Annotated in this window: 43 protein-coding genes; 11 read left to right on the forward strand and 32 right to left on the reverse strand. The window is 49.2% G+C overall.

What is annotated here, in order from left to right; all coding sequences use genetic code 11:
- Positions 1-633: 633 nt before the first annotated feature.
- The 8 genes from PPA03S_RS23840 to PPA03S_RS23875 form a co-directional block, all read right to left on the reverse strand.
- Positions 634-1179: a GNAT family N-acetyltransferase gene (locus PPA03S_RS23840; protein WP_062326534.1), complete on the reverse strand. Its 546-nt coding sequence runs from the start codon at positions 1177-1179 to the stop codon at positions 634-636.
- Between the two features lie 51 nt (positions 1180-1230).
- Positions 1231-2835: a response regulator gene (locus tag PPA03S_RS23845; RefSeq protein WP_062326536.1), complete on the reverse strand. Its 1605-nt coding sequence runs from the start codon at positions 2833-2835 to the stop codon at positions 1231-1233.
- Positions 2832-4838, reverse strand: a complete 2007-nt coding sequence (locus PPA03S_RS23850) for a cache domain-containing sensor histidine kinase (protein WP_062326538.1) — start codon at positions 4836-4838, stop codon at positions 2832-2834. The genes PPA03S_RS23845 and PPA03S_RS23850 overlap by 4 nt, the downstream gene beginning before the upstream one ends.
- Positions 4839-4865: 27 nt before the next feature.
- Positions 4866-5714, reverse strand: coding sequence for a carbohydrate ABC transporter permease (locus PPA03S_RS23855; RefSeq protein WP_062326540.1), 849 nt, complete (start codon positions 5712-5714; stop codon positions 4866-4868).
- Positions 5711-6661: a carbohydrate ABC transporter permease gene (locus PPA03S_RS23860; RefSeq protein WP_082704294.1), complete on the reverse strand. Its 951-nt coding sequence runs from the start codon at positions 6659-6661 to the stop codon at positions 5711-5713. Before PPA03S_RS23860 ends, PPA03S_RS23855 begins: the two co-directional genes overlap by 4 nt.
- Positions 6662-6709: 48 nt before the next feature.
- On the reverse strand, positions 6710-8044 hold the full coding sequence (locus PPA03S_RS23865) for an ABC transporter substrate-binding protein (RefSeq protein WP_062326542.1): 1335 nt from the start codon (positions 8042-8044) through the stop codon (positions 6710-6712).
- Positions 8045-8376: 332 nt separating this feature from the next.
- The gene (locus PPA03S_RS23870; protein ID WP_062326544.1) at positions 8377-10719 is read right to left on the reverse strand and encodes a glycoside hydrolase family 88/105 protein; all 2343 of its coding nucleotides are present in this window, start codon (positions 10717-10719) and stop codon (positions 8377-8379) included.
- A gap of 391 nt (positions 10720-11110) precedes the next feature.
- Positions 11111-11929 (reverse strand): endonuclease/exonuclease/phosphatase family protein, encoded by an 819-nt coding sequence (locus tag PPA03S_RS23875; RefSeq protein ID WP_062326546.1) that lies wholly within the window; start codon positions 11927-11929, stop codon positions 11111-11113.
- Between the two features lie 279 nt (positions 11930-12208).
- On the opposite strand from PPA03S_RS23875, the gene PPA03S_RS23880 reads away from it, so the two are divergent.
- The gene (locus tag PPA03S_RS23880) at positions 12209-13981 is read left to right on the forward strand and encodes an SWIM zinc finger family protein (RefSeq protein ID WP_068964209.1); all 1773 of its coding nucleotides are present in this window, start codon (positions 12209-12211) and stop codon (positions 13979-13981) included.
- 5 nt (positions 13982-13986) lie between these two features.
- Positions 13987-17001 (forward strand): DEAD/DEAH box helicase, encoded by a 3015-nt coding sequence (locus tag PPA03S_RS23885; RefSeq protein WP_062326550.1) that lies wholly within the window; start codon positions 13987-13989, stop codon positions 16999-17001.
- A 98-nt stretch (positions 17002-17099) separates the two neighbouring features.
- Here the strand turns inward: PPA03S_RS23885 and PPA03S_RS23890 are convergent, their stop codons facing one another.
- Positions 17100-17570 carry a hypothetical protein gene (locus PPA03S_RS23890; RefSeq protein WP_062326553.1) on the reverse strand — a complete coding sequence of 157 codons (471 nt, stop codon included), beginning with the start codon at positions 17568-17570 and terminating at the stop codon, positions 17100-17102.
- A 323-nt stretch (positions 17571-17893) separates the two neighbouring features.
- Between PPA03S_RS23890 and PPA03S_RS23895 the strand changes: the two genes are divergently transcribed.
- The 5 genes from PPA03S_RS23895 (at position 17894) to csaA (ending at position 21486) form a co-directional block, all read left to right on the forward strand.
- Positions 17894-18427, forward strand: a complete 534-nt coding sequence (locus PPA03S_RS23895; protein ID WP_062326555.1) for an RNA polymerase sigma factor — start codon at positions 17894-17896, stop codon at positions 18425-18427.
- A complete protein-coding gene (locus tag PPA03S_RS23900) occupies positions 18411-19538 on the forward strand; it encodes a DUF4179 domain-containing protein (protein WP_062326557.1) in 1128 nt (375 codons plus the stop codon). Before PPA03S_RS23895 ends, PPA03S_RS23900 begins: the two co-directional genes overlap by 17 nt.
- A gap of 29 nt (positions 19539-19567) precedes the next feature.
- Positions 19568-20143: a VanZ family protein gene (locus tag PPA03S_RS23905; protein WP_245683711.1), complete on the forward strand. Its 576-nt coding sequence runs from the start codon at positions 19568-19570 to the stop codon at positions 20141-20143.
- A gap of 201 nt (positions 20144-20344) precedes the next feature.
- The gene (gene udk / locus PPA03S_RS23910) at positions 20345-20977 is read left to right on the forward strand and encodes a uridine kinase (protein ID WP_062326561.1); all 633 of its coding nucleotides are present in this window, start codon (positions 20345-20347) and stop codon (positions 20975-20977) included.
- A gap of 179 nt (positions 20978-21156) precedes the next feature.
- Positions 21157-21486 carry a chaperone CsaA gene (csaA, locus tag PPA03S_RS23915; RefSeq protein WP_062326563.1) on the forward strand — a complete coding sequence of 110 codons (330 nt, stop codon included), beginning with the start codon at positions 21157-21159 and terminating at the stop codon, positions 21484-21486.
- 198 nt (positions 21487-21684) lie between these two features.
- Here csaA and PPA03S_RS23920 read toward each other — a convergent pair whose 3' ends face one another.
- The gene (locus PPA03S_RS23920) at positions 21685-22524 is read right to left on the reverse strand and encodes an AraC family transcriptional regulator (protein WP_062326565.1); all 840 of its coding nucleotides are present in this window, start codon (positions 22522-22524) and stop codon (positions 21685-21687) included.
- A 193-nt stretch (positions 22525-22717) separates the two neighbouring features.
- Between PPA03S_RS23920 and PPA03S_RS23925 the strand changes: the two genes are divergently transcribed.
- Positions 22718-24019, forward strand: coding sequence for an alpha-glucosidase/alpha-galactosidase (locus PPA03S_RS23925; RefSeq protein ID WP_062326567.1), 1302 nt, complete (start codon positions 22718-22720; stop codon positions 24017-24019).
- A gap of 91 nt (positions 24020-24110) precedes the next feature.
- Here PPA03S_RS23925 and PPA03S_RS23930 read toward each other — a convergent pair whose 3' ends face one another.
- From PPA03S_RS23930 to ytxJ, 8 genes are all read right to left on the reverse strand, one after another.
- Positions 24111-24809 (reverse strand): response regulator, encoded by a 699-nt coding sequence (locus PPA03S_RS23930; RefSeq protein ID WP_062326569.1) that lies wholly within the window; start codon positions 24807-24809, stop codon positions 24111-24113.
- A 1-nt stretch (position 24810) separates the two neighbouring features.
- Positions 24811-26391 carry an ATP-binding protein gene (locus PPA03S_RS23935; RefSeq protein WP_082704295.1) on the reverse strand — a complete coding sequence of 527 codons (1581 nt, stop codon included), beginning with the start codon at positions 26389-26391 and terminating at the stop codon, positions 24811-24813.
- 8 nt (positions 26392-26399) lie between these two features.
- Positions 26400-28739: a histidine kinase gene (locus PPA03S_RS23940; RefSeq protein ID WP_062326572.1), complete on the reverse strand. Its 2340-nt coding sequence runs from the start codon at positions 28737-28739 to the stop codon at positions 26400-26402.
- 200 nt (positions 28740-28939) lie between these two features.
- Positions 28940-29500, reverse strand: a complete 561-nt coding sequence (kdpC, locus tag PPA03S_RS23945) for a potassium-transporting ATPase subunit KdpC (RefSeq protein ID WP_062326574.1) — start codon at positions 29498-29500, stop codon at positions 28940-28942.
- A gap of 36 nt (positions 29501-29536) precedes the next feature.
- On the reverse strand, positions 29537-31681 hold the full coding sequence (gene kdpB, locus PPA03S_RS23950) for a potassium-transporting ATPase subunit KdpB (protein ID WP_245683712.1): 2145 nt from the start codon (positions 31679-31681) through the stop codon (positions 29537-29539).
- Between the two features lie 82 nt (positions 31682-31763).
- Complete coding sequence (gene kdpA, locus PPA03S_RS23955; protein ID WP_062326576.1) at positions 31764-33443, reverse strand: potassium-transporting ATPase subunit KdpA; 1680 nt, start codon at positions 33441-33443, stop codon at positions 31764-31766.
- A gap of 63 nt (positions 33444-33506) precedes the next feature.
- Positions 33507-33584 carry a K(+)-transporting ATPase subunit F gene (gene kdpF / locus PPA03S_RS34425; protein ID WP_082704299.1) on the reverse strand — a complete coding sequence of 26 codons (78 nt, stop codon included), beginning with the start codon at positions 33582-33584 and terminating at the stop codon, positions 33507-33509.
- A gap of 285 nt (positions 33585-33869) precedes the next feature.
- On the reverse strand, positions 33870-34409 hold the full coding sequence (gene ytxJ, locus PPA03S_RS23960; RefSeq protein WP_062326578.1) for a bacillithiol system redox-active protein YtxJ: 540 nt from the start codon (positions 34407-34409) through the stop codon (positions 33870-33872).
- A gap of 255 nt (positions 34410-34664) precedes the next feature.
- Here ytxJ and PPA03S_RS23965 point away from each other — a divergent pair, with 255 nt between their 5' ends.
- Positions 34665-35525: a hypothetical protein gene (locus PPA03S_RS23965; RefSeq protein ID WP_062326580.1), complete on the forward strand. Its 861-nt coding sequence runs from the start codon at positions 34665-34667 to the stop codon at positions 35523-35525.
- 99 nt (positions 35526-35624) lie between these two features.
- Here the strand turns inward: PPA03S_RS23965 and PPA03S_RS23970 are convergent, their stop codons facing one another.
- Together PPA03S_RS23970 and PPA03S_RS23975 are read right to left on the reverse strand one after the other, a co-directional pair.
- Entirely contained in the window at positions 35625-36053 is a 429-nt protein-coding gene (locus PPA03S_RS23970) for a VOC family protein (protein ID WP_062326582.1), read from the reverse strand.
- A 272-nt stretch (positions 36054-36325) separates the two neighbouring features.
- Positions 36326-36553, reverse strand: coding sequence for a hypothetical protein (locus tag PPA03S_RS23975; protein ID WP_062326583.1), 228 nt, complete (start codon positions 36551-36553; stop codon positions 36326-36328).
- Between the two features lie 178 nt (positions 36554-36731).
- Here PPA03S_RS23975 and PPA03S_RS23980 point away from each other — a divergent pair, with 178 nt between their 5' ends.
- Together PPA03S_RS23980 and PPA03S_RS23985 are read left to right on the forward strand one after the other, a co-directional pair.
- On the forward strand, positions 36732-37607 hold the full coding sequence (locus PPA03S_RS23980; RefSeq protein ID WP_062326586.1) for a CPBP family glutamic-type intramembrane protease: 876 nt from the start codon (positions 36732-36734) through the stop codon (positions 37605-37607).
- 16 nt (positions 37608-37623) lie between these two features.
- Entirely contained in the window at positions 37624-38385 is a 762-nt protein-coding gene (locus PPA03S_RS23985) for a MerR family transcriptional regulator (protein WP_062326588.1), read from the forward strand.
- Between the two features lie 47 nt (positions 38386-38432).
- Here the strand turns inward: PPA03S_RS23985 and PPA03S_RS23990 are convergent, their stop codons facing one another.
- The 12 genes from PPA03S_RS23990 to PPA03S_RS24045 all read right to left on the reverse strand — a co-directional run bounded on the left by PPA03S_RS23990 (position 38433) and on the right by PPA03S_RS24045 (position 57632).
- Positions 38433-39305: a sugar phosphate isomerase/epimerase family protein gene (locus tag PPA03S_RS23990; protein WP_062326590.1), complete on the reverse strand. Its 873-nt coding sequence runs from the start codon at positions 39303-39305 to the stop codon at positions 38433-38435.
- A gap of 12 nt (positions 39306-39317) precedes the next feature.
- The gene (locus PPA03S_RS23995) at positions 39318-40193 is read right to left on the reverse strand and encodes a sugar phosphate isomerase/epimerase family protein (RefSeq protein ID WP_062326592.1); all 876 of its coding nucleotides are present in this window, start codon (positions 40191-40193) and stop codon (positions 39318-39320) included.
- A gap of 142 nt (positions 40194-40335) precedes the next feature.
- Complete coding sequence (locus PPA03S_RS24000) at positions 40336-43437, reverse strand: alpha-mannosidase (RefSeq protein ID WP_062326594.1); 3102 nt, start codon at positions 43435-43437, stop codon at positions 40336-40338.
- Entirely contained in the window at positions 43434-45746 is a 2313-nt protein-coding gene (locus PPA03S_RS24005; protein ID WP_062326596.1) for a glycoside hydrolase family 3 N-terminal domain-containing protein, read from the reverse strand. The genes PPA03S_RS24000 and PPA03S_RS24005 overlap by 4 nt, the downstream gene beginning before the upstream one ends.
- Before the next feature lie 94 nt (positions 45747-45840).
- The gene (locus tag PPA03S_RS24010; protein WP_062326598.1) at positions 45841-48063 is read right to left on the reverse strand and encodes a helix-turn-helix domain-containing protein; all 2223 of its coding nucleotides are present in this window, start codon (positions 48061-48063) and stop codon (positions 45841-45843) included.
- A 173-nt stretch (positions 48064-48236) separates the two neighbouring features.
- Positions 48237-49874, reverse strand: coding sequence for a type 2 periplasmic-binding domain-containing protein (locus PPA03S_RS24015; protein ID WP_082704296.1), 1638 nt, complete (start codon positions 49872-49874; stop codon positions 48237-48239).
- Between the two features lie 125 nt (positions 49875-49999).
- Entirely contained in the window at positions 50000-50908 is a 909-nt protein-coding gene (locus PPA03S_RS24020; RefSeq protein ID WP_157284345.1) for a carbohydrate ABC transporter permease, read from the reverse strand.
- 15 nt (positions 50909-50923) lie between these two features.
- On the reverse strand, positions 50924-51904 hold the full coding sequence (locus PPA03S_RS24025; protein ID WP_082704297.1) for an ABC transporter permease: 981 nt from the start codon (positions 51902-51904) through the stop codon (positions 50924-50926).
- 317 nt (positions 51905-52221) lie between these two features.
- Positions 52222-53634, reverse strand: a complete 1413-nt coding sequence (locus tag PPA03S_RS24030) for an alpha-L-fucosidase (protein WP_062326601.1) — start codon at positions 53632-53634, stop codon at positions 52222-52224.
- 222 nt (positions 53635-53856) lie between these two features.
- Positions 53857-54915, reverse strand: coding sequence for a Gfo/Idh/MocA family protein (locus tag PPA03S_RS24035; protein ID WP_062326603.1), 1059 nt, complete (start codon positions 54913-54915; stop codon positions 53857-53859).
- Between the two features lie 294 nt (positions 54916-55209).
- Positions 55210-56076, reverse strand: coding sequence for a sugar phosphate isomerase/epimerase family protein (locus tag PPA03S_RS24040; protein WP_062326605.1), 867 nt, complete (start codon positions 56074-56076; stop codon positions 55210-55212).
- 164 nt (positions 56077-56240) lie between these two features.
- Positions 56241-57632, reverse strand: coding sequence for an alpha-L-fucosidase (locus PPA03S_RS24045; RefSeq protein WP_082704300.1), 1392 nt, complete (start codon positions 57630-57632; stop codon positions 56241-56243).
- Positions 57633-57671 lie beyond the last annotated feature (39 nt).

Consider the following 57671-nt stretch of genomic DNA (forward strand, 5'->3'; position numbering starts at 1 on the left):
AATGTTCTCTTCGGCAACTTTTATATCTTATCACATCCGAACCAACTTAGCAAGCATTTTTTGAGTTTCTTTCGAAGCTTATTCATTCGCTTGCCGCACCGTATTTCTCATGTTTTCTTGGCCGGAATTAGAATATACCATACAGAAAAATAAACTACAACCCTTAATTTATATTAATATATTCCCGTCGTATTATAATCAATCAATGCGGATATGTTTACTTCATATCCATACAATGACTGTCTCGTAAATCAGATCAGATTGAATCTGCTGCATTCAATAGATATGACTAATGTTAAGCATCAGTAACTTTAAGAGATTGGTAGGTAGTACTGTTTATAGTAGACTTTATAGTAAACTGAGTGGCTATTCTTTTTAAACTATCTAGCAGCTCAAGGGATAATCACTTTTGTTTTACACTTATCAGTAGCCTCTATAGCCTAATATGAAATCAGATTTTAAAAAATCTATATCTACTAGGTAATAAATCTCTATATAAATGATGAGTAGTTACTAGTATCTGTTCTTTCATATAATAGTATAGTTATAGAAACAATAAGATGCTGCAAATATGGCTAGAAACAGAAACAGCCCCGCATACCCTTTCTTCCCCTCAGCCCCTGAACCTTCCCATCAGCCCCTGAACCTTCCCATCACAACAGTATCGTAATACTGGCCGTTCGCGTGCCGCCGATCCCGTTTTAGCATCCCTTCGATCTCGAAGCCCATCCTTTTGTAAAGTTCCATCGCTTTCTCATTCGTTCCCAACACGTTCAAAGTCATCTTCTTAATTCCATTTGTATCTGCCCAATTCATTGAGGTCTCCAGCAGCTTCTTACCCATGCCATAACCCCAGAACTCTCTTGCTATACAGACGCCAAATTCCACCTTATGAGAAAATCGTTTTAAATCTACTCCTTCACATCTGGAAAACCCGACGATTTGTTCCTTAACGATGGCAACGAGAAATAGGTTTCTCTGCTTCTCCGTGTCCAACCGAATGATCTCTTCAAATCCTGCCGAATCGATAAACCCTTCACCTTGTTCGCGATCCATATTCTCGGTTTCTCCATCCATCTGCACACGAAGTGAGGATATTTCCCCGGCATCCTTTTCATCCGCAGACCTAATCGAAAAGGTCAATCCGTTTACGTTAAATTCCTGTTGATCAATAATCATAATTTGTAATCCGTCCAATCACTTTATTTTTAAACCAACCTATTTATTGCTCTATCCTACTTCAGAAGGACTCTTGCCTGTATGCATCTTGAACACCTGACTGAAATAAGTCGCGTTACGGAACCCGGTCATCTCACTAACCTCGTAGACCATGTAATGTCCTGACTGTAACAGTTCCATCGCCCGTTGAATTCGATACCCATTCACATAACTCACAAAATTCTCTCCGGTTACTCTCTTGAACAGCTGACTCAAATATTTGGGATGTACAAATAGCCCCTTCGCGATCGATTCAAAACTGATCTCTTCAGCATAATGCATTTCAACGTACTGTTTTACCTGCTCCACCAGTTTATTGCTTTTCTTCTCGCCCATTTCTTTACGTGTCTGATCCATCCAGTTTCGAATAATACTGTCCATCCAGCATACCAGATCCTGCAACGCATATTTCGATTGAATCTCCCGCAAAAAGGTACTCATCGCGAGCGGCGGTGCCAGCATGGGATAATGCCGGTTCCAGCTGTGAATCATCGTGTCGAACAGGCTCACGGCCACAACTTGTACATCCTGAATACTAACAGCACTCCCTTCGTCCAACAGATTGAGCAGATGTACCCATATTTCCTCAGCCAGATCAGTCCTCATCTCTGCCCATGACTCATTCCATTGTCGCAGCAATAGCGAATAATCGGTCACACTCGTCGTTGACGCATCTGATGCATCATACCGATATACGCGGCTTCCGCCCTGGAATTCCGCTTTTTCCAGCGCCTCCCTGCTCTCCAGGTAGGAGTCCATTACCTCACACAAGTGACCTTTGGACGTTCCGATGCCTGCATTCATTTCGATCTTGAGATACGTAAAAATCTGATCCATCATCCGGTCAAGTAGGGACTCCATCTGTTCTAGGCGGTCCACGTCCAATAGAAGCAGCACAAATACCTGATCCGAATAATCTACAATCTCCACCTGACCCTTGAACATTTGTACAGCTTGCTGTTCCTTGACAGTCTCCTGGATAATATCCGCTGCGCCATATCTTAACAGCTGCCAGTCCCGCTCCCTCATTCGTGTCAGAAAGCCGGGGCGATTAAGCTGCAAACTGATAGCGCGTACCTGAGCAGGGATGCGAATCCCCACATATTCCATACGTTGTGCAGGTAATTCCTCTGCCTGATAGCGCGTAGTCAACAGCTCATGGAGAAACAGTTTGCGCAGATAGGGAACCACCCGTCCAATTTCTTGTTTGTACGTCTGCTCCAGCCGCTCATGCCGCTCTCGCACATCCTGTTCCAGTAATACTTCACGCAGAACAGACTCAATCTCCTCCACCTCTGCAGGCTTCAGCAAAAAATGATTCACGCCCCAGCGCATGGCCGCCCTGGCATTCTCGAATTCGTCATATCCGCTAAGAATGATAATCGGCAGATGGGGATGATCCCGCCGCAGCGTCTGCGTGAGCTCAAGTCCTGTCATTCCCGGCAAATAGACGTCCGTCATGACAAGATCCGGACGCAGCCGATGAAATAGCTCCAATGCATCCGCGCCATTGGCAGCCGTTCCTGCAATGTTGAGGCCAAGGGATGGCCAATCAATATGTTCGGTCAATGCTTTTACAATATGTGGATCATCGTCTACGAGCATAATGGTTTTCATTCATTTTCACCGCCCAGCCACAGAGTTAATTGATCTTCCGTCTCAATGCGCGGCAGCGTAATGGTCACTTCCACCCCGCCCAATTCGCCTGCGCATAGAACTACGCCATATCCAGTGCCACAATACAGCCGAATACGCTGATGTACATTCCGTATACCGATGCCCGACGTCTCCTCCAGCTTCCAGCCTCCAGGCAAGCCCTGTCCGTTGTCTCTAATACGAATAATGATTTTTGGTGCGTAAGCAGACTTTACGGATGGACGATAACCGATGGATTGGCTGCCTAATTCGGATGACACCATGGATGATTCGGTGAGAAGGAAAGTTGAAAAATCATTTACTCCTGACGTATGACTGCTCTCCGGCTCACCCATATCAACCTGTATGCACAGTTTCCCTGCCTTTGGGTACCCATGCATGACCGCATTCTCGATAAAAGGCTGCAAAATGATCTTGGGAATATAACAGCCGCGGACACGTGGATCAATCTTTTCCTGATAATCGATGGAAAAGGGCAACCGCTCGGATTGAATGTTGACGTAACAACGGGCATGCTCCAGTTCATCCCGCACTCGAATAAACTGCCTGCCGCCGCTCAATCCAATACGCAGCAGTTTGCTGAGCTGTACAATCATCCGGCTGATGTCCTTAGCTTCATAATCCAGGGCACGCCAGTGAATCATGTCGAGTGTATTGTACAAAAAATGCGGTTTGATTTGCGCCTCCAGCAAATCAGTCTGAGCTTCACGCTTCGCCCGGCTCTCTTCCTTGACCCGATTCATCAACTCTGTCAGCTGCGAAGCCATATGGTTGAACCCATAAGCCAAATGGGCATATTCCTCGGTGAATGATAACTGAACACGGGTGTCGAAATCCCCTTTCTCCAGCTGCCTCATTCGTTTGATGAGCTGACGCAAAGGGCGAACAATCCGTCGCACGAACAGATACGCGAGTACAACCGAGCATAATAATCCCAGTACGGCTATCCCAAGGACCTGCCAGCCCGCCTGCCTCACTGGAGATAATAATGTATGCACAGGGATGGTCTGCACCAGACGCCACTGAAGCATGGCTGGCCTTGAATACAGAACAAGCTGCGCTCCTCGGGCTTTGCCGGATACTACTTCAAATCCGTCCTGCCCGTGCTCGGCGTGCTCCTGAATCCATGCGCTATCTACAACAGGTTCACTTTCCCTGGTTTCGAGAGCATTAGCAGAGACATTAATAGTAGAAAAAAATTTAGAGGTCCCCTTGGTTGAGATCAACTCCTTACCCGACGTTCCCTCTAAATTGTCCTCACCCATCTGCATGACGACGTTGCCTGCGGTATCCACCAACAGCACCTGTCCATCCAGAACCATGGGCATATCCGCAAATCTTCGTACAATGTCCGCGCGACTCAGCCTTATGAGCACGTACGCTACCGTGCCACCCCGGCTGTCAAAGATTCGCTGCGCGTATCCGATCAGTGATTGACCCGACTCATTTTCCCGTAGCGGCACCCAGGCCGCATCCGCCTGCTCCAGTGCAGCAAACCATGAATCACCGGCAATCGTATCCACTGGATAGATGCGATCAGCCATTGTAACGGTGACACCGTTGAAGGCATCCGTATACAGCTCTACCGAGGTAATACCTTCACTGACCACCAGCGTATGATCCAGTATTTTGGATAACTCCCTCCGTTGGTGGATCTGTGTCAGCCTACCCGTTCCCTTTGTCTCCAGCAGATTCGACAGCTCACGATTACTTGCCAGAGAGTAGGCCGTGCCTGTCACACCTGTAATAAAATCAAATCCGCGGCGTGTACTCTCATTCAGGAGAGCCAGCCGCGCATTGCTGATCTCGGTAAACGTAACAGCAGAGAACGACTGGTATGCCAGCCAGACAATAACCGAGACAAGTATCAGGTTAAATGCAATAAAGCAAGTCACCATCAGCGTGGAGAGCTTGCTTTGTTGCAGCTTTTGATTTAGTAATAATGACAATCTTCGTTTCCGCATGCGAAGTCAACTCGTTTCGTCTTGGAATTACCCTTTGAGCCCGGAGGTCGCGATTCCTTCCACGAAGTACTTTTGACACACGATAAACACGATAAAACAAGGTACCAGCGACAGCACTGACATTGCAAACATCGGACCCCAATCCGATTGAGAACTGGAATCGAGGAACAGGCGCAAGCCCAGCGGCACCGTGTATTTGCTGACATCACTTAGATAGATCAACTGGCTGAAGAAATCGTCCCATGTCCATAAAAAGGTGAATATCATTGTGGTCACCAGTGCAGGGAAGGCCAGCGGAATGATGATTTTGGTATAAATCCGTACAGGTCCGCATCCATCAATCGTAGCCGCTTCATCCAGCTCTTTGGGCAACCCCCGGAAGAACTGGACCATCAGGAAAATGAAGAAGGCATCCGTAGCCAGCCATTTCGGCACCACCAGCGGCAGATACGTATTTACCCATTCCAGATGGTTAAACAGAATATATTGAGGAATCAGCGTTACATGATGCGGTAACATGATCGTCATGAGCATGAGGCCAAAGCAAATCGCTTTGAAACGAAAATTCAATCGCGCAAAGGCATATGCCGCCATGGAGCAGGAAATGACATTGCCCAGCACAGCACCCAGCGACAAGACGACCGAGTTGGTCAGAAAACGGGAGAAGGGATTGCCCTGAATGCCCGTCCAGCCATTGATGAAATTTTGCCAATTCCATTCCTTCGGCCAGAACCAGGTCTCGGTGAAAATCATATGTCCCGGTTTGAATGAACTGCCCAGCATCCAGAGCACCGGATACAGCATGACAAAGGCAATGCCTGAGATCAGTACATGTTTGGCAATCACCCATGCAGCAGAGTTTCGTTGTCCAATCATGATTTTCCACCATCCTCATAGTGCACCCACAGCTTGCTGCTGCGGAATACCAGCAATGTAAAGACACCGATCAGAATGACCAACACCCAGGCCATCGCGGATGCATAACCCATCTGGAAGAACGAGAAGCCTTTTTTGTATAGGTACAGAGAGTACATTAATGTTGAATTGACTGGCCCCCCGCTACCGTTGCTGATAACGAAAGCCTGAGTAAATGACTGGAAGGAGGTAATCAACTGCATGACCAAATTGAAAAAAATAACGGGCGACAGAATTGGCAGCGTAATGTTGAAGAAACGTCGGAAGGGACCTGCACCATCTACCGCTGAGGCTTCGTCATATTCGGGTGGAATCTGTTTCAAGCCTGCCAGGAAAATAATCATCGACGACCCGAACTGCCATACGGACAGCAGCACGATTGAATACAGGGCATACTTCGGGTTGGCAACCCAGTCGGGTGCCTTAATGCCGATCATGGCGAGTACACCGTTGAGCAGGCCGTCACCGCCAAGCATTTTGCGCCACAGCATCGCAATGGCCACGCTTCCCCCAAGCAGGGTTGGAATATAATACACCGTACGGTAAATGCCAAGCCCGCGAATGCCCTTGTTCAACAGCATCGCCACCAGCAGGGCAAAGATCAGCTTGATCGGCACGGATACGGCGACATACGTAAATGTGACCTTTAGCGATTGGGTGAACAGTTTATCCGATGTAAACATCGTGGTGTAGTTATCCAGACCGACCCAGGAAGGGGCGGCCAGGATACTGTAGTCAGTGAACGAAATGTATAAGGAAACGAGCATCGGGCCAAGTGTCAGCAACAATAAACCAACCAACCATGGGGCCAGAAACAGAAGTGCGGCTCCATTATGGGCATATCTCCGTTTCACCCGCCGGGCTATTACATGCTCGGTTCGGGCTTGACTGACCTGTGTTGTACTCATCTTCGCAACCTCCCCGCGGAATTAGAAATGGAACCAGCCAGCCAAATGTTATTGACTTGATGCAAGTGTCGCCTTGGCCCCTTCAATAAATTGGGCAATCACATCCGGTGTGCTGGCTTGACCAAAAGCAATCTGCTCGCTTGCACTTTTGAAGCTGGTATCCACTTCGGAAAATCCTTGCGGGTATGGCGGATCAATTTCACTGGAGTTTTTCGATACTACATCGATAAATTGGAAGATGGCCTGTTCCGCTTCCGGCAGCGTAGGCTGCATCTTCTCACGAATGCTGGCATTAACGGGTACTCCGCGCTCCGAACCGAGAATGGCAGTCGCTTCCGGATCATTCACCATGAAGTCGATAAACATCGCCACTTCCTTCGGATGTTTTGTTTTGGCATAACCGGACAGGAACTGGCCTGCTTTCAGATATTCTCCGATTTGCTTTTCACCCACACCGTGCGGAAGTACTTGTATCCCAAGCTTGTGATCCTGGTTTTTGTTCACCTGCTGGAACGTCAGCAATTGGTTAGACCAGGCAAAATCCATAGCAGCTGTACCCAGCGAAATTGGGCGTGTTTCCAGTGCATTTGTAGTGGATGCTGTCACTTCTGCAGAGGTAGCACCCCCGTTCTCACGCAGCGCACCCCACATGTCAAACCATTGCTGGAGCTCCTCGCTGGTTGCAGTCATCGTGCCGCCATCAAATAAGCCCTTGCCTGTTTGCCGAATAAACACCTCAAACATGTTGGTGGTTCCCGAAACATCCGCCGAACCGTAGAATCCCTCACCCTTTTCAGCTGCTATCTTGGCAGCGATACGGCTGAAATCTTCCCAAGTCCAGCTTTCCTTTGGCTCCTCAATGCCAAGCTCCTTGAATACGGTCGCGTCATAAATGACCCCGGGTGCATTTACGCCCAATGTAATGGCATATAATTTATCGTCAATCGATCCGGCCTTGAGCATACTCTTGTCATGATCGTCTGTACGCAGCTCTTTGCTTTCAGCATATGGGGTCAGGCCAAGAAGCGCACCACGACGGGCAAAATCGGTTAGAAAAGCATAATCCATCTGTATGATATCCGGCGCGTTAGAACCAGCTACCTGTGTAGTCAGTTTGTCAAAGTAGCCATCCCAACCGGAATATTCCGGTTTGATGGTAATACCGGGATATTTCTCTTCAAATAGCTTGATCACTTTGGTCGTAAGATCATGGCGCGTCTGTGATCCCCACCAGGTCATGCGAAGTTCAATATTGCCGGAAGAGTCGCTTTTGGCTCCCTCATTAGATGAAGCTGAAGGTTCTGAAGTTCCTCCGGAACAGGCTGTAGCGAACATGAATAGGGACAGGCATAACAGGGTTACCCACTTTTTGGTATTCAACATGAATGAATTTCCTCCCCTTTTGCTTATATGGAATCGCTTACAAAACTATTGTAACGGCCCATGGCTGCTCATGACATAAACAAAAGTAAGCTTTCCTGTCAAAAAAGTAAGGGGTTGGGACAGTTCTCCATTTAATTGAGCATTTTGCATAAATCCAAAGAACGTCCTTCAATCAGCATATTGATTACATTATTCATAGTGATTAAATAACCACCAGGAATGATGCTCCCGGTGGTTATGCATGTATTCATCAATCCTTATTCAACGAGACGTGCTTCGCTCGCAGTAAACCTCTAGATTAGGCGCACGAACAGAGATCAGTTACTGAAATTTCAGGATTGCGTCACAGCAGCTGATGAACCCTTATGCTGAGCCAGATGTTTCTTCATCTTCGCTACTTCGGTTCCTGCCAGCATCATAATGCCAATACCATGATTGTCATTCGTCACGGTAAGCAGGTCCTTGTTGTAATATTCAGCTGTAAATGCATATCTCGACCCGCTGCAGACCCCGTGTACATTCCCCTGACGGTCAATGGCTTTACAGGTTAATCCGTTCCATGCCTTCTCTGCCGCTTCCATGTAAATTTCCGGTTGATTCAACCAGCCAAAACGAACTCCCCGTGCAAAACCATAGGCAAACATCGCTGTACAGGAGGCCTCCTGATATGTTTTCGAATCATTTAATACCTGATGCCACAATCCACCCTCCCCTTGCAGAGCTTCATATCCTTCACATAATTCATTAAAGAAGGAAATTAATGCCGGGCGCTCCGGGTGCTCTGCTGGCAAAGCTTCCAATACCTCAGACAACGAAAAGAGCGTCCATCCGTTACCCCGTCCCCACGGAATCTGTGTCGCCTGTCCATATTTGAAATCGTATACGTGGGACATGATCTTGAATTCAGGCATGAACAGATATTTCCTGTACAATAAAAATTGTCTGGCGGCTTCATCCAGTGCTGATACATTCCCTGTCAAACGGGCATAACGCACGAGAAACGGTGTGCTCATATAGAGATCGTCTGCCCACATCGTATTCTCGGCAAAATCACCAATACACTCGCGGTAAAACGCACCGTCTTCCTGTCGTTCCAAGCGAGAGAGCATAAAATCTGCAATCCGGTCTGCGATTGGCAAGAACGTTGACTCCTGGCACTCGGAGTAGGCTTCCAGCATCGCGGAACCAAAAGAACCACAATTGTCCAACATTTTAAGCATAACCAGCTGCTGGTTAACCGCCGGGAAACCATACTGCTCCCGATCCCATAACGAGTATTCATACATACGGGTACACGCCTGCACATGTTCTGCTGCATAGCGGGTTATGTCCGGTCTCTGCAAATAACGTCCGGTCTGTAACAGACCATACACGGTGACACCCAATGGATAGTCCCAGCGACCATAATTGGTCACACTGCCTACTGTCCATTTGTTACTAAGCATTGCATTTTCATAATAGGGGCGTATCCACGCATTTGGTCTGTCCAGTCGCCAATACATGCGTCCGTTCTGAGTCTGGTGGATCCCCATTTCATCGGAGTGATCCTGCGTTAAACTGCCTTTATACACCCGATCTGTACGAATCAGATCCTGCAAATCAGGTTCGATATCCTCAGATGCAAAAGGTCCGAGATATAACCACGACTCCCCAGAAGCTCCGTGCACACGTCGGGGAAGCTCCAGCTTCAGTTGTTTTTCATTCACCGATGCATTTAAAACAAACGCCCATGTCCCCGCCGTATCTCCACATTCACTGCGTACCAAAAGGTCGCTCCGTCCAAAAGCTGCCGGTATATCCGCCTCAAATGGACCCGCTTTCTTCAACTGTACCGCCAGTTCGCCGTTCAGCCATATATCCAGTGGCCCGGAGGATTGACCAGACAAACGGATGTGGGAGTCGCTTGAATCACTATTGTTCAATCGTGTCCATGCGTAGGCTCGCTGCCCAGGAAGATGTCCGTATATTCTCTCCAGTGTTGGTTGCTTCTGCTCTTCCTCTGACCATTGGGGATCAGGCAGCCACTCCAGTCTGTGATTCTCTTCTTTGCCAAGCAGGTTCCATTCGGCGTGACTGTTCTCCAGTCTGCCGGATAGATTGTTTGCGCTAGAAGTGAGCAATTCTTCCGAACTTAACGGCTTGGAATACACCCATCCTGCCTGTCCTTGTCTCTCCTCGAAAGGGGCGAGCACATTCAGAATGCGCACTTTCCCTTCATCCGAGCCAAACTGGCATCCAAAGCCCGCAGGTGTGTATTTCATCTCCAACAACAACGTATTCCAGCCCGGTTTAATATCAATTCCCAGCTTCACGGTCGCGTTCGGGTTGATCTCATCCATGACTGTAGAGCGGTATACCAATTGCTCATTAAAATAGAAACGAACAGGTCCATAACAGTGGACCAACACATCCAGATTCCGATCTTCATCCCCCCAGACCAGTGCTGCGGCGTATGAAACTTGGCCTTTACGAGCATCAGGAAAGCGTTCACTTAAATTCAGATCATACAGACCTTTTTCATTCTGCAGAATGCCCGACTTCTGAAAGACCCGATATACAAAATCAGCCTGCGCATTGGCCCCAATATATCTCTCAGCCAGTACCTTCAATACCTGATCCTGGTCTTCTCCGAATCGATAATACATGCTCTGCGGTTCACTGAAATATGTTGTCATTGAATGCCCACATTCCTCTCCCGGTGGAATTAATAGGTATAGCGCTTAACCTGAGTGAGAAAATCCCTTTTTGGTTGAACGTTTATGATTCTTGGTTCATCTATGGAACAGCTAAATAATAAACCAAGTATAACTGAACTGCCTCGTGGTGGCTACAGATTTTTGATTACGCTTACAAAAATACAAGAATAGACACCTTCGCTTTCTTTCTCGAGCTTGGTATCGCCTCTGACTCAGAGATTAGCCCCCCGTTTTAACGGGATAAGGATACCGGAATATTTAATAATAGGCTGAAATCCAAAAAACCTCCGACTACACTTTCCTTATAAGGTAGTGAGCGGAGGCTTTCGTTCAATTTAAATAAAAAATGGTGTACAAGAGTATCCCGGTGTTAAATTTCCACAGCTACGCCGTAGTGGTCAGAGACCACAGGGCCATTCTTTCCGTTGAGAACAACCATCGAGGACTTTGCCTGCACCGGGCGATTCGAGAAAATATAATCAATACGCAAATCGCGTTTGTTATCTGCCCAACCAGCAATGGCTTTGACCACGGTTGCACCTTCATCCTTTTGCAGAGCCGTTGTGTAGAGATCATTCCAGCCCTTGCCCATCATATAATCATAGCCTTCCCCACGTATTTCTGCGACATTATTGAAATCCCCCATAATATACAGCGGTTGTTCCATATATGGAGCAAGCTTGCTCTCGGTCAGTTCCCATTGACCTTTGAAAGGCTCCTGTTCATCGTCCCACCAGTTATAGTGTCCATTCACAAACCAGGTTGCTTCACCTTGGACGGCGGTCTGTATACCTACAATTTTGCGGGTTCGATAGTTGTCGTAATCACGCATGTGGGATACATATTCCCCAAAAGCTTGTGTGATCGGCGTCCGGCTCAGGATCGCCAGCCCTTCATCGTATTTGCCGAAACCAATATGAGTCGGAACCCATGTCCAGTAATACGTGTCGATTAGTTGCTTGAGCAGAACGTAGGCGTAGTTGTCTTTTTTGATCACAGCATCCGATTCGGTAGCAACGTAATATTCCAGTTCCTCCGCTGACAGCGCTGTTTCTTGCATGGATTGGTTGACCTCCTGCATGGAGATCACATCAAATTGATGTGTATTGATAAAATCAGCCAGCTGGCTGATCTTGTTCAGTTGGTCTTCTTCTGCCCAGGCGTGGGTATTTAACGTAAGTATTTTCATATGCTCTCTCCTGTTGTTTGAAATTAAGCCGAAGCCCGGCCTGCATCGTTCCTGTAAGGAATACATACGCTAAGCATACACAAGACGAGCCTATTATGCATGTTTTATGGCAAAAAAACGGGGATTACTACTCTTCGATTTCACCTCTAAAAAGTCTCCTCCAAGTTCTCAGAACCGATGCACGAAGCACACGATAACTGATATGATGGATATATAAAATGTACACCATTACGTCAAGACGTGGTGATTACTGAACCTATGATTTCCCCAGGAGATGGAATGATGAACATACCTAATGACATGAACATGGATGATGCACAGTGGCAGCAGCTGATCAGGCAGGTCGCAGAACATTTCAACAACCTGACGATCATGCGCGGATTCCAATATTATAAACAGAAACGCGTTGGACCATTAACCTACACTGCACAAAACGGAATTTTGGCTAAAGTACAAGGTTCAGATGAGTATGAGGTAACCTTGAACTTGCAGTCGTTAACTACCAGTCACTGCACCTGTCCGGTAGGTTCTCATTGCAAACATATGATAGCCGTTCTAATGGGTTATGCCGAGCAACTGGGGCGACCCGTACACGGCATCGTTAATGCTCACTCCAGTACGGCACTGAAACAGGCTCCAAAACCCGCTGCTATAGCAACTTCAGGACGTTCGGATTATGCAGCACACGAAGAGGATCTTACCCTCCCTGATAACCAGTATAGCCAGATCAAGGAACGGGCAACGGAAATTGCCGAACTTGAGATCATGGAATGGCATGAGCTGTTTCGGGCATGCCTGAAACGACTGGGTACAGGCACGCCAAGTACATCGTATGTGCAGGCCGCAGCGGACGAGCTCTATTCCATTAAACCTAAGCTGTCAACTGGCATGGATCAGTTATTTGAGCTGCATGTTCAGTTGTACCTGCTTCGCTTCTGTGTACCTGGCCGCAATTCAATCACACATACCCCTGTGTATCTGAGCTATCCTGCCCAACTTGCCGTGGATGCGCTCCAGAAAGGGTTGGAACAAGTCCTTAGCCATTCATTGGATCTCTCCGGTCTGAAGGGCACAAAGCTTGAACAGCATTGGAAGCGGCTTGAGGAAACCTCCGCTTACCTGCGTACGCAGATGATATCCGAGACATCCAGCATGATGTTCTTCACTCCGATTTATCGACAGCTTTGGTTAAACTGGATCATGCCTCATCTTCAGGATAACCGGAAAATGCTGGAATCAGAGCTGGAGCATCTGCAGGAAATGGAGACTGGCCCGACCGCTGCTTCCAAACCCGCCAAACCGGGTGAAAGCGTGTTGAGCGTAGCGAATCTGACCGATAAGGGGATCGTCGGTTCACCAACGAAATCCGCCACAATTCCCTTGCCCTTGGTATTGGCACAGAGCTGGATATATTTCCATTTGAGACAAGATGAGCAGGCCTGGCACCGATTAGTCAGCGGAAGCTCGGCATATGGCATCCCGCCGGAGCATCTGCTGCATTTTCTTCACGTACTTGCTGATTCTTCGGACTGGAAACGGCTGGGGGAATGGTTAGTGCAGCTCGGACCTCTGCTTGCGAACCGACGGAACTCCCCTCTAAATGATTACATGCAGTTGTGGGACACAGCCATTCATCATCTGCCTGATGTAGAGCATCGCATGTGGGACACCCTGGTCAGCATGCTGCCCCATTCCCGTCCGGCTTATGAAGAAGCGATGCATGCCCGGGGACAATGGCGGCGATGGATTGATTTTCAATTGAGCACGGAGACAGAGCCGCTTGAATTCCGTGTAGCTGTGCTGCAGCCGATTGAAAAGGATGCACCTGAATTGCTGCTGCCTTTTTACCATCAAGCAGTCGATCGTTATATCGGACACAAAAACAGAGATGGATACAAAGCTGCCGTAAAACTGCTGAAGCGACTGTCTAAAATTTATAAAAAATTGAAGCAAGAAGAGCATTGGGAGCAGTTTATCACCACATTGGCCGTTCGTAACAGCCGACTGCGCGCCCTGCAGGAAGAGCTTCGGAAAGGTAAGTTGATCTCATGAGCCTAATGCACCCTTACACCGAAACGATTGAGGTCCATGTTGCCTTGACGGGATACGGCGATGCCTTGTTCTATGGAGCGCTGAACACCCATCACTTTGTATCGGGACAATCGCTTAAGCAGCGATTATTTGCTTGGCATGCCCCCTCTTTCTATGGTACAGAACTGGAAACGAGACAGATTGAAGAGATTGAACTGGTTGTTCTGCCTGCGGAAGAAGTAATTCCATTTTTCTCCGAAATGAACACCCTTCTGCACATCGAATGGAAGTGGGACGAGCAGGCAGAGTATTTAATCCGACTGGCCCCGGTACTTGCAGCATCGATTGAAAATCGTAAATATATACCCAGCTTTACCGCATTTCGTACCGGACAACTGCAATGGATCTGGGACCCGGACAGCTTGAAAAAGCAGGATCGAACCGCTCTTGGCAAAGCCCTGGAACAAACGGATGAGAGCTACGCCGAAGGGCTGAGTGCTGCCTATTCGGCTTCCGTGTTCCAGCGATGGTACAGCACGGAGGAAGCGGCCACCGATCTGCGGCGCGAGTTCCCGCAGTTGTTTCCACAAAGCGGAACAGCTCCGCAAACGGCCGGCATGGATGCCCAATCCTGGCTCGTGTCCATCGGCTGGAAAGCAGACGCAGCACCATTCCGTCCCCTCCTGCAATTGCTGGAACCGGAAGATGATGAACCCGCTTGGCGGCTGCGGCTGGTATTACAGAACAAACTGGATGCAGCCGTACTCGTTCCCGTGCGGCTGGATTCACGCGGAAGGCTGGAAGGTGAATGGCCGGACGTATGGACGCCGTTCATCCTTGATCGTTCAGCTGGCTGGCTGGAGCAATTGCGAGCGCATCTGCCCCGAATTCGCCGTGCCATTAGCGGCAGTCGGGATGTGCTGAGTGATCCATTGGAAGATCAGGATGCTTGGCTGTTCCTGACACAAGACAGCGGACGACTGCTCGAAGCTGGCTGGCAAGTGCTGCTTCCCGGTTGGTGGGAAGCTGCGCGAAAGAAGAAACCCAAGCTGCGCGCCAAAGTAAAACCGGAGGAAGGCAGTGAACGTGGACAATCGTTCTTCGGATTGGACTCGATCATTCATTTTGACTGGCGTATTGCAATCGGTGATACGGATCTCAGCGAGGAAGAATTCGCTGATCTCGTCGCACGTAATGAACGGCTGGTCCGCTTCCGCGGGGAATGGGTTCCCCTCGACCCGGCCTTGCTTGAGCAGATTCGCCGAGCCATGGGCGGTGTGGATCAGGAACAAGGGTTATCGTTTCAGGATATTTTGCACCTGCATCTGCTGCATAATGAGCAGCGTGAATATCGGAACCAGAAACGCAAGGAAGGACAGGCAGAGGAAGAAGAACAGCCACAATCTAACGAGAATATTCGACTTGAGGTGGAGCTGAACGAACACCTGAACCGGGTGATCGCGCAGCTTGGTGGCGGGCAAGGCGGCGCTCCTTCGCTGCCCGTTCCGGCAGGACTGCATGCCGAGCTTCGTTCCTATCAAAAGGAAGGTTTCGCTTGGCTGGGATTCCTGCGAAGATTCGGCCTCGGGGCTTGTCTTGCGGATGACATGGGTCTCGGAAAAACGATACAGTTCATTACGTATTTACTGCATCTCAAAGAGCATGAGCAGCGATTGCCTGGGCAGGCTCCTGCCCTTCTCGTCTGCCCCACTTCCGTATTGGGGAACTGGCAAAAGGAAATCAGCCGATTCGCGCCTTCAATTAACGTCAGTTTGCATTACGGAGCACGAAGACTTAGCGGAGAAGAGTTCCGGGAACAGACGGAACAGGTGGATATCATCATTACCTCGTATGCGACAGCCACTCTGGATCAAGAGATGCTGCAGTCCTATACGTGGGCATCGATCTGTCTGGATGAAGCGCAGAATATTAAAAATGCTCAGACGAAGCAATCTATGGCGGTACGCAGCTTCCCTGCAAAACACCGGATTGCACTGACGGGTACGCCGATTGAAAATCGGCTGTCCGAGCTGTGGTCCATATATGATTTTATTAATCCAGGTTATCTGGGCAGCGCACGGGCATTCCAGACTCGCTTTATCAGCGCGATCGAGAAGGATAAGGACGAGCAGCGCATGCAGGATTTGCAGCAGTTAGTGAAGCCCTTCATGCTGCGCCGCAAGAAAAAAGACCCGAATATTCAACTCGATCTGCCGGACAAAAACGAGATGAAAACGTATATTCACCTTACGGGTGAACAAAGTGCCCTGTATGACCAGTCTGTTCAGGAACTGATGGACAAAATGAAAGAGCTGGAAGGCATCAAGCGAAAGGGTGCGATTCTCTCTGCCTTAACCCAGCTCAAGCAGTTGTGTGATCATCCCCTGCTGCTGACCAAAGAAGCCTTGCCGGAAACGATCTCCCCGGAAGGCTCAGCCACAGCGTATGACATGTACAGTCCTCAGGACATGGCCATGTTGATCAGCCGATCCGCGAAGCTGGAACGATTGATGGAACTGGTCCGCGAACTGCGAGACGAGGGCGAACGATGCCTGATTTTCACCCAATACATCGGCATGGGACAGATGCTGCAGCAGGTATTGAGACAGGAGTTGCAGGAACCTGTACTGTATCTGCATGGGGGTACGTCCAAGACAGCCAGGGATCGCATGATTGAGGAGTTCCAGTCCCGGACGTTGCCTGCGGCAGAGCAGCCGTCGGTCTTTATTCTGTCCATCAAGGCAGGTGGCGTGGGCTTGAACCTGACCGCAGCGAATCATGTGTTCCACTTTGACCGCTGGTGGAACCCTGCCGTGGAAAATCAGGCTACAGACCGTGCCTATCGGATGGGACAGACGAAGGATGTTCAGGTACACAAGTTCATCTCGCTGGGCACACTCGAAGAACGCATTGACGAGATGCTGGAGAGCAAACAGCAGCTCAGCGACAATATTATCACCAGCTCTGAAAACTGGATTACCGAGCTATCGACGGATGAGCTGAAGGATCTGTTCACCCGGCGCCGCGATTGGTCGGGTTAACTCAGCATGATGATGCAATATACGCATCCTTGTAAATCGTAGAATACAAAAAGAGCGAAGTGTCGGAAATGATTCCGCCTTCGCTCTTTTTTACATTCCTAGCGCATGTTTCCGATGATGGACGATCTTGAATCCTGCATTTTCTTGATGAAGTTAGTCATTACATCAAATGCTTCATTACGTTTGTTGCTCATAGACTGCAAACGCAGCATATCCATTTGTTGTGAGTTGCTCAACGCATCGATTTGGCCTTTCAGTTTTTGAGCTTGGGTAGTATCCCCATTCTGAGTAGCTACCTGCAATTGTGCGTTCAGCTCTGCAATCGCTTGATTGCGATTTTGAACTTCTTGAATCTGTGCCTGCAGTTGACTATCCAGCAATTTCGTGCGTTCTTGCTGAACCATCATCAAAGCGGTTTCGATATCCATGCTGCTCAGATCAATAGCTGAGAGAGAAGACCCCACCGGAGTTACCGTAGATACACTTGCTGCAGAAGCAGAAGCAACAACGGACACAGCCGCGATGGCAGCAATCGCCGTAGAAGAAATCATTTTCCCTGTTCTTTTCATAACGCAGACCTCCTATAGTTGGTGATATATACCAGGTATTAACTGGCATCTTTCGACATCATATATCGAAGGTCCTAGATCCTACAACCCAAACTCATGAAGTTGAGACTAAATTGATACAGATGGATGATTCCATTGTGAAACAACTCCTCGCCTGTCTACCCCATCTGAAGGGTGCAATACGGTCTAATTCGTCCATGATAAAGAACTCTTTTTCTCTTCCCCCAAAAATAATTGTGACCATATGCGCTGGGTGAAAGTCTAATTCATGTAAAACCAAAGGGAACTGGTTTCCCGCTTACCTAAGAAAGGAGCTGGTATTCATGGAATGGACCGGTCTCGTAAACCAAGCCATTCAGGGAGATCGCGACGCCTTTATTAGGCTTATCCGGCAGCTTGAGAACTCTCTGTACAATACGGCAAAATCCATGCTTCGGAAAGAGGAAGACGTGGCTGATGCCATTCAGGAGACGATTTTGAAAGCCTATAAATCGCTGCATACGATTCGCGAACCCCAATATTTTAAAACGTGGATGTTCCGCATCCTGATTAATGAATGCAATACCCTATTGTCCCGCCGTTCCCTCTCTACGTCCTATGCGGAGGTTCCCGCAAAGCAGGAACCCTCCAGTCCCTTCGATGAGGTGGATATGAGAGAAGCGGTTGACCGGCTTGACGAACAAAAGCGAGTTGTCATCGTGCTGCATTATTTTGAGGATCTCTCCCTGCGGCAAGTCGCTGAGGCACTCGATATCTCCGAAAGCGCGGTGAAAATGAGATTAAGCCGGGCAAGACAGGAGCTGTATCACAAATTCAAAAACTTTCGGGAGGTAAAACTACATGTCAAACCCGTTTAATATCGATCAGGAGTTAAGAGCACAAGCGAAGGAGCGCCCCGTCATGTCAACAACTGTACGCAAACGAATCGATGCCACCCTAGAATCCCTACCAGAATCGTCCGGTAAAAGTTCGGAACCATTTTCACGTAATCCGCGTCTTCGCCAAGGTCTGCGTCGTACAGCTGCAGCGACCATCGCAGCCGGAGTGTTGGGTGTGACCCTATTTGCCTCTGGATTTGTGTCTCCCGTTATGGCTGACTCTTTGCGCAGCATCCCGCTGGTTGGCAGTCTCTTCAGCTCCATTGAAGCCGATATGGGATTACGTACGGCAGGAGACAAAGGTCTTACGAAGCTTGTAAACAGCAATGTGTCCTTCAACGACGTGAAGCTGGAAGTGTCGGAAACCGTATACGACGGTACTCGTGCAGCCTTCGTGGTTCATGTGACCGCGCCCAACCTGAAAAATGGCGAGTATGACAACGGCAAAGACATCGTGAAACTCAGCAACGGAATTGAGAATGTCTTTTTCAATGTGAATGGTACAGTGCAGGATAGCGGTTTGTTCTACGGTCCAGCAGGGCAAACACAGCCGGATACGTTGCTGTTCGAGCAGGTCATTCCCCCAAACCAAGCCGCTGCCGGACTGCCGGATCAGTTTGACGCCGAAGTCACGTTCACTTTGCAGGGCATTGATCATGAATTTAAGCTGAACATTCCTTTTACGAAAACGACTGAAGATATTCAGCATATTAAACCCAACGCTATCGTCTCCAATGATCTGATAACCGCATCCGTTACGGAAGCCCAGGTTACTCCGATTACAACACGCGTGTCTACGTTGATCTCGCTTAATGGCCAACGTACGCTCACGGCCAAAGATCAAGATCAGTTACGGAATATAGGGTTTGCGATTTATGATGATCAGGGCAGACAATTGACTGCATTAAACGGTGAGGGCTTGTACGAGGGCAATCGATTAAAATCCGAACGAATCTACGCCACAACCCCAGGAGATACAAAATATTTGATCGTGAAGCCGTTTGAGATTGAAGATGATTTTACGGAAGAGATCACAGATCGGCAATTTATCAAGGGGATGGATATGAAAATCGAGCTTAATCAACCGTAAACCATACATTCATAAAGGAGTCTTACCCCATGTCCATTCAACTTACGGTTGCATCCATAACAGTACTGGGTCCACTATTTATTCTCTTCCTGATTGCCCTGGTGTTCTACACCAGGGTGAACCAAATCAGGTACACGATCAGGCAGTACACCTTAATCATTGCATTTGCTGTCTATATTTTGGCGGTCATGCATTTTGTCTTCTTTCCCATCGATGTCAATATAGGTATATATGCCAATCAAACGCCATGGTACAAAACGATTCAGTTCATTCCCATTCTCACATTGGATATCCCCAGTTTCGCATTGAATATCTTGCTGTTCCTGCCGCTTGGCTTCATGCTTCCTCTGGTCAAGCCTTCGGCAGACACTGTTGGGAAAGCTGTGCGAATCGGATTGAGCTTCAGCTTTTCCATAGAAATGCTGCAGCTCATCATCCGAGTTACTCTCGGTAATGGCCGTACTACCGATATAAACGATCTGATTGCCAATACAGCGGGCAGCATCATTGGATATTTCATTTTTCACAGACTTGCAAAAGTTACGATAGCCCAGCGCCTAATCCAGCCATTGACGCTTCCGGATCGTTCCCTTCGGAAACATTAAGGGACAGATCTCCCTCAAATCCAGCCACCTTCAGGCAGAATATGGTCAACTCCTTCAGATGAAAAAAGTGATGCGCTATGGTACAATAAAAGAATTGTGTATTCACTGACAGACATAGGGGTGAAGTTGTGAATCCATCCTGATTCATTCAACATTTATCCATGCCTACGCTGTTAATCTAGGGAGGTTTATGGAACAACCATGCTCATTATTGGTATCGCCGGAGGAACCGGCTCCGGTAAAACGACGGTAGCTCGCTCCGTCATCGACCGTCTTGGATCGGGCAAAGTGACTTTCATATCCCAGGACAACTATTACAAAGACCAGTCGCAGCTCACCCCTGAGCAACGCCGACTCACCAATTACGATCATCCGTTTGCATTCGATAATGATCTGTTAATTGAGCACCTTACCCTTTTAAAACAAGGCCACACGGCATATGCTCCCGTATATGACTTCACCATAGATAACCGTGCCGCCAATGAAACGGTTGAACTGGCACCGAACCATATCGTTATTGTAGAAGGACTGCATGTCCTGATCGATGAACATTTGCGTGCTCTTCTGGATATCAAGGTATTTGTCGATACCGATTCCGATGTGCGTATTCTGCGCAGAGTACTCCGGGATATGGAAGAACGTGGCCGTACGATTCAATCCGTGTACAAACAATATCTCGAAACCGTCAAACCGATGCATGATGCTTTTATTGAGCCTTCCAAAAAGTATGCAGACATCATCATTCCCGAAGGTGGACATAACGAAGTTGGTATTCAGATGTTATCCATTCTGACTGAGAAATACCTGACGGGCGAAAAATGGAGTGGCGCTTAATTTAACATGATGCTTGCGGCGTTAGGGGCTATGCCTTGCTCACATCCAAATAGAGAAAAAATGTGGGCAACGCTCATAAAGTAAGACGACTAAAATCCAGGTTGCGATTAGCGCAATCTGGATTTTTTCGGTATTTCTATTTTATAATGGACTCTATAGCTGAAAGGAGACATTACAACATGGCTACTTTTGAAGAGTTTATACAGCATGACATCCGCGTTGGTACAGTGGTGGAAGCCGAACCTTTTGCAAAGGCTCGCATCCCTGCCATCAAAATGACTATCGATTTCGGCCCACTCGGCCTTAAACGTTCCAGCGCCCAAATTACAAAACGGTATACTCCCGAGATGATGATCGGCAAGCAGGTTGTTGCTGTAGTCAATTTTCCGCCGCGCCGAATTGCCGGTTTTGTATCCGAAGTACTGGTGCTTGGCGGTGTACCTGAAGAAGGTGACGTTGTTCTGTTAACGCCAGAACAGACATTACCCAATGGAACGCCGATTGCCTAAATTTTTATCATGTTGATATCCCGGTCTTTTCACCTTAAAGCACAAGGCTATGAATCTTCGGATTCGTGGCCTTTTTTTGCATTTTTCGAGGTTATATGGGGCTTGAGGAAGAAGCGATCAAAATGTTTATATACAAATAGTCCCTCTGCCGCACTGTATACTTTCTATCCCACACAAACGTTCCCACCATAATGAAGGCTATTCTCCCGATTCCATGCTCCTCGACCCTTTCGGAGACACACCCGTCACTCGCTTAAACATTTTGGAAAACAGCAATGGATCTGTGTACCCCACAGAGCGGGCCACCTCGCTAACCGATAGGGAAGAATGCTGCAGCAGTTCAGCTGCACGATTCATTCGATATTCAAGAAAGAAAGCCTGTAAAGACTTGCCGTACCTCTCCTTGAAAAGCCCTGACAGATATGTTCGGTCCAAGCCTACGGCTCGGGCAATATCAAGGATTGAAGTCCTCTGACTATACCCGTTTTCTATAAATTGAACAGCCTGTCTAATGTATTCCTCTTTGGTCGACAAAGGCCGTTGTTCCTGCTCTCCTGTAGGAGAAGATGCAATCAGCTCCGCGATCAATCGGTACAGCAAGCTCTGGTTAAATACATCTCCTCCATTGTGTTTGGATGATTGAACCATCTCGGTATACAAACGGTCAAAAGTGTCCGAATCTCTGGCATCAAATACAGGATGTGCCGGGCTGATGTGAGCTCGCTGCATGAACGCCTTGGCATGAACACCCTTGAATCCGAACCAAGAGTAGGTCCATGGCTGCTTCGCATCGGCTTCATAATGAATAAGCGTATCCGGAAGAATCACGAAGCCCTGGCCCTGTGTAAGCTCATATTGCTGATCCGCCATAAACACCGTGCCCCGTCCTTCATGAATGTAATGAACAATATAGGCATCCCGAACACCCGGCCCCCAATAATGCGACGGATCACATGCCTGCCACCCGAAAAACAACAGTACCAATTCCATCTGCTTCAAATCCATGGGAACCACGTTCGTTTCGATTAGTTTCAACATTTCACACTCCCTCTGTTCAAAACATCGAACCATCTCTCCATTAAAATTATAACAGGTAAATAGATGAATTATTAGCTGTAAGCGAATCCAAAAATGGGATTATGCCATGTTTCAGAGAGGTTGAGCCATAGTTATATTAGCCCGATCCACCTATATTGGAGGTACACCATTTATTCAGGAGGCTGAACTTGAGATGAACAAAATTACATTCCTCGGTGCGGGAAGCACCGTTTTTGTCAAAAATGTATTGGGTGATGTCATGATGACTGAAGCACTTCAGGATTTTGAGCTGGCGTTGTTCGATATTGATGCTGAACGCCTAAACGACTCGGAGCGCTTGCTTACCAGTATGGCCCGTTCGCTCGGAAGCCAATGTGCCATCAAAGCTTATACCGACCGCAAGGAAGCGCTGCGCGGGGCCAAGTATGTAATCAATGCCATTCAGGTAGGCGGATATGATCCATGTACCATTACGGATTTTGAGATTCCGAAGAAATATGGATTGCGTCAGACGATTGCCGATACGCTCGGGATTGGCGGGATTTTCCGTAACTTGCGGACGATTCCGGTGATGCTCGATTTTGCACGGGATATGCAGGAAGTGTGCCCGGATGCGTGGTTCCTGAACTACACCAACCCGATGGCGGTACTGACGAATGTCATGAACGTGCACGGCGGAATCAAAACCGTAGGTCTGTGTCACAGTGTACAGGTGTGTGTGCCGCATCTGTTTGATGCACTGGGGATTGATCAGACGAGTGTGGTCGCGAAGGTTGCGGGTATCAACCATATGGCCTGGCTGCTGGAAGTAACTCGGGATGGTCAGGATCTGTATCCGGAGATTAAACGTCTGGCGAAGGAAAAGCAGAAGGAGCAGCATGGCGACATGGTACGTTATGAGCTGATGCAGCGCTTTGGATACTATGTAACCGAGTCGTCCGAGCATAATGCCGAGTACCATCCTTATTTTATCAAACGAAACTATCCGGAGCTGATCGAACGCTTCAACATTCCGCTGGATGAGTATCCGCGCCGCTGCGTGAACCAGATTGAAGGCTGGAAAGAAATGCGGGAGAAGCTGTTATCCAGTGAAAATATTGAACATACGCGCAGCCGGGAATACGCTTCACATATTATGGAGGCCATGGAGACGGATCGCCCTTACAAAATCGGCGGCAATGTCATGAATACCGGACTGATCACCAACCTGCCTCGTGAAGCGTGTGTTGAGGTGCCTTGTCTTGTTGATGGTTCAGGCATCAGCCCGACGTACATCGGGGACCTGCCTCCACAACTTGCGGCATTGAACCGCACGAATATTAACACTCAACTGTTAACCATCGAAGCGGCAATTACGGGCAAAAGAGAGCACATCTATCATGCCGCGATGCTTGATCCGCACACAGCTGCCGAGCTGTCCATCGATGATATCGTCTCAATGTGTGATGAACTGATCGAAGCTCATGGGGACTGGTTGCCGAAGTACACGTCATAAGAAGTTCTTTGTTGTACAATTCAAAGCGCTGGTTTTCTCTCAATAGGGAGGAGGCTGGTGCTTTTTTTTGTGTTTTATACTATGATCCAGTCTAATCCTGAAGCAGAAAACGATAGCCGATTCCCGGCTCGGTCTGAATAAAACGTGGACGCGTGGGATCTTCCTGTAATTTTTTGCGTAAATGTCCGACATATACGCGCAAATAATGGCTGTCCGACTCATGATGATGCCCTCCCCACACTTGTTGCAGCAGCTGGCGTTGGGTAATAATTTTGCCTGCATGGGTTGCGAGCACCTTCAGCATTTCATACTCGGTTGGGGTTAATTTTACGGGTGATCCATCCAAATCAACCTGTCTCTGGGCCAGATCAATCGTAAGCGGACCAAAACGCAATACCGGCTCATCCGTAGTTTTGGCCACATGGCGAAGGGCAACCCGAATACGGGCAACGAGCTCTCCCATGCCAAACGGTTTCGTGACATAATCATCTGCCCCGCCATCGAGTGCAGCAATTTTATCCTCTTCGCGATCTTTTGCCGTCAGCACGATGACCGGTACATGCGACCACTCCCGGATTCGCTCAAGTACATCCATTCCGGACATACCTGGCAAGCCCAGATCAAGCACAATCAGATCAGGATGTACCATGCTCGCCTGAATGACCGCTTCTTCGCCGTCGGCGCATTCGTGAATCTCAAATTGGTGCGCCTGAAGCGTAACCTTCAGCAGTTTACGGATTTGTGGTTCATCATCCACAATTAATATGCGCGCGCCTTGCGGTGCTGTCATGTTATTCTTCCTCTCCTTGTCCCATATACGGGAATGATGCTTCGGGTTCCTCTGTGGGCAAACTGATGCATACCCGCGTCCCGCCTCCCGGATTCGGTTCTGCGGTGATTGTACCTCCGTGAACTTCGACGATTCCTCTACAGATGGCAAGCCCAAGTCCCGTACCTGTCACATGCCGTGACGACTCGGATCGATAAAATTTCTCAAACACCCGCTCGCGGTCTGCTTCCGGAATCCCGACACCCGAATCAGCTACCACAATGGTCATTCGTCCATGCCGCTCATCCATCTTCACCGTAATGACGATTTCACTGTCCTCTGGTGAGTATTTGATGGCATTACTGATCACATTGACCAGAACCTGCTCCAGCAAAACCTCATCCCCGGATACAAAAGGCGGCTGATCAGGCAATTCCACTCGAATGCGACGTTGCTGGATGAATTGCTGAACCTGGGTTAACACAATGCCGATCATGTCGCCCACATCGCACCATTTTCTGCGCAGCTGCAGCATGCCACTCTCCAGCTTCACCATGCCCAGCAAATTGGTTACCAGCCTGTTCATGCGCAGCGCTCCATCCCGAATATTGCCTGTCAGTTCTTTACGATCCTCCGGGGTAAACAGAGAGTCATTCTCCAGCAGGCCCGTCGCTGAGCCAATGATGGCCGTAAGGGGTGTGCGCAGCTCATGGGATACCGAGTCCAGCAAAGCGGTGCGAATTCGTTCCGATTCAGCCGTCACCTGCGCAAGTCTCGCTTCTTCAGCCAGTTTAACACGGGCAATGGCGCTTGCTGCCAGCCCGCCACACGCTTCCAGCAAACGCAGCTCTTCCCGCTGCTCCTGAAGATCGCTGGATTCCAGATTCACGGCGAGCACCCCATGAATTTGATTCTCCGTACGCAGCGGTACATACAAACCAGGCGATTCCCGCAGGCTGGAGGACCCACGTCCGGCGATTTCGCCATGTTTATGTACCCATTTGGCAATAGCGACTTCAGCTTCTCCTTCACCCCATGTTATTACATCCAAATCCTCCGAGGAGGAGGTAACCTGAAGTTCACCTTGAGCATTCGGGAGATATAAAGCCGCCGGAGTTCCAAGTGTCAGTGACACTTGTCTCGCAATGTTGCCGAGTAGGGTATGCAAATCTGTAACAGCCGTCATCTGACGACTTAAAGCATACAGCGAATTCGTTGTAATCTCGCGTTGTTTTACCACCTCCAGCTGCTGCCGCAGGCGTCCCGCCAGACTCGCCGTTAATACCGCCACTGCCAAATACACAATAAAGGAAAAAATATATCGCAAATCTTCAACCGTAAAACTGAGATACGGAGGAACAAAAAAGAAGTCAAAGGCAACGACGCTAAGACTTGCTGCATATATGGCCGGCCCCATTCCCCAGTACACAGCGCTGATCAATACCGGAAAAAGATAAATTAACCCCACGTTAACCAGGTCATCGCTAATCCCTATCACATGAAGCAGAAGGGTTAACAATGTGATCCCAAGGGTTACCCATATATATTTGGGAACACGGTTCAGCTTCAGCCGGACGTCTTCCCCTTTATTTCGTTCAGACACAGCACATCTCACATCCCGCTCAGATCATAATCGTAGTCCGCAACGATCAATACGTCCATATGTCTGGATAACCGCACCAGCCTGCTGACCACCGTTCCCTTTCCACGATAGCCGTTCAGCCACCAGACCCGCTTCGCTTGACCAACCACCAACTGCGTTGCTTTTTCCTCAGAAGCTTTACCCGCCAAAATACCAGGTACATCTCTCAGCCTCTGGCTATGATGAATATGAAATTTGCCGCCCAGTCGAACGGTCAGCTGTTCCAGTTCCTCCAACTGGCATTTCACTTCATCATTCATGACTTGACCTACATGAACATGGTGCACATGCCAGACCGCCTTTAACCGGTAGGCTGTACGAAATCCGCGGCGGATCAGTCGTTCAGCATGCTCATCACTGCTTACGCAGACAAAGACCGCCTCCTGTCTGCGCCAGGGACCGCGGAGTGCACTTTTGCGTTCCTGTGATTCGAGGCGTTCATCCACATCATCGGCCAATTCCCGCAGAGCGAGTTCCCGCAAGGCAATCAGATTGCCAATGCGAAAAAAATGACCAAGCGCTTGTTCCACCTTGGCTGCTGCATAGATTTTACCCTCCCGCATGCGTTGCCGCAAGGCTTGGGGGGCCACATCGATAAGTTGGACCTCATCTGCCGTTTGCAAAATCTGATCCGGCACCGTCTCTCTGACCCGAATTCCCGTAATATGTTCCACCGCATCGTTCAGACTTTCCAGATGCTGTACATTCACGGTAGTGATGACAGAGATGCCCGCATCCAACAGGATCTGCACATCTTCGTAACGCTTTTGCCGTAAGCTTCTTGGAACATTCGTATGCGCAAGCTCATCCACCAATACGACTTCAGGACATAGACGAAGAATCGCTTCGGTATCCATTTCTTCAAGCTGCACTCCTTGGTATGTCCGCTGCTCCCGCGGAATGATGGATAGTTGGCCGATCTGTTCCACCGTCTCCGCCCGATTATGTGTCTCCAGCAGACCAATCCGTACGTCGATGCCTTTGCGGAGCAGATCATTACCCTCCCGGAGCATCATATACGTTTTTCCCACACCTGGCGCAGCACCGATGTATACCTTGAACTTGCCACGCCGAATCTGACCAATCTGTGCCTTCATCTCCTGCTCGCTTAACCTGCGATAGGTTGGAGTCTCTGTATCTGGCAATCGGGTCGGAAGCACCCGCTCGCCCTCATGCTGTGCCCGATCGGCTAGCAAAAACAGATCCACCCCCCGCACCCTTCGCAGCAAGGAATTAACAAATGATCCCCGCCACAGCTCCTGCCAGCGACTGTGCCGTGAATGTCCCATAACAATACGGGTAATCTGATGCTGGACTGCGTAGCGCGCAAGCGTAGATGGAATGTTACGGCGGTGTAACACAGGCAATTCCTCAAAATGCCCTCCGAATTTCTCCACCAGTTTGATCATGTTGCGACGAAAAACAGTAGCCTCCTTGGTTAGCGGCTGCTTCATATTGCGAAAGGTTACGGCATGCAGATCTCCGTTTAATCTCTTCGCAATCTGCTGTCCCCGCCGAATATAGATGGACCCGTTCCAGTGATATTGGGTGGATACCAAAATGCGTTCCATAATGCCTGTCGTAACCGTAATTCCCATCTCTTCCCGGTGCTCACGCAGTGATTCGTTGACCCCTTCCGCGACAAGTCGGAGAGCCAGTTCACGCAAAATGCCCAAATTGCCATGCCGAAACACCGCTTCACCTTCATGTCCCCGAAGATGTCCCTCGGCAAGACGGCTTAATACAGTCTCCGGGGTTACATCGATCAGCTTCACTTCATCGGCCAGTTCAAGGGTATCGGCAGGCACGGTATGCTCTGCTGCAATACCCGTTAGCTGGCGCGCAAGCTCCGTATATCCCTCCAGCTCATATACATTCACCGTTGTAATGACACTGATGTTGTGTCGCAGCAAATACTGAATGTCTTCCAGTCGGGTTGCATGACGTGCCCCTTTTCGGTTTCTATGAGCTAGCCCGTCAACGAGCACAACCTCCGGATTACGTGCCAGCAGGGCATCCAGATTCAGATCCTTCATCTCCATGCCATCCTTCCATTGAGACCAGTGAATGCTTGGAATCCGCTCCAACTCGCCGAGCTGCTCCACAGTCTCCGGTCTTTGCATGGTCGACACAGCGCAGATTACCACATCAATCCCCTGATGGCGCAATGTGTTTCCTTCCCTAAGCATATGATACGTTTTGCCCGAACCGCTGACCGGACCGATATATATCTTCAAAGTGCCCTGCTGCAGCTTCGTGATCATCTTCAAGATGTCTTCCGGGGACTTCCGCTTGAAGCTGTCTTCCATCTTTGCTCACTCCCCCCCCAGCATCCCTTTACTTCACATGGAGAAAGCCCCCTCCGAAGCTCGGAAGAAGGCCTGATACGAATCCTGTAAAGATAACTGCATCCTCTGTGCCAAGAAAACGTGTATTTTAGATCAAGGCAAACAAAACACCCTTTTAGCCTGTATCCAAAACACATCAACTCACCCTAACAGGATGCTTGTTATTTCAGTTCAGCCGTCAATGCCAAATTCAAATCAGTCACATTCACACGCGGTTCACCGAACAATCCTAACTCTCGCCCTTGTGTATGTTCCTCCACGATCTTGGTAAGCTCTTGCTCTCCAAGGCCTGTTGCCTGGCTAATTCGCGGAATCTGTGCTTTTGCCGCTTCAGGCGAAAGATCGGGATCAAGGCCGGAACCAGAACCCGTCACAAGATCGGCCGGAATTCGCTGCAATCCCGGATTCTCTTGCTTAAGCTGAGATACCTTTTCCTTCATCTCAGTAATATATGCCTCCGAGGCCACAGCGCGATTGGAACCTGTCGATGCGGTGCCATCATAATTGGCGTTCGATGCCCGGGGCTGGAACAGTCCCGGCGACTTTACTTCCTGCGCCAGCAGCGACGAACCGATGGTTTTCCCACTTTGTGTGATTAGACTGCCGTTGGCCTGTTTCGAGAAGAGCAGCTGCGCCGCTCCGGTTGTAGCCAGCGGGTAAATAATACCGCAAATCAGCATAAGCACGACAGACAACCGAATGGCGGGCAGTACCTGTTTCATATGAATCACATCCTGATTTCGTTATTAGTTAAAACATCACACCAGATGAAGACCCGACAGCACCAGATCAATCAGCTTAATTCCGATAAAGGGTACGATTACACCGCCCACACCATAGATGAACACATTCCGTCCAAGCAGCCGCTCCGCGGACATGGCCCGATACTTCACACCCCGCATGGCGATTGGGATGAGCAGCGGGATAATGATGGCGTTGAAGATCAACGCTGACAGAATCGCGGACTGCGGTGAAGCGAGATTCATAATATTAAGTGCCTGAAGCTGCGGCATGGCTAGAATAAACATGGCCGGAATGATGGCGAAATACTTGGCAATATCATTGGATATCGAAAAGGTCGTCAGTGCACCGCGGGTAATGAGCAGCTGCTTACCAATGGAGACCACCGACAACAGCTTGGTCGGGTCGGAATCCAGATCAATCATATTGGCCGCTTCCTTGGCCGCCATGGTGCCCGAATTCATCGCCAGGCCCACATCGGCCTGCGCCAGAGCAGGCGCATCGTTGGTGCCGTCGCCGGTCATGGCGACAAGCTTGCCCTCCTGCTGCTCTTTTTTGATCGCGGTAATCTTGTCTTCTGGCTTAGCTTCGGCAATAAAATCATCCACGCCCGCTTCCAGCGCAATAGTCGCCGCTGTCAGGGGGTTATCCCCTGTACACATGATTGTCTTGATGCCCATGGATCGCATCTCTGCAAACTTCTCTTTCAGTCCTGGTTTCACCGTATCTTTCAAATAGATCACACCATAAATCTGGTCATCAATCGCAACAGCAAGCGGTGTACCCCCAGCCTTGGCAATTCGGTTAGCTATATCGTCCAAATCGCCGGGTATCCGTCCCCCACGGGAGGAAATATGGCGTTTGATCGCATCCACCGCACCTTTGCGAATCTGCTTCCCACCGCTTAGATTCAGACCCGACATGCGGGTCTCTGCGGTGAAGTTCACATGTTCAGCATCTGCATATTCTGTCTCCGACCAGTTCTCGCCCTGCTTGCCAGCCAATTCCACGACCGAGCGCCCCTCTGGTGTCTCATCGACTACGGAAGCTTGCAGCGCAGCCCGGGTCACCTCCTGTGCAGATACGCCCTGAACGGGAATAAACTCCGAGGCCATGCGGTTGCCGTACGTAATTGTTCCGGTTTTGTCCAGGATTAGCGTGTCAATATCGCCTGCCGCTTCCACCGCTTTACCCGACATGGCGAGTACGTTGAACTGCGTGACACGGTCCATCCCCGCAATACCGATCGCAGATAACAACCCGCCAATCGTCGTCGGAATCAGACAGACAAGCAATGCGATAAGGGTAGCCAGATCAAGCCGGATGCCCAAATAGTTCGCCATTGGCACCATGGTCATGATGACAATCAGGAATATCAGGGTCAACACGGCGAGCAGTGTTGTTAGCGCAATTTCATTCGGCGTTTTCTGGCGCTGTGCGCCTTCAACGAGAGAGATCATTCGGTCGAGGAACGACTCCCCCGGATCGGTCTGCACACGCATCACGATATAGTCGGAAGTAACCCGCGTGCCTCCCGTAACGGAGGAGAAGTCGCCGCCAGCCTCCTTGATTACGGGAGCCGATTCACCGGTAATGGCAGACTCGTCGATAGAGGCCAGCCCTTCAATAATCTCCCCGTCCGTGGGAATCAGTTCTCCTGCTTCTACACGGACGATATCTCCTTTTTTCAACTGGGTCGACGACACTTGCTTGATGGTTCCGTCTTTCTGTACCAGCTTCGCAGTGGTGTCCGATTTCGTCTTGCGCAGCGTATCCGCCTGAGCCTTGCCCCGTCCCTCTGCCAGTGCTTCTGCAAAGTTGGCAAACAGCAATGTGAACAACAGGATGAGAAACACCGCGATGTTGTATCCCCGCCCTGCCTCGGATGCAACAAACAGATCCGGATGGATACATAACAGTAATGTGATGAGTGTGCCAACTTCGACGATAAACATTACCGGATTTTTGATCATGACGACCGGGTTCAGCTTCTTGAAGGCATCCAGAGATGCCTGGAGCAGAATATCCCGACTTAATGTTTTGGTTCTTTTGGGCGTACCGGGATCCGTACCCGTACCTCTCGTTCCTTTACCCTGGGTTCTGATCGTGCCTCTGTCTAATCCTTCCACCGTCTGTTCCTTCTTTCGTTCTACAACATTCATTGTGGTAATCCACCTCCGCACTTTGCGTCCTTGCTCGTATTCCCATATCCGATCACCGTACCATTCATCATTGGGCCTTCCATCATCGAATCATTGCCAAATGTTCTGCAATCGGTCCAAGCGCCAGTGATGGGAAGAACGTCAGCGCCCCAACGACCACAATCATCATCACCAGAATTCCTGCAAAAAGAGGTGTGTGCGTACGCAGTGTACCCGTTGTTACGGGAACCATTCGTTTGGTGGCCAGTGATCCGGCAATGGCGATCATTGCGATCATGGAAATGTATCTTCCGAGCAGCATCACCACACCAATGGCGATGTTGTAAAAGTCCGTGTTGGCATTCAGCCCGGCAAATGCCGATCCATTATTGGCAGCCCCAGATGCAAAGGCATATAATACCTCGCTCAGACCATGCATGCCTGAATTTGAAATCGAAGCAACAGATTCAGGACGCATAAGCGCCAGCGCGGTCGGAGCCAGAATAATTAAAGGATGAACAAGCAGCGCGATGGACGCGAGCTTCACTTCCTTACCCTCAATTTTTTTGCCCAGAAATTCAGGGGTCCGCCCAACCATCAGCCCACAGATAAACACGGCCAGAATCACATAGAGCAATCCGTTGAGCAAACCTACTCCTTTACCACCGAATACGTTGTTGAGCATCATCTCGGCCAGTGCAACCATGCCACCAAGCGGTGTGAGCGACTCATGCATATTGTTCACTGACCCGGTTGTGGCTGCTGTGGTCACCGCTGTGAAAAGCGCCGATTCGGATACCCCAAACCTGACTTCCTTGCCTTCCATATTACCTTGGATTCCCATCGCATCCAGCGCTGGCACACCGCGATATTCCGAAACAAATACCGTGGTCAGCATCACGAGGAAAAGTAAACTCATGGCCGCAAACAGCGTCCAGCCCTGCTTCCGGTTGTTCACCATGATGCCGAAGGCGTAAACCAGCGCAGTAGGAAGCAGCATCATGCAGACGATATGCACCAGGTTCGACAACGCCGTGGGGTTCTCAAATGGATGCGCTGCATTGGTTCCGAACCAGCCTCCACCATTGGTACCCAAGTGTTTGATCGATTCCAGCGAAGCGACCAGCCCGCGGCTAATCGTCTGCTGCGCCCCGTCCAGCGTGGTCGCGTTCACGGCTCCCGCCAGTGTCTGAGGCACACCCTGGAATACGAGGAACAACGCCACAATGAAGCTCAGCGGCAAAAAGATTCTCGTAATCGACCGTACCACGTCGACGTAAAAGTTCCCCAGTTCATCCCGTCGGCCCACCAGGCCGCGAATGAAGGCAATAGCGACCGCGAAGCCGGTCGCGGCTGAGGTGAACATCGGAAACGTTACTGCCAGCATCTGGGACAGATACGACAGGGCGTTCTCTCCCGTGTAAGACTGCCAGTTCGTGTTGGTCATGAACGATGCAGCTGTATTAAACGCCTGTGCCGCAGGCATATTGCCGATGCCATCCGGGTTGAGCGGCAAATACTTTTGCAGCCGCAGCACCAGAAACATCAATAACAGCATGACGAAGTTTGAGATGAGCACGGCTGACAGGTACTTTTTCCAACCCATCGACTCGTTCTCCTTCACCCCCATCAATCGATACAGGAATCGCTCAGGCCCGCCAAATATCCGATCCAGTCCTGTTCGTTTGCCGTCAAACACCTTCACCAGATAACTCCCCACTGGCTTCACCAGCAGTATGATGATCAGCAGCGTCACCGCTACTTGTAATAAACCGCTACTCATATCCGTATGTCCTCCCTGAAATCGACAATCCGATTGCCTCTGAAATTGTACACCATGCCACCATCAGAATTTCTCTGGCCTCACCAGCACATAACCGAGATAAATCACCAATGCCAATACAATAACTCCGATGACGATCATGCGGCTCCCCCTCTCTGCCTCAAGCCTTCTCGCAAAATTTCACAAATCCCCAGAACACCATAAACAACAGCACCATCAGCCCGATTATCGTGGCATCATTCACCATTCGGCTAACCTCCCTCTCTCTACCGTTCTTCCTACTTGCTACATCAACAATCGTAATACGGAACGCTGTAAAAAGGGGGTAAAGAAATCCCTGCCAGGGTGTAAAAAAAGCGTAAAAAAAGACCCGCTCCCTTCAGCAATCAGCTGAAGAAAACGAGTCTATGGATATGGGGAAGTCCTTCATCCAAACGGATTCTGGGCCCACTGCATCAATCTCTTCCGGGTAATTTTCCCGTGTGACGTATGTTGAATGACTTGGCCGCTGTCCAGCAGCAGAACTTGAGGTGATTCATGGTGAACCTCGGTATCTTCCGCAATACGGCGGGACAGCGAGCGACTTTCGATGACTCTGACAATCCGGTACTCCATCTTTTGGGCGGGATCTGATGCATTCGAGCCTACAAACGCCATAAACTCCCTGTACGCTCTCGCACTAGTAGGACAAGTTGTACTGTGTTTCAACAGCAGCACCGGATGATCCTGCGACCGCTCAAGTATCTCTTCCCATTCCTCATGCTTATGCAATTCCTTGACATGCTCACTCAGCATATCATCCAGCCCTGCACCTGCACGTTTGCTAACAACAGATCCAACCACAACGCCCAATGCCGCACCAAAGGCAACCCCCAGAGCCAGCTGATTTGCAGCCACACCCATACTTATTCCAATGGCGATACCAAGGACAAGCCAAAGTGCTTGGGGATTTGTTTTTTTGTCCATGAAAATCGTCCTCTCTGAAGATTAGACTTTTATATGTATACTCAATCGTTCACTTTAATGTAGGGGCATTCATTCGTTTGACCATATAACCTCAGGTCTTCATCGTGTTTAACGGGTTTTGTCTTGTGCAAAATTATAACATAGGCGCCTGCGCAGGCGCTTTATATTCTTCTATGGGTACCCTTTTGTGATACACTGAATGTAATTTGGCAACGATGAACATGAAGAAAAAGATTGGAAAGGCGGAAATTCGTTATGGCATATGCTTTTATGATTGAACCGCAGTATTATACCGCTTTTGAGAACGAGGACGAGCTGATTGAAAAGTGTCAGGAGTGGGGCCTGCTTTCGGAGAAAGCCACTAAGGTCAAAACCTTCTATTATAAAGGAAATGGGTTGAATGTGCCTTGCACCATCATTGGCTTTGTCGATCATATGGCTGCAGTCATTCAACTGGACAACGAACAAAAGCACTGCATTCATCCGTCTTATCTAAAGGAAATGCAGGCGTCCAGCTATAGTATTAAAAATCCGATTGGAGCCGGAACAGGAACAGACAAGCCAAGCGAACCTGTCGCTGTATCCCATACCGAAGATATCCTTAGCCCGGATACATCCTCCAATTCAGAGGCGTTTCCTTCCGGCTCAATTGAGATTGACTCGACGTTCGACCCGGATGATGATGATGAAGATCCCTCATCTGGTCTAAAAGGCGACCCGGACGGTCTGGTGGAAGAGTATATTGGACCCGCAAACGGGGCAGCCAGCACAGCCAAGCCAAAAGCAAAAACGGCAGGCAAGGCCAAGTCGGCCAAAATAGACTTGCCAGAGGGTAAAGTGAAGATGTCCGCAGTGGTGAAGGAATTTACAACTGTGCCCAATCACTTTTCCGACAACGACGACGAGGTCATCATATACGAAGCCGTTACAATTACGGACCCTGATGTCGTTGACATTGGCGAAGCCTGGTCCAGCCATAGTGCCACTATGAAGAAACAGGAGCTTGAAGTGGGTGATGTGCTGACTTTTGAAGCAAAAATCATCAAGAAAAAGCTGACCAAGAACCCGGTTCCCTATAAAATTAATAACCCTTCCAAGATTCAAAAGGAAGATTAATCTCTCAAAAGGGAAATTAAAAAAACCTCAACGACTGCTCAAAGCAGATCGTAGAGGTTTTTTCCATTGAAAAGCGATATCGCCCGAGGGAAAGCTGTCCTATGCTTGCCCAGGTGTAGCGCTAATCTGAAACTGTACGCCAAACTTGTCCGTTACCATGCCATAGGCTGGGCTCCAGAATGTTTCCTGTATCGGCATTTTCACTTCGCCACCATCTTGCAACTGGTTAAAGATTGCTTTGGCTTCATCCGCAGTATCCGTGTTGACCGTGACACTGATATGATTACCGATGATATGAGGCATCCCAGGAAATGTATCGGATAACATTAATACAGAGCTGCCAATCTGCAAAGAAGCATGCATGATGCGGTCTTTCGCTTCTGGCGGTACCGGATGATCCGGATTGGATGGACCGTCGCCAAATGTCTGGATTGCCAGCACTTCCGCTCCAAATACCTCTTTATAGAACTCCACTGCTTCACGTCCATTACCATCTGTTACAAGATACACATTCAGGCTGATCGACATGCGTTCTTCATCTCCTTGGGCTTATGTAATGATACGTTCATGCCACTTGCGACATGAGTATATACGAATCGGCTCCCCTTTGACAAGCGCTTATTTCTTCACTCATCTCTACGGGCCGTTACATGATTAGGGTTACCCACATATTCTTTTTCCATCCGCTGGTAGCTTGTCTAGGTGAAAGTGGTTTTAGATCAAATCATTCAACCTTTCCTCAAAAAAAGGCCACTCTCCCGAATCCTGTCGGTCAAATGGCTGTGGTCAATCCTATGAGGTTAACGTGTATTGACGATGCTATCTATTTCACTTTTCAATAAGAGGTATCGGTGAACACTTCTCATGATCGGGACCTTCGTTAGTTTGTTCTTGTCCACATACAGTTTCATCTGGTCTTTGGTCAAACCAAGCAAACTCCCTGCTTCCGATACCGTCAATACGACCTCGGGATTCGTCGCATTAAATGTCTTCTTTACTTTCTGATTCCAGTCCTCGAATACCTGCATAGATCAGCGACCTCTCCCATCCATAGCCAGTTATTTTCCAGGCTGAATATATCCATTATACCATACTTGTGATGCTCGTAACTTAATCCTTGCATAAGTCCATATTCTGTTAGTCATATTCCCTTCTTGACCCTAACGTTAACTGGAGGCTTTATACTGGCAGCAGGAGGGGATTAGCATGATTATTTCACCTGCACATGTAACCCAGAAACGCCCCCATCATGGTATGGCGATTATTGGAATGAGCTGGTTAACGATGACATTGGGTCTGTTTTTTGCTACACTCGCAGGGGAATTTACCCGTACTATGGATGCTGCTGAATGGATGATTCATCTCATCCAGGCTGTCGTCATGATAAGCATCGTCTTACCCGTATTATTCTTCATTCGGAGGCGTTTCCATATGAAGTCCATTCTTCTTCCTCTGTCTGGAAAAGGCATCATCCACTTGCTCTCCGGGGCATTATTTGCCACTTGTCTAACCTTCATCGGTTTGGCGATAGCCAATATGAATGGCTGGGTTATAATTACAGAATGGCACTTCTCAGCCGAGTTCTTGATTGCCGTCATAATCAATAGTTGTATTGCATTCTTGTATGAAGCCTTGCCAGAGGAACTGTCCCTGCGAGGTATGGTCTATGATGGATTACGTTCCAGACTGCGATTTCCTGTGGTTTTCGCTTATGTATCTCAAGTCATACTCTTCCTGCTGGTTCCGTTGAGCGTCAGCTTGTTACAAGAGCTCGTCGGTATGGATGCCGGAAACCAGATCACTCCGGAATACATAATCCTGCTCTTGACCTATGGGATTACATTACAGCTTCTGCGCAGTTTGACCCAATCTTTATGGGCCTCCATCGGATTCCATGTCGCTTACTTGGAAGTAGCCCGATTCGTTGTTATTCCAGGTGATAGACCTGCACTGTTAAGCTACACCGAGCAAGATCATGGATTGGCCGAAGTATTTATTTTATATATGATGACGGTCTTTGTCGGTGCGATCATTCTGGCGCTGCTCAACTCATGGCGCTGGTGGAGAATACATCAATCATGAGGGAGGGCACTGCCTTTTGTATACCGTTGGACAACTATCCAAACATACCGGGGTATCTATCCGAACACTGCATTATTATGAGAAATTGGGTTTGCTGCAACCGACCCGTAATGAGAACAATCAGTATCGCACATATGGTGAAAAGGATATTTTACGGCTTCAGCAGATCATCATTCTGAAGAAAATGCACTTTAAATTGAATGAGATTGGAGTATTCCTTGAACAGGATGCTGCCCACTCCGCGCCAGAGAATATCATCTCTTTATGGAATAATACATTGGAACAGCAACTGGCCGTTGTCAAGGAACAGCAGGAGAAATTAAGCAAAGTTGAGCATCTTCTTTTTTCGACCATATATGCCATCAGAGCCTCCGGTACGATTAGCCTGGATGAGATGTTGGGTTTCATTCGTGAACTGGAGCAGCCCCCTGGCAGTTCCCGTCGAGATGTTTTTACACCTGAAGAAATGGAATCGCTACCCTTAAATGATCAGAACAATCCACTAACGATGGAATGGGCCGATATTCTTCGAGATATTCATACATGCAAGATGGAATCTGCAGATTCAGAAGCCTCACGATTACTGGCCCTCCGAATCTATGATTATGCCGAAAGGGCTTTTCAAGGGAATGTAGCGCTGGCACAAAAATATTGGGATTATATCGCCCCGGAGGATGATCAGCCAGCACGTGTGTATGGTATGACAACAGAAACCATGCGTTACATTGAAACGATTCTGGATCGATGGGCAATTCAAGATCTGGGGGATCAACCATAAGAGCCACTTCGAAAAGTGGCCCTTGATCCATCCTGTTGCTATGCTTATTACGCCTCTTCCCAGAATCGTCGCAGGTTGCTCATGGCGATTTTGGACGCGGATTTGCATTCCTCCATGCCTTCGAACTCCACCGTAATGTTGCCATCATAACCAGAGTCTTTAATCAGCTTCACAATCTTGCGAATCGGAATATCTCCTTGCCCAACAATGGCGCCACGCAGGAAGTTGCCGTAAGCGGTTGTGAACCATTCCCCTTCGCCTGGATGCTCATCAAAAGGACGGAAATAAAAGTCTTTGAAGTGGACCAGGGAAGCATACGGCAGATTTTTCATGACCCCGATAATCGGATTCTCATCCACACACATGAAGTTGCCGATATCGAGTGTCGTTTTGAAGTTGGGACGATCTACGGCATGAAGCACACGCTGCACACGGTCACTGGCCTGCACACTGAAGCCGTGATTCTCAATGGTTGTTGTTATGCCAAACTGTGCTGCATAATCAGCAATGATCTGACTTCCCTTTACCATCAGAGGCAGATTGTCCTCGAACCAGGCAATGGTCATTTTCTCCTTAGGCAGCGTAAACGCCGTTACGTCATGACGCATGTGCTTTACACCCATCCGGTGTACAACATCCACATGTCTTTTGACCCGAGCCATCTCTTCTTCAAAAGCTTCTTCCGTCTCCTGCACGAAATTCGCAGGCATCGAATAGTTGGACAGCTCAATCCCCGCAGAAGCAGCTCGCTCTCGAATAGCGTCGGCCAGATCAGGATTGTCCTCCACGGTATAGCCATACGGCACCATCTCCATATGCTCGCCACCATTTGCAGCAATCCAGTCGATGACATCCAGAACCGTCATTTCACCCGAATTCAGATCGTTCAACAAGCTATACGTACTCAGGCCCACTTTCATCTGCTCAGCTCCCTATCGGTATTGTTGGATAAATTTAACCGCTTTGCGAATGTCCTGCTCTGGCTGGTCGCCTACCTCGCGTTCAATCGTCAAATACCCCGTATAGCCAATATCCCGAAGGGCAGCAAAGTATCCGTTGAAATCCACACTACCCTCGCCCAGCGGCACCTCACGGAAAAACGTTCCGGAGGAGACCATTTCGGCAATTTTCTCATGATCCATAGGCGCGTATCCCACTGCACCGTATACATCCCTCGGGTCTACTTCCTTCAGGCGCACACCATCCTTCACATGGGTGTGCACAATATAATCCTTGAGCAGATGGACACCCCTTGCAGGGTCATCTCCGGTAACCATCACCATATTCGCCGGGTCAAAATTTACCGAAACTCCGTTGGTGGACAGGGTATCCAAAAACCCTTTTAGGTCTGCTGCCGTTTCCGGTCCCGTCTCAATGGCGAAGTAAGCGCCTGCGCTTTTGGCGTATTGGCCCAGCTCCTCACATGCGGCATGCAGTGTGGCATACACTTCGGAGGAAGGATCGTGCGGAACAATACCGATATGTGTTGTGACGATATTCGTACCCAGATCCAGAGCAAGATCCACGATGCGCTTGGACTTCTCTACTTTCCACGGGTTATCTTCCTTGACCTGAAACCCGTGACCGCCCAAATCGCCAACCAGGGCAGAAATTTCAAGACCGAGAGAATCGATATAACTTCTTAACTCCTTACGGGCTGCCGGAGAGAGATTTTCGGGGTCCATCTCTCCATGGACTGCATAGATCTGTACGCCTTCTGCACCTACATCCTTCGCTTTGCTTAACCCTTCCCGTACACCTACACCGAAGCTATCCACGATAACGCCAATCTTGTTTGTTAATTTCATGCCATACCCTCCCGTAAAATCGGTATTTGATTTTCCATTCCTGGTGAGCCTTCATGATGGCCGGAATGCTCTATTAAATTTTCGACCCCTTCCCGGTCACTCCTTTTTCTCGAATCATTTCTTTTATCGTGTTCCCTCGAGTCTAGTCCAATGAGACCAACTTTACCGTTTGGATTTCATAAGGCTTGAACGTCAGCTCAAACTTCCCTTCATGACATGCTAGTGGCCTGATTTCATCCTCCAGCAGATTGACCACAGACGTCTGTATACGCACGTCAGTCCACTGAACCTGGACCGTCTCTCTTCCACCAGATGACTCATAGAATCGCAATACCGTTCCCGTTCCGTCTTCCGAAGCTTTGATCGTATCCAAAATAACATGTTCACTATGGAAATGGAGCCAGCTATGTTCTGCCGGCAATGTGCCAGAGTGTTGTTCACCCGCAACAATCTTGACCGGATGATTCAGTTCCATCGCCCGGCGCACCACACCCGCTTCCCGCCAACCTCCCTGATGCGGCAGCAGGGAATAAGTGAATTCATGCTCACCCTGGTCAGCATGTTCATCCGGCCATTTGGGAGCACGCAGCAGGGAAAGACGGAGTGTCTGATCCTTGATGTCGTATCCATATTTGCAATCATTAATCAGGCTTACACCGCTGTTGCCCTCGGAGATATCCGCCCAGCGGTGACCACACACTTCAAACTGTGCCTGCTCCCAGCTGGTGTTGTTATGAGTAGGCCGCTCCAATGCACCAAACGGGATTTCGTAGGCTGCTTTGGCGGATACCAAATCAACGGGAAAAGCTACTTTAAGCAGCTTATGGCTCTCAGCCCAGTTCACCTTTGTCCTAAAATCAACACGTCGCTGATGACGATATAGAATGATATCCTGGTGAATCTCCGACTTGTTTAACTTCCAGTGAAACCGAAGGATATCCTGCGTTACGCCGCGCCGTACCACTTCTCTGGAGATCAGCTCTGCCGCTCCTGCACGCTGCGATTCAAACCGCGGGTCGATATCCCACGCATCCCAATATGTTGGCCTGTCATGGAAAAACTGCAGCTCATTCGCTTTATCGCCTGGTTTTAGCCACTCTCGCTGGTTGGATTTGTCATACCATCGGGTGATCTCTCCCACATCGTTAAATTCAAGCATGTAAAAGTTGGTTTCCCAGGCCCAAGGGAAGGACTCCTCTTGCTTCATTGTAGGAGGACTGACCTCCGGTGCTTGGCGCAGCCATAACGTTGTATATCCAAAGGCCGGAATGGATGGCACATAGACTGACAATGTCAGCACGTCTCCATTTGGCTCAAGGTCACTCGCCAGACGATTACCCTGATGATCGAATGCCGCCAAACTGCCCAGTTTCTCGTCGCCTGTAATCGTAACGACTTCTCCCCGCTCCCAGCCCAGACTATTAAATACAACATAGGGCAGACCGTCGAAGCCATTTGTCGCAATGCGGTCCTCAATACTGCCAAGGGTACCATCCATAGCCGATGTCCCCAGAGCGAATACTTTCATATACTCTTCCATAGATGTTACGTATACTTCGGGAATGGACGTCCCCGGGATAATATCATGGAATTGATTAAGCATAATCAGCTTCCAGCCTTCATCCAGATCACTTTTCGCCTGTGCTGCTTCAACTCCGGCAAACTGCCCCCAGATTTCCGCTTCCCGATACAACACCTCCGCTTTGCGATTGCTCCGCTTGTTGCGCGCATGAGTTGTATAGGTACCTCGATGCAGCTCCAGATATAAGTCGCCATGCCATTTCGGCAACGTAGGGTTGTTGTTCGTAATTCCGTCGAAAAACGCGCCTGCTGTACTGAAATTGCTGATGGGCTGCCCCACCATGAAATGGGATCGCTCCGCGAACGCAACCATTTCGTTCGTTACCCCGCCTCCACCATCGCCATGCCCATAAAGCAGCATTTGCTCGGGGTGTACATCCTTCTGCTTGTAGGATTGCCAGTGCTCATCAACATCTTTGGGCCGGGTATGCTCATTCACACCATGATTGAGATACGCAAGCACGGAGGTTCCGTCAATGCCCACCCAGTGGAACAAATCATACGGGAAAGCGTTGGTATCATTCCAATTGAGCTTGGTCGTCATAAAATAAGGAATATCAGCCAGCTTGAGCAGTTGTGGCAGCGAAGCACAGTAGCCAAACGTATCAGGAAGCCACTCGATGTTTGAACGCTTGCCGAACTCCTCCTGATAAAAGTTCTGCCCGTACAAGATCTGCCGCACAAGCGACTCGCCACTCGGAATGTTCAGATCCGGCTCTACCCACATGCCACCAACCAGTTCCCAGCGGCCTTCGGCAATTCGGGCTTTGATTCGTTCGAACAGCTCAGGATAATGCTCCTTCACGAATGTATACAGCTGCGGTTGACTCTGCGAATACACGAACTCCGGATATTCATCCATCAAAGTACACATCGTGGAGAAAGTGCGGCTGGATTTGCGCACAGTCTCACGCACAGGCCACAGCCAGGCAATATCAATATGGGACTGCCCGACCAGATGCATGAATCCGTCCCGGTACTCTTCGGGGTCTACCTCCTGCACCGACTGTGCCAGCCATTCTTCCCAATGCTGTACCCACGCCGCTTCACTCCAGCGCTCCGGCTCGCTGTACATCATATCCATCACTTGATGAATGTCCCGGACAAGCCGGGTCCGCTTCACGTCTTTCTCCGGCAATGCTCGGAGTGATTCTGCAAGTACCGTAATGCTATACATTAGACTCTGTAAAGGCGAATTTACACGAACCAAAGCGGCTCGAATGCCCTGAATTGGCGGCTGGATAACCGCCTGTCGATTCAAGGGATCATGTGGTTCCGGGATGGGATCATATAGCTCAATCTCCAGCAAAGGCGCATTTCCTACACGGCTCTTCGGCAGCGGTACATACCCATGATTGCGGTCCAGTCCGTGATAAGGTGTGCCATTCACCTTCAGCAGCCCTTCACCCCGGGCCTCGAAGATTAATCCGACCTTATCCTCCTCCCAATTGGCCGGAATCTCTATAGTTTTGCTCAGAAAATAAGTCGTGCCATGGTTGCTATCGAGCGGGTTCAAGCTTTGAATCGTCGCCTTCTCCTGTTCATACTCGTATTCCCCTGGTCGGATGTACCTGGCTTTCTGCATCTGCCACTGCGGAAGCTCCATGGTATCCAGCCATTGCTGCTGAGCCAGATCCTGAATGAATCTCTGAATTCGAATCATACCCCCACCCCCACCTTCTGGATGTGTAAACTACAAGCAGTCCAGTCTCTGGAGCTGCTGCCCACCATCAGTCTGAATTCACCCGGCTCCACAACAGGCTGAAGACGGGAGTCTATCAGCTCCAGATGTTCTTTTTGCACAGGGAACGTCACCGTCCGGGTCTGTCCCGGCTCCAGATGAATTTTACGAAAACCCTTCAGTGAAATTTCGGCCCGGGTGACCGAAGCTGATACGTCCGTAATATACAGCTGTACTACCTCATTTCCCGCAACTGATCCTGTATTCGTGACCTCCACCTGCACCTCTGCTTCACCGTCTGGTCCGATCACCTCCGGCACAACTCTTACGTTCTCGTACTTGAATTCCGTATAACTCAGTCCAAAGCCGAACGGATATTGCGGTACCAGATCAGTCTCCAGATATCGCTTACCCCGAGTACGTTTGGCATTGTAGCTGACTGGAAGCTGACCTACATGCTTGGGAATGGAGACGGTAAGACGACCCGATGGATTCACATCACCGAACAGAATATCTGCAATAGCGTTGCCCCCCTGCTGCCCCGGGTACCACGCCTCCACAATGGCATGAACATGCTCATCAATCCAGGGTTCGGCAATCGGCCGTCCGTTAATATATACGACAATAACCGGTTTCCCCAGCTTATGTACTTCCTGCACCAGTTCCAGCTGCACACCCATCAGACTCAGAGATGATCGATCTATCCCCTCGCCGCACTCCATATCGTTCCATGGATCATCCGTAACAACGGATGCCCCCGTCCGCAGATCAATGGTCCCATCGCCAAAATCACGTGCGCTGGACCCTCCCATCACCATAACGATGGTGTCTGCCTCTTCAGCACAGGCGAGCGCTTGCGCAAAGCCCTCTCTGGAATCACCCTTGATCCGGCAGCCCGGTGCGTACAGCACCTTTCCCGTGTCAGCACCAAGCTTGTGTGTAATGCCATCCAGCACTGTAACGATCTGTCCCCTAGGCTGCGGCGAAGTGTAGTCACCAAGCTGGTTATAGACATGGTTCGCATTCGGGCCTATGACCGCCAGTTTTGTACCTGTTTTGCTAAGCGGAAGGGTGTTTTCTTCATTTTTGAGTAAAATAATCCCTTCTTGTGCCACTTTTCTCGCCAGCTGAATATGTTCTTCACATCCGATGACCTGCTCGGCAAAGTCAGGATCAACGAAAGGCTGTTCGAATAAGCCCAATCTGAACTTTATCTCCAAGACCCGCCTTACCGCTGTATCCAGATCCGACTCTTCAATTAATCCTTGCTCCAACGCCTGCCCAAGATGCTTGCGGTACATGTACCCGGACATTTCCATGTCCACCCCTGCCTTAAGTGACTGAGCGACGGCATGCTCCCCGTTCTCCGCAGTGTTATGCCCACTGACCAGCATCTGAATCGCACCAAAGTCAGTAATGACAAATCCGTCAAAGCCCCATTGCTCGCGCAGGAGATCATTCAGCAGATACGAACTTGACGTACAAGGCACACCATCAATTTCGTTATACGCTGTCATGACAGAGCATGCCCCGGCTTCCACCGCTTTCTTGAAGGGCAGCAGATCCACCTCGTGGAGCTCGCGCAGCCCCATATGGACAGGGGCCGCATTTCGTCCCCCCTCCGAGCTGCCATAAGCTGCAAAATGTTTGAGCGTCGCCACAATCGTCTGATTGGAATGGAGCCGGTCACCCTGTAAACCTTTCATCGCTGCAACCGCCAATTCACCGATCAGGTATGGATCTTCGGCAAAACATTCCTCCGTCCGCCCCCATCTCGGGTCCCGCACAACATCAAGCACAGGCGAATACGTTGCCGCTCCCCCCTGGCTCCGAGTTTCCACAGCAATCGCTTCGCACATCTCCCGGTATAATTCCAAGTTCCAGGCGCTTCCTACCGCGAGCGGCACCGGGAATACGGTTGCCCCAATGGCCATATGCCCGTGGGAACACTCTTCCCCGAACAAAATGGGAATTCCCAGCCGGGAGTTCTCTATGGCATACCGCTGAATTTCATTGGTGGCCGCAGCTCCCTGCCTAGGTGTCAGGCCAGTCTCCAGCGTCACTTCCGTCCATGGATCAGCACGAAGTGCACCATACAATGATCCAATCCCGCCTTTTGCGATATCCTCTATAAACGCCTCCGTCACCTGTACCGTGCCATCTGCTTCCTTAACATAAGTCTTCCAGCCCATCGGCTGGATCAGCTGTCCAATCTTCTCCTCTGTCGTCATCCGACCGAGCAGATCCTGTACCCGTTCTGGAATGGGAAGCGAAGCATCTTTATAGTCCATGTCACATTCTCCTTATGAGTTCGGTTTGGTCTGGCAACCGTGGTAAATGCGATAACTGCGTGCGATAACTGCGTTGACTCTGGCGATAACGCCCTCATATGGCCTTTCTGTAGTCACTTGGCGCTACACCCACCACATTCTTGAACGCCCGATTGAAGGAATTATAATTCGTATACCCAACTTCCTCACTAATCTCCTGAATGGCCTTGTCAGTCTCCAGCATGAGCTGTTTGGCCTTCTCAATACGGTGACTAATCAGAAGATCCACGAACTTCTCACCAATTTCGTCCTTAAACAGCTTGCTTAAATATTTCGGATTGATATCAAATAGATCACTTAGATAATTCAGCGACAGCTCGGGGTTATTGTAGTTCTGTTCAATATACTTGCGAATTTCAAGAATATGAGATCTATGTTTTCTGGAACAATGCAGCGTCTGTATCTGCTCAGCCAATTCCCGGAACCCTTCCCCGCATAGCTCGCGCAAATCACCTACCGTCTCCCATCCCTCCAGTCTTGGCAGAAGCGGGGTAAATACAGATGTCCATTGCTCCTGATACTCCCGTGGAAGTTCCGCGAACTCCCGATTATAGTGCTGGAACAGCAATTGGACCGTATTCATAATCTCCTGGCGGGAAAGCACAGATTCATGGATCTGTTCGAACAAGCGGTCAAAATGCTTCTCCCACTCATCATCCGACAGTCTCATCGCCTGTACCAGCAAAGAGATCGTCTTCAGGAATTCATACACATCATTCGTTGAGTTCGGTACCTCCCCGCATGGGATGATTCGGTTCATGCCAAGTACAGCCTTGTACTCCAAGGCATGCACAGCCTCCTTGAGCGAAGCTCTCAAACCACGTACATCCACGGCCACTCTCCCCACCCCAATGGTTACGGTGAAGTTCAGATACTGCCCCACCCTGTCCAGATAACCAGAAAGCAGTCTCTGTTCAATTTCCTCACCCATGTCCGTCTCGGGTATCCAGACAATCGCGTACAGCCGCTGATCCGATATCCACTCTGCCCAGCATTCTGTACCTTCATGCCTTGCACTCTCCTGCAGAATGCTGGATAACACAAATTTCAGAAGGGATTGATCCTGAGCGTGATACTCCTCCAAAAAGTGGGAATACTGATCAATCTCCACCACAATTACAGCCCATCGATCCTCCAATGGCGGCAGCTTGAACTTTGCCATTTCCGCTGTCAGCTCACTGCCAGTGAAGTCCCGCTTGCCCTCCAGCAGCTCCTGGAAAAAATATTTCTTCTGCAAAATCAGATTCTCCTCGTGCTCCTCCTGGTATTGCTTGGTTTGATCAATCATTTGTTCCAGCGTAGTCTGGATAAAGCGGAACTCGTTATCATTCGTATAGCTCATGCCCGGTTGTTTCTGGGAAGCCACCGTCTCAATCAGCGTCACGATTTGCTGGATAGGCTTGTAATTTCTCCGGGTTACATAGATCACCCACACGACACCGATCAAGACAACGACAACGGCAAACACCAACCAGATATTATAAAATTGCAGGGCGAATTTGACGATTTTGCCATTATTCAAGCCTGTCTGTACCTTCCAGCCGCTGTAGCTGGATGTAAACTCGGAGAACACTTCACCAGAGTCCGTTTTGGGAGAAACTGCTGTCATGCCATCCTGCATTCCTCTCTCCCACAGACGGCCTCCCGAACGATTAAATACGTTGACGAAGGTAAATTCAGGATCATACATCTGCATAATAGACTTCTGTAAGGTTGGCAGATCGACGTTAACAACCACAAGACCCGTGCCGTTTCCAACACCGCGAATGAGTGTAATGACCTGTTTCCCTTCCTCTGTCGGGAATGCCTTGAAGGATCTGGCCCCCACCCACTTTTGGGTTGCCGCAGCACGACTGTCCTTTATAAACGCAGCATCGGGGAATTCCTCAATCGGTACTGCCTTGCCGTTGCTGAATACCGTATCGTCGTTGTATCTCACCAGATATATGGAATTAATCAGCGGATACTCTATTTTTAATTCATCAATAACCTGGATCGCTTGAATTCCGGCATACACATCCTCGCTTCCGGTTACCGAATAATAATTTTTCAGGTTGGGATTGGTCAAAATATCACGCAGCACCTTGAAGTCGATGGAGCGCAGCGAATTGTCCAGATATTGTGTTACCTGGGACGCCAGAAATTCATTGGCCTTGAGTGCTTCTCTCCGGTTCTGTTCATTGAATACCTGGAAGAAGATAATAAACAGGATTGTGGTCACGATAAAAAAAACGGGCAGATACGATAACAGTAAACGTCTAAACCAATTGTTGTTCATTCTTCGAGGCCCCCCACCACTGTTATTACGCAAGACGACAACCACGCTATTCAGTCGCTATTTTTCCATAAATATTCAGTAAATTATATCGGATGAAGTGGGGTTGTCAAAGGAGAAGACCGTCCCGATCTGGTTTGACATCGGGACAGCCTCAATCATGAATCCATCAACCTTTATTGATTCTTCTCAATTGCGCGCTGGTAAATCTCAAGGTAATTGCTGAGTCCCAAACCATCAAACCCTTTTACATACGCGTCCCATTCCTTATCGATGCTCTTGCTGCCAATAATGAATTGAGCCATATTGGTCATCACGTAATCCTTGACAGCCGTCGTGAGCTGCGCAGCGGTTTCTGTATCTTCAGGACGGATAAATACGTTTGCAGGATAGACTTCTTTGGGTGCATAAGGTTCATATACATTGGTTGCTTGCGCCAGACGTGTACCGTAACCCTCCGCTTCCAGCGGATTCTGACCTTCTGCAAACAGATTGCGGAACGTATTGGACAAGTCATGTGCTCCGATCTGTGACCAACTTTCGTTAACTACCACATTCGGGTCACGTTCAGGCAGGTTATAGTAGCTGTATTTGGCAGGCTCGCCATTAATGTTTTTCTCATCGGCATCTGCCTTCTTCCAGCCCTTACCTTCTGTTGGACCGTACTCTGCATACAGGGCGCCTTCTTCACTGAACATGTAATCTACAATTTTGATGGCGGCAATCTGCTGCGCTTCGGTCGCTTTATTGGTGATAGCAAACTCAAACTCGCCTACGCTCTGTGTAGCGCCTGTCGTCTGCACACCGTCCGGCCCTTTCAGCGGAGGTACGATGTCCCAGTGCTGGTGGCGGGTGATATCTTTGTCATACGTGTTCACGAGGTAGCTGACGAGCGCTGTCGTAATGGAGCCGACCACTTCATCGCCTTCCTTGTTACCCAGCTGCCCGATCGCCTGATCGTTCTGTGTGAAGGAAGCCGGATCAATCAGACCTTCTGCATACAGCTTGTGCATGTACTCCAGTCCTTTTCTCCACTCTTCCTTATTTGCTGCAAAATCAACCTTTCCGTCATTCACGATCAGATATTTATCGTTGTCATTATAGATAAAGCTGTTCATCAAATAGGCATCGATGTTGCCGTTCCACACGTACTTATTGGGTGCCCCCGTGAGTGGAATCTCATCGGCTTTGCCATTGCCATTCGGGTCTTGTTCCTTGAACGCCTTCAGAACGGTGTATAGTTCATCGGTCGTCGTTGGCATTTTGAGACCCAGATTGTCCAGCCATTCCGTGTTGATCCAGTATTTCTGTGCATACGTACAGTGGTAACATTCATTGAAAATCGGCAGAGCGTAGATGTTGCCATCCGGTGCCGTTACCGCTTCTTTGAAGTACGGCTTCTCCTCCATCATCTTGGTCAGATTCGGACCGTACTGCTTGATCAGATCCTGCAGCGGGAGAAACACACCCTGTTTTCCGTACGTTTGAAGGTCTGAGGTCGTGAACTTGCCATGGAGGAACACTTCGGGATAATCCCCACTTGCCAGCAGCAACTGTCTGCGGTCTTGCAGGGCATCTGTCGGGGCCAAATCCCATTTCAGGGTAACATCGAACTTGTCTTCGATAAATTTGGTGAACTCATTTTCTTCCATGGACGCTTTACCTTGTGGGGCAAAGAAGGTCATCGTTACCGGGCCACCGCTCTCCCCGCTACCGTCGCTACCTGTACCCGTTTCCTCGGATGAACCACATGCGGACAACAAAGCCATCGAAGCAAAGACCAGAAACAACATCGAAATCCAAGATTTTTTCAATCTGACTCCTCCTTTTTGTTGAAAACGGCATAAATCTGGTTACGCACTCGTGTTAAACCCGATCCCGGAAGCCGGAGTGTTCCCCACCTCCTTTCAAGTGGCGTAAAGGGCGCAAATCACAAGGATCATCCTTTTAGTGAGCCAACCATCACGCCTTTGACAAAATGCTTCTGCACAAACGGATACATGATAAGAATAGGAATGCTGGCGAGGACGATCAGCGCGTATTTCAGTACCTGCTCGAACCCTTGATCCCGCATCTGTTGGCTGGTATTGGCAAGCATCGCCGGATCAGCAGCGTTTAATATGAGCAGATTGCGCAGCACATATTGCAGCGGGAACAGCTTCTCGGATCGCAGATAGATGAGGGCATCAAAATACGCATTCCAGTGGCCCACCGCATACATCAGGGTCATAACCGCCAGAATCGGCTTCGATAACGGAAGAACTACGCTGATCAAATAACGAATATCCCGGCAGCCATCCATTTCCGCCGCTTCTCCCAGCTCTTCCGGGATGGAAGACTGAAAGAACGTTCTCGCCACGATAACCTGGAACACCGCGAGCGCCCCTGGCAGCCACATCGCCCAGCGTGTATCCAGCAGATGAAGGTCCTTCATCAAGAGATAGGTTGGAATCAGACCGCCATCAAAGAACATCGTAATCATCATGAAAATGATGATGGCCCCCCGTCCGTAGAACGACTTGCGTGACAAAGGATACGCGAGCATGACGGTGAGTGCCACATTGATAAATGTGCCTACAACGGTATAGATGATCGTATTGTAGAAACCGAGCATGAGTTGTTGGCTTTTGAAAATGGAAATGTAGGCCTTGATGTTGAAGTCTACCGGGAACAGCCACACCTGACCGGATGTAACGGCACGAGATGAGCTGAACGAAGAACTGATGATATACAGGAGCGGGTAAAACACCGTTAGAAGTATGGCGAACAGAAAGATATAGTTGAACGTCATGAAGATACGGTCACCGAGCGGGTCCTTGATCCGGTTACGATTCATCAGGTTGAACATGGATGAGCTCCTCCTTTACCACAAGCTGTTCTGGGATACTTTGCGGGAAATGCCGTTGACGATAACCAGCAGGATCAGGTTGATCACGGAGTTGAACAATCCTACCGCCGAGGAGAAGCTGAAGTTCGCCCCGATCAGACCCACCTTGTACACATACGTGGAGATGACCTCCGACGCGCTCGTGTTGAGCGGATTCTGCATCAGATATATTTTTTCAAAGCCCACGCCCATAATGCTGCCCAAACTCAGAATCAGCATGATGACGGTGACCGGTACAAGCGTTGGAAGGTCGATATGCCAGATTTTCCGAAGCCTTGAAGCCCCGTCCATCTTCGCTGCCTCGTAGAGGGATGGATCAACGCCAGCAAGTGCCGCGATATAAATGATTGATGAATAGCCCATGCCCTGCCATACACCCGACCACACATAGATGGATTTGAAGTATTCGGGAATGCCCATAAAGTTGGTCATCGGGAAACCTAGGAAAGTGAATAGCTTGTCTACCACACCAACATGCGGGGACAGCATCAGAATGATAATGGATACCATGACGACTGTGGAGATAAAATGCGGCGCATACGTGACCATCTGGACCGTCTTTTTAAAATAACCTGTTCGGATTTCATTCAGCGCCAGCGCCAGCAGGATCGGAATGGGGAACCCGGCGAGTAACGAGTAGAAACTGATACCAATCGTGTTTTTGATTAACAGCCAGAAGTTCGGGGATTCGAAAAAGGCTTCAAAGTGTTTCAGTCCAACCCATGGGCTGCCCCAGATTCCTTTGACGACACTGAAGTCTTTGAAGGCAATCTGCACACCAACCATCGGAATGTACTTGAAGATCAACAGATACAATACGGGAGGCAGCACGAGCAGATAGAGCTCCCAATGCTTCTTGAGACTTCTGATAAATGGATGCTGTCGCTTGGGTTCTGCGTCATTCCTTCCTTGCTGGAGCTCCACCGGTGCAGGTATGCTTTCCGTAGCTCGACTCATTCGCGTCACTCCTTCTACACCTTAAGTGTAATAATACATTACATTTACATCCCTTAAACATCCTTTTTCTTTGACTCATTTGCTGAATTAGCGTTATCTGTGTGAAGAATAATGTCAGGTAACGCTTTCTTGAATCGATAGTACCTTGAGCCGCGTTCTTTTATCAATTATCAATTTTCTCCCACCTCTCTTTATTCCCAAAACCCTTGTCAGACAAGGGGAAATCGTACTTTATACTATGTATATTGCGAAAATTACCTAACCAAAAAAAAATCCCGAAGGACTGTAAAAGTCCCCCGGGAATTCGAAGTGTAGATTTATTGGTTTGTGAACAATCTGAACGTCAACGTGATCGGTGCTAATTCTGTAACCGCTGCTTGCGGCAGCTCTACAGCAAGTCCATCTTCCGTCCGTTGGAATGAAAGTACATCATCAGTGCCGACGAGCTCGATCCGCTCTACCTTTTCCACATATGGAATGACCAACTGTGATTGTACTGCCTCGTTCTCGTTCCTGTACAGACGGAAGGCATACGATACGTTGAGATCTTCCTTACGTGTGAAAGCCCACTCTCCTGTGTAGTACGGTCCGCAAATTCGAGTGCCATAGATGCCTTCCCCGTGAGTACCGATCCATTCTCCGAGGGCTTTAATACTCTGAATTGCCCCTTTTGGGAGACGTCCGTCCGGTTGCGGCCCCACGTTCAGTGCGAGGTTACCGCCTTTGGACACGACCTCAAGCAGAATATGCGCCAGTTGTCTTGCTGACTTATATTGATCATCAAATCCAAACGCAAAGGAATTCCCCACCGTGATACAGCTCTCCCAAGGAATATTCATCGGATGCTCGGGAATGGTCTGTTCCGGAGTCACGATATTCTCATACGGCCCGCCTACCGTGCGATCCGCAGCCAGGAGCCACGGCTGTGTGGTCTGACGCGCACGCTCCACCACCTCGCCCAGCCGGATATCCTGACCGTGGCGCCCTTCACGCACCCAGCCTGCGTCCAGCCATAGACACTCAATCCGTCCATAGTTGGTCAGCAGCTCCATAATTTGCTCATGCGTGAACTCGACGAATTTTTCCCACAGCCACGGGTACTCTTTCGGATCATAGGATGGTCCACGCCACATATGGCTTCCCCGCTCCATACCAGGTGTCCAGTAATATGGCGTATGCCAGTCCGCTTTGGAGAAGTACGCTGAGATGCCGAGCCCCTTGGCACGAAAGGCGTCAAAAAGCGCCCGGCAAATATCCGCATACTTATGGGTGTGAAAAGGAGTGTCCTTGCCCGTGATGCGATAATCGGTTGTATGTGTATCCCACATGCAGAAACCATCATGATGTTTGGTGGTGAACAGGAAGTATTTGAACCCGTTATCGGCGGCCATCTGAGCCCATTCCTCAGGCTGAAAGCGAATCGGATTGAAGGTTTTGTTGAGATCAAAGTATTCCCGCTTGAAATGCTCCATGTCGTCAGTCCAGTCGATATCATTGCGCGACCAGTCGCCATCTTCGTCACTTAACGCCCAGGACTCCACGAGTCCAAGCTGGGAATAGGGACCCCAGTGCATCATCAGCCCCAGCTTCTGATCCTTGAACCACTCCAGGCGTTCATTCAGCAGCGGATCTTCAGGCCTCACCCATTCTTCTTCTTTGCTAAAATTGTGCACCCCGGCTTCGACGACCTGTTCTTCCTGTTCCAGCACCGTATCTTTGGTCTCGCTCATCCCGTTCATCTCCTTCGGATTGGATATAAGATAAACTACACAAGTTAAGCTCTGTCACTCCAATTGCAGTATCATCTTCCGATCGCTGTTATCCCCGGATTTCTTCGATTTCACTTTATAATTGGTCGAAATCCGGGGATGAAGGCGAACGCGTCGCTTCTTCAGATTGGTTCTGCAATCTCCGTTTTGGCTTAAACGTTCAGTTTCAACTTATATATCGACTTATAGTGAAATTTCGCGTCCTTCACGTGCTGACTCGTAGATGGCACAGAGGATTTTCATGATTTCAACGCCATCCTCTACGGGACTGAGCGTCTCTTTGCGCCCTTGCGTACTGTCGATAAAATGATTGACTTCGTTACGGAAAGAACCTGCGAAATCAAGGGATTTGAAATCCACCTGTGGCGTCATATTCAAAATGGTATCGAATTTCTCGCCAATCAGTGAAATTTCCGGTTCCAGTTCTGCCCCACCTTTATCGCCATACAGTCTGACCGAAGTTTCATCCTGCTTCGCGTGCAGTGTGAAACTTACATCCACCAGCAAGCTTGCCCCGTTCTCGAAACGAATCAACGCATTGGCCATATCCTCCACAGTGTTTTTGTTTGCATCATAGTCCGCAGCTTGGTAGAACGACAGATTACGGATATTGGCACGATTACCCAATCGATTGGAGACGTTGGCGGAGACCGTTTTAACCTTCGGTTTGCCCATCAGGTACCAGGAGATATCAATAATATGTACGCCAATATCGATCAACGGGCCGCCACCCGAGCGCTCGACATCCGCGAACCAGCCGCCTGGATTGCCGAGACGCCGCAGACAGGATGCCTTGGCATAATAGATCTCTCCCAGTTCACCTTCATCAATAAACTTCTTCAGGATCTGCGCATTGTCGCTATAACGGCGTACGAAGCCAACCTGAAGTAGTTTTCCACTGCGGTGAACAGCCTTCTCCACTTCCAGTGCATCTTCTACCGTCTGGCAGAGCGGCTTCTCGCAAAGTACGTTTTTACCCGCATCCAGCGCAGCAATACTGATCACGGCATGAGTGTCATTCCAGGTACAGATGCTGACCGAATGAATTTCAGGCAGTACCAGGAGTTCCTTATAATCCGTGAATACATGGGTAGCATTATATTTCTTCGCCGCTTCCTGAGCACGAGCTTCATTCAGGTCACATATGGCGTATATTTCAACTTCGGGATTGCTGGCATAAGCTTGTAAATGAAAATCAGATATTGATCCTGCACCGATAACGGCAATTTTAAGTTTGGACATGGATTTTCCCCTCCATAATCTGTTAAATGATGGTCATATCAGTTGAATACTCATCTTTAAAAGAATTTAACGTTCTACGAAGTAGCCGTTCCGGTTACGAATCGTTCTTTCGATCGCTCTTATCCCCAAATTTCTTATCATCTCTCTTAAAAGGAGGAAATTCGGTGATAAAGGCGCACGCTTCGCTTCTTCAGAATCGATTTCGTCCCCTCCACTACTTTTCGATCTTAATGAAAACTAATTTCAAGATTCAGCAAAGCTTATATTCCACTTATAAAGTAATGCAGTCGCTGCTTATGCTTCCTCCCAGAAGCGGCGGACGTTATCCATCGCGATGCGGGATGCTGTTTTGCAATTTTCCATGCCTTCGAATTCAACAGAGATATATTCGTCATAACCGGATTGCTTCAACACACGGAACACTTCAGGCATGTCGATATCCCCGTGGCCCACAATTGCTCCGCGCAGGTAATTGCCGTGTGAGGTCTGGAACCAGCCCTCTCCGGGATTACGGTAAGAGGGTCTGAGATAGAAATCTTTGGCGTGCACCATGGATGCATAAGAAATGTTGTTTTTTACAGCGCTAACCGGGTCTTCATCTACACACAGGAAGTTGCCGATATCCAGCGTTGTCTTGAAATTCTCCCGTGCCGTCTCATGAACTAGCCGCCGGACTCGCTCACTGGACTGCACATAGTAACCGTGATTCTCCACACTTGTCGTAATACCGTGACTCGCTGCGTAGTCGGCAATTCGCTGACAGGCCTTCACCAGTACCGGCAGATCCGCCTCAAACTGGGCGACAGTGCCTTCCTGTGCAGGGCGAAACGCAACATCATGGCGCATTCTCGTAACGCCAAGTGCTGCAGCGACATCCACATGCTTCATGACAGCAGCAATCTCATGTTCAAGTGCATCCGGGCCTTCTCCTGTAACGAAATTGGCACCTATCGCGTAATTGGAAATATCAATTCCCACGTCTTGCGCAGCCTCTTGAATCTGGTCAATTAATTCCGGCTGGTCGATCAGGCTATACCCGATCGGAACAATCTCCACATGTTCTCCGCCCTGCTCGGCGATGTAACGGATGGCGTCGGGTACAGTCATTTCCTTCCTATCCAGGGCCTGCTGCAGACTGTATGTGCTGAGTCCTACTTTCATATCCTCTCATCCTCTCCTGCTGGTGTATGGCTCTACCTTACGTATACCTTTTTCCACAAGATCATACAATTGCCAATAATCGTTTGCTACTCTATTTTCCATGGGATGAATCCAAAATCGGCTTATCTACACATGTTACGGTCCAAACCTCAGTTCCATGCAACTCAAACACCACCATTACGCCCAACTTCCTGTTTGCTCAAATATACACCCAGCCAAGATAACGTTGGATACCATCTGGATTCGTGGATGGTCAGACGGATGGTTTTGGCGGTAAAGGCATCGAAACTACAGATTCGTTTGTGACCAACAACCGTGCCACAATACAGCTCCTGCCAATCACCACTCTCTCCCTTTGCCTCCAGCGTAAAACGCTCCATTCGTTGACCTGAACGGATATGCTCCATGAGAACCACGCGGTCGAACCGCTTTTCCTCCGGCAGATCCACCTCCAGCCAAGCATGTTCAATTCCTTCAGATGGGCACCAGAACGTATCCGGCTCCTCATGCAATATATGAATGGGGGCATGTGCTTCATCCATCGTATCCGATGCCTTTACTTGCGCTCCAACAGCCAGACTTTGCCGATAAGTACTGTGTAAAATGCCTCCGAGCTGTTGAAGTCGTTCAGCATCCTGTTCATGGATAAGTCCACGTCGATCTGGCGGAAGATTAAGCAGAAAATTGGCGTTGCCCCCAACCGCTCCATCATAGATGCCAAGCAGCTCCTCCAGTGATTTGACTTGATCATCCTCGCTTGCATGATAGAACCAGCCTGGGCGGATGGACGTGTTCACTTCCGCGGGATACCAGATAAGCCTGTCCTGATGCTGCCGGATCACATCCCGACTTCCCAGATCTGCATCCTGCGTATTTATTCTGCTGGCAAACTCTCCATCATCCACCTGCTGGGATTGTTCCTGGATCTTCTCATTATCCTGCAAATAGGCAGGTACTACGCTCCATTCTGAATCCCGGGTATGCCCAGCCTCATTGCCGCACCAACGAACATCCGGGCCGCATACCGAGATCACAGCCTCCGGCTGCAATTCCCGAATGAGTGCATAATAGGAATCCCAATCGTAGACTTGCCTTTTCCCATTCGGCCCTTCTCCACATGCTCCATCGAACCACACGCAGAAAAGTTCACCATATTGGGTTAACAGCTCACGCAGCTGATTTTTGAAAAACTCGTTATATCGCTCCGAATCCCCATAGGATGCTTCATGACGGTCCCACGGCGACAGATAGACGCCGAACTTCAACCCGCCTTCCCGGCAGGCATCGGCAACCTCCTTCACCAGATCACCTGTACCATTGCGCCAGGGGCTGGCAGCAACCGTATGATTCGTGTACTCGCTTGGCCATAAACAAAACCCGTCATGATGCTTGCACGTAAGAATCAATCCTGTCATACCGGCAGACTTGCACGTCTGAACCCATTGCCGGGCACTCAGATCGGAAGGGTTAAAGATAGTGGGATCTTCATTCCCCATGCCCCATTCCTGATCTGTAAACGTATTCACGGTAAAATGAATAAATGCATAGAACTCCATCTGCTGCCACTTCAACTGGCGCTCCGATGGCACAACCCG

The sequence above is a fragment of the Paenibacillus pabuli NBRC 13638 genome (assembly GCF_001514495.1).
GTDB classification, from domain to species: domain Bacteria; phylum Bacillota; class Bacilli; order Paenibacillales; family Paenibacillaceae; genus Paenibacillus; species Paenibacillus pabuli.

Bases quoted from the DNA above. Each gene is read 5' to 3' on its own strand.
- PPA03S_RS23845 (WP_062326536.1), bottom strand. From the start codon at position 2,835: ATGAAAACCATTATGCTCGTAGACGATGATCCACATATTGTAAAAGCA.
- PPA03S_RS23865 (WP_062326542.1), bottom strand. From the start codon at position 8,044: ATGTTGAATACCAAAAAGTGGGTAACCCTGTTATGCCTGTCCCTATTC.
- ytxJ (WP_062326578.1), bottom strand. From the start codon at position 34,409: ATGGACAAAAAAACAAATCCCCAAGCACTTTGGCTTGTCCTTGGTATC.
- PPA03S_RS24030 (WP_062326601.1), bottom strand. From the start codon at position 53,634: ATGAGCGAGACCAAAGATACGGTGCTGGAACAGGAAGAACAGGTCGTC.
- PPA03S_RS23875 (WP_062326546.1), bottom strand. From the start codon at position 11,929: ATGAAAATACTTACGTTAAATACCCACGCCTGGGCAGAAGAAGACCAA.
- PPA03S_RS24020 (WP_157284345.1), bottom strand. From the start codon at position 50,908: ATGTTCAACCTGATGAATCGTAACCGGATCAAGGACCCGCTCGGTGAC.
- PPA03S_RS23980 (WP_062326586.1), top strand. From the start codon at position 36,732: ATGATTATTTCACCTGCACATGTAACCCAGAAACGCCCCCATCATGGT.
- PPA03S_RS24010 (WP_062326598.1), bottom strand. From the start codon at position 48,063: ATGAACAACAATTGGTTTAGACGTTTACTGTTATCGTATCTGCCCGTT.
- PPA03S_RS23860 (WP_082704294.1), bottom strand. From the start codon at position 6,661: ATGAGTACAACACAGGTCAGTCAAGCCCGAACCGAGCATGTAATAGCC.
- PPA03S_RS24040 (WP_062326605.1), bottom strand. From the start codon at position 56,076: ATGAAAGTAGGACTCAGCACATACAGTCTGCAGCAGGCCCTGGATAGG.
- PPA03S_RS23925 (WP_062326567.1), top strand. From the start codon at position 22,718: ATGAACAAAATTACATTCCTCGGTGCGGGAAGCACCGTTTTTGTCAAA.
- udk (WP_062326561.1), top strand. From the start codon at position 20,345: ATGCTCATTATTGGTATCGCCGGAGGAACCGGCTCCGGTAAAACGACG.
- kdpC (WP_062326574.1), bottom strand. From the start codon at position 29,500: ATGAAACAGGTACTGCCCGCCATTCGGTTGTCTGTCGTGCTTATGCTG.
- PPA03S_RS23870 (WP_062326544.1), bottom strand. From the start codon at position 10,719: ATGACAACATATTTCAGTGAACCGCAGAGCATGTATTATCGATTCGGA.
- PPA03S_RS23975 (WP_062326583.1), bottom strand. From the start codon at position 36,553: ATGCAGGTATTCGAGGACTGGAATCAGAAAGTAAAGAAGACATTTAAT.
- PPA03S_RS24045 (WP_082704300.1), bottom strand. From the start codon at position 57,632: ATGGAGTTCTATGCATTTATTCATTTTACCGTGAATACGTTTACAGAT.
- PPA03S_RS23970 (WP_062326582.1), bottom strand. From the start codon at position 36,053: ATGTCGATCAGCCTGAATGTGTATCTTGTAACAGATGGTAATGGACGT.
- PPA03S_RS23895 (WP_062326555.1), top strand. From the start codon at position 17,894: ATGGAATGGACCGGTCTCGTAAACCAAGCCATTCAGGGAGATCGCGAC.
- PPA03S_RS23890 (WP_062326553.1), bottom strand. From the start codon at position 17,570: ATGAAAAGAACAGGGAAAATGATTTCTTCTACGGCGATTGCTGCCATC.
- PPA03S_RS23965 (WP_062326580.1), top strand. From the start codon at position 34,665: ATGGCATATGCTTTTATGATTGAACCGCAGTATTATACCGCTTTTGAG.
- kdpA (WP_062326576.1), bottom strand. From the start codon at position 33,443: ATGAGTAGCGGTTTATTACAAGTAGCGGTGACGCTGCTGATCATCATA.
- PPA03S_RS23855 (WP_062326540.1), bottom strand. From the start codon at position 5,714: ATGATTGGACAACGAAACTCTGCTGCATGGGTGATTGCCAAACATGTA.
- PPA03S_RS23930 (WP_062326569.1), bottom strand. From the start codon at position 24,809: ATGACAGCACCGCAAGGCGCGCGCATATTAATTGTGGATGATGAACCA.
- PPA03S_RS23990 (WP_062326590.1), bottom strand. From the start codon at position 39,305: ATGAAAGTGGGCCTGAGTACGTATAGCTTGTTGAACGATCTGAATTCG.
- PPA03S_RS24035 (WP_062326603.1), bottom strand. From the start codon at position 54,915: ATGTCCAAACTTAAAATTGCCGTTATCGGTGCAGGATCAATATCTGAT.
- PPA03S_RS24025 (WP_082704297.1), bottom strand. From the start codon at position 51,904: ATGAGTCGAGCTACGGAAAGCATACCTGCACCGGTGGAGCTCCAGCAA.
- PPA03S_RS23885 (WP_062326550.1), top strand. From the start codon at position 13,987: ATGCACCCTTACACCGAAACGATTGAGGTCCATGTTGCCTTGACGGGA.
- PPA03S_RS23900 (WP_062326557.1), top strand. From the start codon at position 18,411: ATGTCAAACCCGTTTAATATCGATCAGGAGTTAAGAGCACAAGCGAAG.
- PPA03S_RS23880 (WP_068964209.1), top strand. From the start codon at position 12,209: ATGATGAACATACCTAATGACATGAACATGGATGATGCACAGTGGCAG.
- kdpB (WP_245683712.1), bottom strand. From the start codon at position 31,681: ATGAATGTTGTAGAACGAAAGAAGGAACAGACGGTGGAAGGATTAGAC.
- kdpF (WP_082704299.1), bottom strand. From the start codon at position 33,584: ATGATCGTCATCGGAGTTATTGTATTGGCATTGGTGATTTATCTCGGT.
- PPA03S_RS23840 (WP_062326534.1), bottom strand. From the start codon at position 1,179: ATGATTATTGATCAACAGGAATTTAACGTAAACGGATTGACCTTTTCG.
- PPA03S_RS23920 (WP_062326565.1), bottom strand. From the start codon at position 22,524: ATGTTGAAACTAATCGAAACGAACGTGGTTCCCATGGATTTGAAGCAG.
- PPA03S_RS23995 (WP_062326592.1), bottom strand. From the start codon at position 40,193: ATGAAATTAACAAACAAGATTGGCGTTATCGTGGATAGCTTCGGTGTA.
- PPA03S_RS24000 (WP_062326594.1), bottom strand. From the start codon at position 43,437: ATGATTCGAATTCAGAGATTCATTCAGGATCTGGCTCAGCAGCAATGG.
- PPA03S_RS23940 (WP_062326572.1), bottom strand. From the start codon at position 28,739: ATGGAAGACAGCTTCAAGCGGAAGTCCCCGGAAGACATCTTGAAGATG.
- csaA (WP_062326563.1), top strand. From the start codon at position 21,157: ATGGCTACTTTTGAAGAGTTTATACAGCATGACATCCGCGTTGGTACA.
- PPA03S_RS24005 (WP_062326596.1), bottom strand. From the start codon at position 45,746: ATGGACTATAAAGATGCTTCGCTTCCCATTCCAGAACGGGTACAGGAT.
- PPA03S_RS23850 (WP_062326538.1), bottom strand. From the start codon at position 4,838: ATGCGGAAACGAAGATTGTCATTATTACTAAATCAAAAGCTGCAACAA.
- PPA03S_RS23905 (WP_245683711.1), top strand. From the start codon at position 19,568: ATGTCCATTCAACTTACGGTTGCATCCATAACAGTACTGGGTCCACTA.